Source organism: Klebsiella sp. P1927 (genome assembly GCF_018204675.1).
In the GTDB taxonomy this organism is placed as follows: domain Bacteria; phylum Pseudomonadota; class Gammaproteobacteria; order Enterobacterales; family Enterobacteriaceae; genus Klebsiella; species Klebsiella pneumoniae.
The window spans coordinates 1,462,736-1,520,406 of sequence record NZ_CP073377.1; the positions used below are offsets into that span (position 1 = coordinate 1,462,736).

Sequence of the window (57,671 nt, forward strand, 5' to 3'; positions counted from 1 at the left end):
TCGTTTATCGAGGGGTACTACATTGTCGGCCTGCTGGCGGAGGCGTTCCTGCAGAAACAGCCGGGGGCGAAAATCATTCACGACCCGCGTCTGACGTGGAACACGGTGGACATCGTGACCCGCAGCGGGGGCCAGCCGGTGATGTCGAAGACCGGGCATGCGTTCATCAAGGAGCGGATGCGCCAGGAAGACGCCATCTACGGCGGGGAGATGAGCGCGCACCATTACTTCCGCGACTTCGCCTACTGCGACAGCGGGATGATCCCGTGGCTGCTGGTGGCGGAGCTGCTGTGCCTGAAGAACAGTTCGCTGAAATCGCTGGTGGCGGACCGCCAGGCGGCGTTCCCGGCGTCGGGGGAGATCAACCGCAAGCTGGGAAATGCGGCGGAGGCGATAGCGCGCATCCGGGCGCAGTATGAGCCGGCGGCCGCACACATCGACACAACGGACGGTATCAGTATTGAATACCCTGAGTGGCGCTTTAACCTGCGCACGTCTAATACCGAGCCGGTGGTGCGCCTGAACGTTGAGTCCAGAGCGGATAGCAGTCTCATGGAGAAGAAAACAATAGAAATACTTAATCTCCTTTCATAAATTTATTAAATCTTTAATGAAACGACTATTTGTTATTTAAAGATATTACATATTTTTCTATATCAACAGTTTCATTAAATTCTCTCTTAAATTAAAAGGGCATTTAAAAATGACATGCCCTTTTATTAAAGAAACTATTTCGGATCAGATTATCATGAAGATTCTTGTAACAGGTGGTGCAGGCTTTATCGGTTCTGCTGTAGTTCGTCATATCATTGAAAATACCCTGGATGAAGTCCGCGTGATGGACTGCCTGACCTACGCCGGCAACCTCGAATCCCTGGCACCGGTGGCCGGGAGCGAGCGCTACTCGTTTTCCCAGACTGATATCACCGATGCTGCTGCCGTGGCGGCCCAGTTCAGCGAATTCCGCCCGGATATCGTGATGCACCTGGCGGCAGAAAGCCATGTGGACCGTTCCATTGATGGCCCGGCCGCGTTTATCCAGACTAACGTTATTGGCACCTTCACTCTGCTGGAGGCGGCCCGTCACTACTGGTCCGGACTTGGAGAGGAGCAGATGCAGGCCTTCCGCTTCCATCATATCTCCACCGATGAGGTGTACGGCGACCTGCACGGCACCGATGACCTGTTCACCGAAGAAACCCCGTACGCGCCGAGCAGCCCGTACTCCGCCTCCAAAGCGGGCAGTGACCATCTGGTTCGCGCCTGGAACCGCACCTACGGCCTGCCGGTGGTTGTGACCAACTGCTCCAACAACTATGGTCCGTATCACTTCCCGGAGAAACTGATCCCGCTGACTATCCTTAACGCCCTGGCGGGTAAACCGCTGCCGGTATATGGCAACGGGGAGCAGATCCGTGACTGGCTGTATGTCGAGGATCATGCCCGTGCGCTGTACAAAGTGGCGACCGAAGGCAAGAGCGGCGAGACCTACAACATCGGCGGTCATAACGAGCGTAAAAATATCGATGTGGTGCGCACCATCTGCGCCATTCTCGACAAGGTGGTGGCGCAGAAGCCGGGCAACATCTCTCAGTTTGCCGATCTGATCACTTTTGTCACCGACCGTCCGGGACATGACCTGCGCTACGCTATCGATGCCGCGAAAATTCAGCGCGATCTGGGCTGGGTGCCGCAGGAGACGTTCGAGAGCGGGATTGAGAAAACCGTGCACTGGTACCTGAACAATCAGACCTGGTGGCAGCGCGTGCTGGACGGCTCCTATGCCGGTGAGCGTCTGGGTCTGAATAACTAATAAGGAAGTAAAGATGAAAGGTATTGTTCTGGCCGGCGGCTCCGGCACGCGTTTATATCCGATCACTCAGGGCGTCTCCAAGCAGCTGCTGCCGATCTATGACAAGCCGATGATTTTCTACCCGGTGTCCGTCCTGATGCTGGCGGGTATTCGCGACATCCTGATCATCTCCACACCGGACGATATGCCTTCCTTCCAGCGCCTGCTGGGTGACGGGTCGCAGTTCGGGGTGAACTTCAGCTACGCCATCCAGCCGTCGCCGGACGGCCTGGCGCAGGCCTTTATCATTGGCGAGAAGTTCATCGGCAACGATGCCTGCGCCCTGGTGCTGGGAGATAACATCTACTTTGGCCAGAGCTTCGGTAAAAAGCTGGAAGCGGCGGCGGCGAAGACCTCCGGTGCCACGGTGTTTGGTTATCAGGTGCTGGATCCGGAGCGCTTCGGGGTGGTGGAGTTCGATGAGAACTTTAAGGCGCTGTCCATCGAGGAAAAACCGCTGAAGCCGAAATCGGACTGGGCGGTAACCGGGCTCTACTTCTACGACAACAACGTGGTGGAGATGGCGAAGGACGTCAAGCCTTCTGAACGCGGAGAGCTGGAGATCACCACCCTGAACCAGATGTATCTGGAGCGCGGCGATTTGCAGGTGGAACTGCTGGGGCGCGGATTTGCCTGGCTGGATACGGGTACCCATGACAGCCTGATTGAAGCTTCTCAGTTTATTCATACCATTGAGAAGCGCCAGGGGATGAAAGTAGCCTGCCTGGAAGAGATTGGTTACCGGAATAAATGGCTGTCGGCGGAAGGGGTGGCGGCTCAGGCGGAGCGTCTGAAGAAAACCGAGTACGGTGCCTACCTGAAACGTCTGCTCAGTGAAGACTGAACCCGCACGGCCATTAAAGGAAAATAACAAGATGAAGATATTACTGATTGGCAAGAATGGTCAGGTGGGCTGGGAGCTGCAGCGTTCACTGTCCACGCTCGGTGATGTGGTCGCGGTGGATTACTTTGATAAAGAGCTGTGTGGCGATCTGACTAATCTGGACGGTATCGCGCAGACCGTGCGTACCGTCCGCCCGGACGTGGTGGTGAATGCCGCCGCGCACACGGCCGTGGACAAGGCCGAAAGCGAGCGGGAGCTCTCCGACCTGCTAAACGACAAAGGGGTGGCGGTGCTGGCGGCGGAGTCGGCGAAGCTGGGTGCCCTGATGGTGCACTATTCCACGGACTATGTGTTCGACGGCGCCGGCAGCCATTATCGCCGGGAAGATGAGGCAACCGGCCCGCTGAACGTCTACGGTGAAACCAAACGCGCCGGTGAACTGGCGCTGGAGCAGGGCAACCCGCGTCACCTGATTTTCCGTACCAGCTGGGTGTATGCCACCCGCGGCGCCAACTTTGCCAAAACGATGCTCCGCCTGGCGGGTGAGAAAGAGACGCTCTCCATCATTGACGACCAGCACGGGGCGCCCACCGGCGCAGAGCTGCTGGCAGACTGCACGGCGACGGCAATCCGTGAAACGCTGCGTGATCCGGCGCTGGCCGGTACCTATCATCTGGTGGCCAGCGGCGAGACCAGCTGGTGCGACTACGCCCGCTATGTGTTTGAGGTGGCGAGAGCGCACGGTGCCGAGCTGGCGGTTCAGGAAGTGAAGGGCATTCCGACGACGGCCTATCCGACGCCGGCGAAGCGTCCGCTCAACTCTCGCCTGTCGAATGAAAAATTCCAGCAGGCATTTGGGGTGACTCTCCCGGACTGGCGTCAGGGTGTGGCTCGCGTGGTAACAGAAGTCCTGGGTAAATAAACGGGTAGCAAAAGATGAACATTATTAAAACAGAGATTCCTGATGTGCTGATTTTTGAACCGCGCGTGTTTGGTGATGCGCGGGGTTTCTTCTTTGAGAGCTTCAGCAGCAAGGTGTTTAATGAGGCGGTGGGCCGCCAGGTGGAATTCGTCCAGGACAACCACTCCCAGTCCCAGAAAGGCGTATTGCGCGGGCTGCACTATCAGCTGGATCCGCACGCTCAGGGCAAACTGGTCCGCTGCGTGGAAGGTGAGGTATTTGACGTGGCGGTGGATATCCGTCGTTCATCGCCAACCTTTGGCAAATGGGTGGGCGCGGTGCTCAGCGCAGAGAATAAACGTCAGCTGTGGATCCCGGAAGGGTTCGCCCACGGGTTTCTGGCGCTGAGCGACACGGTGCAGTTTGTCTACAAGGCGACGAACTACTACGCGCCGCAGTCAGAGCGGAGCATCATCTGGAACGATCCGGAGATAGGGATTGACTGGCCGGCGCTGGGCGACTGCGCGCTGTCGCTGTCGGAGAAAGATCTGCAGGCACATACTCTGGCCACTGCAGAAGTTTATAAATAATTAGGTTGTTTTTCCTAAAATGGCGGGTTCCAGATGGAACTCGTCATATTTATTCGTTTACAAGCCGGGTCAACCAACCGACTTGACTTACCTTCCTTCTCAGCGTAAAACCGCGCACAGCATTATTTAAATTCGTGGCTAGCCGCCATTACCCAGTTAACTGATTAAAGTGTAATCGAATGAAAATTACTATTTCCGGTACAGGTTATGTTGGTTTATCGAACGGTGTCCTGATTGCGCAAAACCACGAAGTGGTGGCCCTGGATATCGTACAGGCCAAAGTGGATATGCTTAACCAGAAGATCTCTCCGATTGTCGATAAAGAGATTCAGGAATATCTGGCAGAAAAACCGTTAAATTTCCGTGCCACCACGGATAAGCACGACGCATACCGTAATGCCGACTACGTGATCATTGCCACGCCGACCGATTACGATCCCAAGACTAACTACTTCAATACCTCTACGGTGGAAGCGGTTATTCGCGATGTCACAGAGATCAACCCGAACGCGGTGATGATCATTAAATCGACCATCCCGGTGGGGTTCACCCGCGACATTAAAGAACGTTTAGGGATTGATAATGTTATTTTCTCTCCTGAGTTCTTGCGTGAAGGACGTGCGCTGTACGACAACCTGCACCCGTCGCGTATTGTCATCGGTGAGCGCTCTGCGCGTGCCGAACGTTTTGCTGACCTGCTGAAAGAAGGCGCGATCAAGCAGGATATCCCAACCCTGTTTACCGACTCCACCGAAGCGGAAGCGATCAAACTGTTCGCTAACACCTATCTGGCGCTTCGCGTTGCCTATTTCAACGAGCTCGACAGCTATGCTGAAAGCCAGGGACTGAACAGCAAGCAGATTATCGAAGGGGTATGCCTGGATCCGCGTATCGGCAACCACTACAACAACCCGTCCTTTGGCTATGGCGGCTACTGCCTGCCGAAAGATACCAAGCAGCTGCTGGCGAACTACGAATCGGTCCCGAACAATATCATCGCGGCTATCGTCGATGCCAACCGTACCCGTAAAGACTTTATCGCGGATTCTATTCTCGCTCGTAAGCCGAAAGTGGTGGGTGTGTATCGCCTGATCATGAAGAGTGGTTCGGACAACTTCCGCGCCTCTTCTATTCAGGGCATTATGAAGCGCATCAAGGCGAAAGGTATTCCGGTTATTATCTATGAACCGGTGATGCAGGAAGATGAGTTCTTCAACTCCCGTGTCGTGCGCGACCTGGAGGCCTTCAAACAAGAGGCGGATGTGATCATTTCTAACCGTATGGCGGAAGAGCTGGCTGATGTGAAAAGTAAAGTTTACACGCGTGATCTTTTTGGTAATGATTAAACTGTAAATACGCAGGAGGCTCTTCGAGTCATCGGGGTAGTCTTTTAAATATATTAGATGCCCTATTTGAATAGTGCTGTGTTTTAACTGGCACTATTCATTGGGGCATGACTAAGTATATTCTATATAATTGGTGTATAGACGGAGATAAGGGTTTGTAGTATTTTTTCAATTCCTCATTAAATAATGGTTTTTATTTTACTGGTGTTGATAAGTGAGCCTTTTATATTGTTGGGATAGGAAGGGGGAAGCTATATTTTTTATCTTTATATGTTTTTCATTCCATTTAATAATGCGCAATATTATTGTGCATTATTAAATGGAATGAAGTTTTGATGAATTAATTATAATTATAGTTCTAAATGATAATCGAAGGAAAAGAGAGTGCGGGTATGAGAGAAACATGGGTTGACTATGCCAAGGGCATTGGGATTATACTGGTCGTTTTTGGTCACGCCAATAGAGGGTTGTATAGCTCAGGGATCTATATTTCACCTGAAATATATCATTATTTAGATAACGTTATATATTCTTTCCATATGCCACTTTTTTTCTTTCTTTCTGGGTTGTTTTTTGTTAGCTCAATAAAAAACAGGTCTAAGAAGGTGTTTTTATGGAGCAAGTTTAAAAATGTAATATATCCATATGCTGTATGGTCTTTAATACAGGGTGGGGTAGAGGTCTTTTTCTCGAAATATACGAATGCAAAGACAAGTATATCTGACGTCTTGTTGTTTCCTCTTTATCCAAGAGCCCAGTTTTGGTTCCTGTATGCTCTTTTTATGATTTTTATTATATGCGCGATCATTTATCATAAAAAGTATTTTTTGAAGCTTTTACCGGTTTTCTTTCTCGTATCTTTCGTAGTGTATGTTTGTAGTGGTGACTTTGGTAATGGATTTCATTTCAACTATGTCAGTCAGAATACTGTATTCTTTTTCTTAGGTTGTATGTTCAGTAAATACTACCAAATATTAATGAAAATTATGTCAAATAAGTCCTTTGCAGTACTGACTTGTCTTTTTGTTTTAATGGAGTATTTGTATTTTATACAATATGGAAATAACTACCTACCTTTGAATTTATATACTGCGCTTATCGCTCTCATATCAATTGCTTGGGTTTCAAATACGTCGATATTATTATCTGGCTATAATTTCAGATGGTTAGAAAATATAGGTAAGCTGAGTTTGATAATCTACTTGGTACATATACTTGCTGCTAGTGGTACAAGAATAATACTTAGGGAAGGTGCGAACAAGTTCCTGATATGAGATCATCATATTCATCCGGAGCGCATCCCAGAGGGACATCATGAGCCATCAACTCACCTTCGCCGATAGTGAATTCAGCACTAAGCGCCGTCAGACCCGAAAAGAGATTTTCCTCTCCCGCATGGAGCAGATTCTGCCATGGCAAAACATGGTGGAAGTCATCGAGCCGTTTTATCCCAAGGCGGGCAATGGCCGACGGCCCTATCCGCTGGAGACCATGCTGCGTATTCACTGCATGCAGCATTGGTACAACCTGAGCGACGGTGCCATGGAAGATGCCCTGTACGAAATCGCCTCCATGCGCCTGTTTGCCCGATTATCCCTGGATAGCGCCCTGCCGGATCGCACCACCATCATGAATTTCCGCCACCTGCTCGAGCAGCATCAACTGGCCCGTCAATTGTTCAAGACCATCAATCGCTGGCTGGCCGAAGCAGGCGTCATGATGACCCAAGGCACTTTGGTGGATGCCACCATCATTGAGGCACCCAGCTCTACCAAGAACAAAGAGCAGCAACGCGATCCGGAGATGCATCAGACCAAGAAAGGCAATCAGTGGCACTTTGGCATGAAGGCCCACATTGGTGTCGATGCCAAGAGTGGCCTGACCCACAGCCTGGTCACCACCGCGGCCAACGAGCATGACCTCAATCAGCTGGGTAATCTGCTTCATGGAGAGGAGCAATTTGTCTCAGCCGATGCCGGCTACCAAGGAGCGCCACAGCGCGAGGAGCTGGCCGAGGTGGATGTGGACTGGCTGATCGCCGAGCGTCCCGGCAAGGTAAAAACCTTGAAGCAGCATCCGCGCAAGAACAAAACGGCCATCAACATCGAATACATGAAAGCCAGCATCCGTGCCAGGGTGGAGCACCCGTTTCGCATCATCAAGCGGCAGTTCGGCTTCGTGAAAGCCAGATACAAAGGGCTGCTGAAAAACGATAACCAACTGGCGATGTTATTCACCCTGGCCAACCTGTTTCGGGTGGACCAAATGATACGTCAGTGGGAGAGATCTCAGTAAAAACCGGAAATAACGCCAGAAATGGTGGAAAAAATAGCCTAAATAGGCTGATTCGATGTGTTTGCGGGAAAAAAATCGGCCCAGATCCGCGAAATTTTAATCAGCGAGTCAGCTTGGGAAGAAATGACCTGCTTATTCGCACCTTCCTTAGTAAAATCTTCCATGTTGAAAGTTGGTTGATTCATGTTTTATTAGGAACATTCATTGGTGTTACGGCCCCATTGATCTTTTACAAGTTGGTTGTAAGGTATCGCTTGAATTTTATTTTTGAATATCCTTCTCATAAAAAGATAACTATTGTTTAATCGATGCAATTAGAAAAGTTTTCATTAGGAAATAAAGATAGTTTTTTAATTGTGCTCATACTAGGTATTGCATTTGTAAAGTGTGTATGGAATAGGGGCTGTTTCATCCTTTTTTGGATGACTTTGCCCCAAATTTCAGTACAATGCTAAATAAGATATCTTCTTCTTTCCGGAGACATCGTATGAAATTAGTCGGAGTTATGCCATTGAGTAACTAATGGGGCCTCTCATCATTATATTCCCCGCACCATTTGTCGAATTTGTCCTGCGCATTTTGTAGCGGCAGGAACCAGTGAATATTCAGACGTTCATCCCGCAGACTGACGTTAAATGACTCAACAAACGGATTATCCTTTGGTTTACAGGAGGTAGATTATGGATACTTTTTAGATTCCGTATCCAGACAGATGGGTATTATATTGCAGATTAGCATGCTGAAGAGGTTCCAGTAATAAAGATCGGTTTTAGTCTGTGGCGTTACTTACATCCTGGCAGAAAAGTCGTTTAAGATGAAATTTGTGTAAAAGTAACTACTTGAGGCTGAAGCAAAATATTCTTAGATATATCACATTATACTATGTATTGGTATCATCTTTTGACAGCCATGAAAGTTTAAATTTGATTATTCACTATGTATCTTACAAGGAGATGCATTTTGAAACGCGATTAGCTATAAAGTACGCGTAGTTTTCTTGATTTGTGATGGACCTAACGATCCTGCACGAAACCCGTTGCGGGTTGAAAACAGGTCCGATAAGTTAAACTTACCTTGTGAAGAGCTACCGTCACTGTGATGTAGATGCCGGAGATAAGCGCCGGGAGGTAAAACAAAGCCTGCAACGCAGGCTTTTGTTATTTCTGTGTGCAGGGAAAATGATGAGCATGGCCAGCCAAGAGTGCTTTTCTCATGCCTTTATGCCATGGCAAATCACAGAATGAATAGTCATTCTGTCATATCATTTTTTTATCTCTTAATATTATCTTAATCTAATTGCAATATGAAGCGGGCCTTACCACTTGCGTTTATTAAACGTCAGTTTCGTTTTCTTTCTGTCTTTTAAATAAGAAATTAAGAAATAAACGGAAACAGCAAGTAGTATGGCAGCGACCACTAAGAAAAATAGGTTTTCCATAATATCTACCACAGGGCGTATGTTGATTGAATTATTAGTTTGATAAGCAATACATCAGTTTTATGCTGTTGCATGGCTTGCTCTAACATATCCTGGATTTAGGAAAATTCCTACAGATAGTAATGTTTTTTATCAATCAGCATATAATGCTGTTTCCGCTAACCAAATTGGTCTGGATACCAGAAAAGTTTGAGTGCCTGGCGCGCGGATATTTGCTTTTCTGAAAAAGGCTGGATGAAACTGGTTTCAGGCGGGCGAGTATAAAGGCAAAAATAGCGTCTATAGCACAAAATATTATATAAAAAATAATGAATGTGCATTCCGTCGACACATAGTCAGGACAACGGAAGTTACATAGAAGGGGTTGCCGCAATCAGATGATTGCGGCAGGGCAGGGGGATTAGATCTGATAGTAATCCTTGTACCACTCCACGAAGTTCTTCACGCCTTCCTTCACTGACGTTTGCGGCTTAAAACCCACCAGGTCGTACAGCGCTTGGGTGTCTGCGCTGGTGTCCAGCACATCGCCCGGCTGGATCGGCATCATATTCTTCTTCGCTTCCATTCCCAGCGCCTCTTCCAGGGCGGTGATGTAGTCCATCAGTTCCACCGGTGAGCTGTTGCCAATGTTATATACCCTGTACGGCGCGGAGCTGGTGGCCGGGGAACCGCTCTCAACGGTCCAGTCGGCATTGGCCTGCGGGATCACATCCTGCACCCGAACCACAGCCTCGACGATGTCGTCGATATAGGTGAAGTCGCGCTTCATTTTGCCGTAGTTGTAAACGTCGATACTTTTTCCTTCCAGCATCGCTTTCGTGAACTTGAACAGCGCCATATCCGGGCGACCCCACGGACCATACACTGTAAAGAAGCGCAGCCCTGTGGTCGGGATGCCGTACAGGTGAGAATAGGTGTGCGCCATCAGCTCATTAGCTTTCTTGGTGGCGGCATACAAGGAGACCGGATGATCGACGGAATCTTCGGTGGAGAACGGCATTTTACGGTTAAGGCCGTAAACCGAGCTGGAGGAGGCGTACACCAGGTGTTTCACCTTGGTATGACGGCAGCCTTCCAGAATGTTCAGATACCCCATCAGGTTAGCGTCTGCGTAGGCATACGGGTTTTCGAGCGAGTAGCGCACACCGGCCTGGGCGGCCAGGTGGATCACACGATCAAACTGCTCTGTGGCGAACAGCTTTGCCATACCTTCACGGTCGGCCAGATCCAGCTGCTGGAAATGGAATGCCGGAGAAGCCAGGCGATCCAGACGGGCCTGCTTCAGGCTGACGTCATAATAGTCGTTCATGTTGTCGATTCCGACAACATCATGCCCTTCATTCAGCAGGCGCTGCGCGATATGGAAGCCGATAAAACCTGCGGCACCAGTGACCAAAAACTTCATATTTTTCCTCCGGGGTGTGGATATCCCGTTCTACATAAGTGCCGATTTTACACTGGCTTGCGGTTGGGATCACTTGGTTTACCATGACAAGATATGCAAGTACCTGTAAACAGCGGCGTCAGAGAGTAAATGTCATGTAATTAATTATCATTCGCGAAAGACATTAAGACATTCAGAAGTTGAAATAATATAAAACCCAATATAAACAATGGGTTGGGTGTTTGCTTCGGTTTTGTCGAGTATTACGAGGTTTAGACGCGGTCTGGCCTCGTAGAGTAAAGATGGTTACTTTAGTTTGCCCGGTGTGTTTGTTTGCCGAGAGCTCATTTAGCGATAATGCCATGATATCGTCTAAAGTGTGTCCATTTTTACATTGAAAAAGCCATGCACCGGATTTTTACTTTAATTCCTTACTTGCAGAGTTATAATACGCTGCCGTTCTATTTAGGGAAAGTGCGAATAAGCAGGTCATTTCTTCCCAAGCTGACTCGTTGATTAAAATTTCGCGGATCTGGGCCGATTTTTTTCCCGCAAACACATCGAATCAGCCTATTTAGGCTATTTTTTCCACCATTTCTGGCGTTATTTCCGGTTTTTACTGAGATCTCTCCCACTGACGTATCATTTGGTCCACCCGAAACAGGTTGGCCAGGGTGAATAACATCGCCAGTTGGTTATCGTTTTTCAGCAGCCCCTTGTATCTGGCTTTCACGAAGCCGAACTGCCGCTTGATGATGCGAAACGGGTGCTCCACCCTGGCACGGATGCTGGCTTTCATGTATTCGATGTTGATGGCCGTTTTGTTCTTGCGCGGATGCTGCTTCAAGGTTTTTACCTTGCCGGGACGCTCGGCGATCAGCCAGTCCACATCCACCTCGGCCAGCTCCTCGCGCTGTGGCGCTCCTTGGTAGCCGGCATCGGCTGAGACAAATTGCTCCTCTCCATGCAGCAGATTACCCAGCTGATTGAGGTCATGCTCGTTGGCCGCGGTGGTGACCAGGCTGTGGGTCAGGCCACTCTTGGCATCGACACCAATGTGGGCCTTCATGCCAAAGTGCCACTGATTGCCTTTCTTGGTCTGATGCATCTCCGGATCGCGTTGCTGCTCTTTGTTCTTGGTAGAGCTGGGTGCCTCAATGATGGTGGCATCCACCAAAGTGCCTTGGGTCATCATGACGCCTGCTTCGGCCAGCCAGCGATTGATGGTCTTGAACAATTGACGGGCCAGTTGATGCTGCTCGAGCAGGTGGCGGAAATTCATGATGGTGGTGCGATCCGGCAGGGCGCTATCCAGGGATAATCGGGCAAACAGGCGCATGGAGGCGATTTCGTACAGGGCATCTTCCATGGCACCGTCGCTCAGGTTGTACCAATGCTGCATGCAGTGAATACGCAGCATGGTCTCCAGCGGATAGGGCCGTCGGCCATTGCCCGCCTTGGGATAAAACGGCTCGATGACAGCGGTCATATTCTGCCATGGCAGAATCTGCTCCATGCGGGAGAGGAAAATCTCTTTTCGGGTCTGACGGCGCTTAGTGCTGAATTCACTATCGGCGAAGGTGAGTTGATGGCTCATGATGTCCCTCTGGGATGCGCTCCGGATGAATATGATGATCTCATATCAGGAACTTGTTCGCACCTTCCTTAGCAGACTTAGGTATTGCTTGATAAATCATCACCAAAAGTTGTTATTAATATGCAAGAAATTATTTCAGAATTTCATGCTGTCCTTAGATGGTTCTTTTGCATGTAAGGGCGTGATGAGCAGGCGAGGGGAGTGCTACGCCAGGCATACTGCTTGCGGAAATGAGAAAGTCCTGATAGCTAACGGAGAAGGGAAACGCCAGAGTAAAGCCTTTTTGCAGCTAAGGTAACGAGATGCATGGCTGTACTGAACAGTAATGCCATCTACAGTGCGGTTTGAACGGATGTGAGTGCTAAAAACTCGGTGGATCACGCATTTTGGTTGCGATAGCCAATGGCGGTAGCGTGGAAGAAAACACTAGGTGATTTTTTAATTTATTGAATTAAAAGGATTTTTATCGTTTATGTCTGGGGTGTTGCTTGCGCTTCCGTTCAAATCAATGGTTGCAGTCGATGAATGGCAGCTGACCTGATAAACTTTGCCCGCAGCACAAAGCAGTCAGTTTCTCGATTGTTGAGCCTGACAGGATCGGCGAGGTAGACCTGGTATGACTAACTCATTCAGTGGATATTTGCAGAATAATTTATGAGTATAAAGATGAAGTACAATTTAGGGTATTTATTTGATTTACTTGTTGTGATAACAAATAAAGATCTAAAAGTGCGCTATAAGAGCAGCATGCTAGGTTATTTATGGTCAGTAGCAAATCCATTGCTTTTTGCCATGATTTATTATTTTATATTTAAGCTGGTAATGAGAGTACAAATTCCAAATTATACAGTTTTCCTCATTACCGGCTTGTTTCCGTGGCAATGGTTTGCCAGTTCGGCCACTAACTCATTATTTTCATTCATCGCTAACGCTCAAATTATCAAGAAGACAGTTTTTCCCCGGTCCGTGATTCCGCTAAGTAATGTGATGATGGAAGGGTTGCATTTTCTTTGCACCATCCCGGTTATTGTTGTCTTTCTTTTTGTTTATGGCATGACGCCGTCCTTGTCCTGGGTTTGGGGTATACCTCTCATTGCTATTGGCCAGGTGATTTTCACCTTTGGTGTTTCAATCATCTTTTCAACGCTGAACCTGTTTTTCCGTGACCTGGAGCGCTTTGTCAGTCTGGGGATTATGCTGATGTTTTATTGTACGCCGATTTTATATGCGTCTGATATGATTCCGGAAAAATTTAGCTGGATAATTACCTACAATCCGCTAGCGAGTATGATTCTTAGTTGGCGTGATTTATTCATGAATGGGACTCTTAATTATGAGTATATTTCTATACTCTATTTTACGGGAATCATTTTGACGGTTGTCGGTTTGTCTATTTTCAATAAATTAAAATATCGATTTGCAGAGATCTTGTAATGCACCCAGTTATTAACTTCAGTCATGTTACAAAAGAGTATCCTCTGTACCATCATATTGGCTCAGGAATCAAAGATTTAATTTTCCATCCGAAACGCGCTTTTCAGTTGCTGAAGGGGCGGAAATATTTAGCTATCGAAGACGTATCCTTTACAGTTGGCAAAGGTGAGGCTGTTGCCTTGATTGGACGTAATGGGGCAGGAAAGAGTACCTCTCTTGGTCTGGTTGCCGGCGTGATTAAGCCAACTAAGGGAACCGTCACCACTGAAGGACGGGTGGCATCGATGCTTGAACTCGGCGGAGGCTTTCATCCGGAACTTACCGGGCGTGAGAATATTTACCTGAATGCTACTCTGCTGGGCCTTAGGCGTAAAGAGGTCCAGCAACGTATGGAACGTATTATTGAATTTTCGGAACTTGGAGAATTCATCGACGAGCCCATCAGAGTATATTCAAGCGGAATGCTAGCTAAGTTAGGTTTTTCGGTCATCAGTCAGGTTGAACCGGATATTTTAATTATTGATGAAGTTCTGGCAGTAGGTGATATCGCTTTTCAGGCTAAATGTATTCAGACCATCAGAGATTTTAAGAAAAGAGGCGTGACGATACTCTTTGTTAGCCACAATATGAGTGACGTTGAAAAAATCTGCGATAGAGTCATCTGGATCGAAAATCATAGACTCAGAGAAGTGGGATCTGCAGATCGAATTATTGAACTGTACAAGCAAGCAATGGCTTAATCATTGGGTAATATAATGAACAATAGCGTTAAAATCTATACCAGCCACCATAAGCCTAGTGCTTTTCTTAATGCTGCAATTATCAAACCTCTGCATGTCGGCAAAGCAAATTCTTATAATGAAATTGGTTGCCCAGGAGATGACACTGGCGATAATATTTCCTTTAAGAATCCGTTTTATTGCGAACTAACTGCGCATTATTGGGTTTGGAAAAACGAAGAGCTAGCCGACTATGTCGGTTTTATGCACTATCGCCGTCATCTTAATTTTTCCGAAAAACAAACTTTTTCTGAGGATACCTGGGGGGTAGTGAACCATCCATGCATTGATGAAGAATATGAGAAGATCTTTGGATTAAACGAAGAAACAATTCAACGGTGTGTCGAAGGTATTGACATCTTGCTGCCCAAAAAATGGTCTGTCACTGCGGCGGGAAGTAAAAATAATTACGATCACTATGAACGAGGTGAATACTTACACATTCGTGATTATCAGGCTGCCATTGCCATCGTTGAAAAACTATATCCAGAGTATAGCACGGCAATAAAAACGTTTAATGATGCCAGTGATGGCTATTACACAAATATGTTTGTCATGCGCAAAGATATTTTTGTTGACTATTCTGAGTGGCTCTTTTCCATTCTGGATAATCTCGAAGATGCCATCTCGATGAACAATTATAATGCTCAGGAAAAACGCGTTATTGGGCATATAGCTGAACGGCTGTTTAATATTTACATAATTAAGTTGCAACAAGATGGTGAGCTTAAGGTAAAAGAATTACAGCGTACCTTTGTAAGTAATGAAACATTCAATGGTGCACTGAATCCAGTTTTTGATTCTGCGGTTCCAGTTGTTATCAGTTTCGATGATAATTACGCAATCAGCGGTGGCGCATTAATTAATTCCATTATCCGGCATGCGGATAAAAATAAAAATTATGATATCGTCGTACTCGAAAACAAAGTAAGCTATTTGAATAAAACACGGTTAGTAAATCTAACCTCTGCTCATCCGAATATTTCTCTTCGTTTTTTTGACGTTAATGCCTTCACTGAAATAAATGGTGTGCATACCCGAGCGCATTTTAGCGCATCAACGTATGCCCGTCTTTTTATTCCTCAACTGTTCAGACGATACGATAAAGTCGTATTTATTGATTCGGATACCGTTGTAAAGGCTGACCTGGGTGAACTGCTTGATGTCCCTCTGGGCAACAATTTAGTTGCAGCGGTTAAGGATATCGTCATGGAAGGTTTTGTAAAATTTTCTGCAATGTCGGCATCAGATGATGGCGTTATGCCGGCAGGCGAATATTTACAAAAAACCTTAAACATGAATAACCCTGATGAATATTTTCAGGCAGGGATTATTGTTTTTAATATCAAACAAATGGTCGAAGAAAATACTTTTGCTGAATTGATGCGTGTATTAAAGGCAAAAAAATACTGGTTCCTCGACCAGGATATCATGAATAAAGTATTCTACTCTCGAGTCACATTTCTGCCATTAGAGTGGAACGTTTATCATGGTAATGGCAACACGGATGATTTCTTCCCTAATCTTAAGTTTGCAACGTATATGAAATTTTTAGCAGCTCGCAAGAAGCCTAAAATGATTCATTATGCGGGTGAGAACAAACCATGGAATACCGAAAAAGTCGATTTTTACGACGACTTTATTGAAAACATCGCTAACACTCCATGGGAGATGGAAATCTATAAACGTCAGATGTCGTTAGCGGCTTCGATTGGTTTAACCCATAGCGAGCCGCAACAACAAATCTTGTTCCAGACCAAAATCAAGAACGTATTGATGCCTTATGTTAATAAATATGCACCAATAGGCACGTCAAGAAGAAACATGATGACTAAATATTATTATAAAGTACGCCGTGCTATTCTTGGATAATAAAAGAGACAACAGATGAAAAGTAAAAAAATATTGATCGTAGGTGCTGGCTTCTCTGGTGCAGTTATTGGTCGCCAACTTGCTGAGAAGGGACATCAAGTCCATATTATCGACCAGCGTGATCATATTGGGGGGAATTCCTATGATGCACGCGACTCTGAAACGAATGTGATGGTACATGTTTATGGACCCCATATTTTCCATACTGACAATGAAACAGTGTGGAACTATATCAACAAGCATGCAGAGATGATGCCCTATGTGAACCGGGTTAAAGCGACAGTTAATGGTCAGGTATTTTCCCTGCCTATTAATTTGCATACTATCAATCAGTTTTTCTCAAAAACTTGTTCGCCTGATGAGGCCAGAGCGCTCATTGCTGAGAAAGGGGACAGCACTATTGCTGATCCACAAACTTTTGAAGAGCAAGCGTTACGCTTTATTGGTAAAGAGTTATATGAGGCCTTTTTTAAAGGATATACGATTAAACAGTGGGGGATGCAACCCTCGGAACTGCCCGCATCTATTCTTAAACGTCTTCCTGTTCGTTTTAACTATGATGATAATTATTTTAACCACAAATTTCAGGGCATGCCGAAATGTGGTTATACGCAGATGATTAAGTCAATTCTCAATCATGAGAATATCAAGGTTGACTTACAGCGGGAATTTATCGTTGACGAGCGAACTCATTACGATCACGTCTTCTATAGCGGTCCATTAGATGCGTTTTATGGCTACCAATATGGCCGTCTGGGCTATCGAACATTAGATTTTAAAAAGTTTATCTATCAGGGTGATTACCAGGGATGCGCAGTGATGAACTATTGTTCTGTGGATGTGCCCTATACTCGCATCACTGAACATAAATATTTTTCTCCCTGGGAACAACACGACGGCTCTGTTTGTTATAAAGAGTATAGCCGTGCTTGTGAAGAAAATGATATTCCTTACTATCCTATTCGTCAGATGGGAGAAATGGCTCTTCTTGAAAAATATTTGTCACTGGCCGAGAATGAAACCAATATCACTTTTGTCGGTCGTCTTGGAACCTACCGTTACCTCGACATGGATGTGACCATCGCCGAAGCATTGAAAACGGCAGAAGTCTATTTAAATTCACTCACTGATAATCAGCCAATGCCTGTGTTTACGGTTTCTGTACGATGAAATATACGGCATTGATAGTGACATTCAATCGTCTCGGCAAACTGAAAAAAACGGTTGAAGAGACCCTCAAACTTGAATTCACTAATATTGTTATTGTCAATAACGGGTCCACGGATGGGACCCAAGCCTGGCTTTCGTCAATTGTTGATACACGAGTCATTGTATTAACCCTCACCGAGAATACCGGTGGGGCGGGGGGCTTTAAAACCGGTAGTCAGTATATCTGTGAACAGCTGGCAAGTGATTGGGTATTTTTCTACGATGATGATGCTTACCCCTATCCAGACACGTTGAAGTCCTTTTCACAGCTGGATAAGCGGGGATGTCGGGTATTTAGTGGACTGGTGAAAGATCCGCAAGGAAAACCGTGTCCGATGAATATGCCGTTCTCGCGTGTACCAACCTCCCTTGGCGACACTGTACGCTATTTACGCTACCCTGGAGAGTTTATCCCGGAAGCTAATCGTTCTATGCTCGTACAAACGGTTTCATTTGTTGGGATGGTCATACATCGTGATCTGCTCACGACCAGTCTTGAGCACATTCATGAACAGCTTTTTATCTACTTTGATGATCTTTACTTTGGCTATCAGCTATCACTAGCTGGTGAGAAAATTATGTATAGCCCAGAGTTGCTTTTTTATCATGATGTGAGTATTCAGGGCAAACTTATTGCACCTGAATGGAAGGTTTACTATCTATGCCGTAATTTGATCCTGTCCAAGAAAATATTCCAGAAAACTAGCGTGTATAGCAATTCAGCGATAGCAATACGCATCCTAAAATATATATTAATTCTGCCATGGCAACGTCAAAAATATTCCTATATGAAATTTATTCTTCGTGGAATTTCACATGGCATAAAAGGTATTAGTGGTAAGTATCATTAAGTGGGCATAGCAATGAGAAAACTGTGTTATTTCATAAATTCGGATTGGTACTTCGATTTACACTGGATCGATCGTGCCATCGCCTCCCGTGATGCAGGTTATGAGATTCACATCATCAGCCATTTTATTGATGACAACATAATAAATAAATTCAAAACATTCGGCTTTATTTGCCATAATGTTACTCTTGATGCTCAATCTTTTAATGCATTAGTTTTCTTTCGTACTTACCATGATGTGCAAAAAATTATTAAAAATATAAAACCGGATCTCTTGCATTGCATCACTATCAAGCCATGTTTGATTGGTGGTGTGCTCGCGAAGAAATTTAATCTGCCGGTCATCGTAAGTTTTGTTGGGCTTGGAAGAGTATTTTCTTCAGACAGCATGCCTTTAAAATTATTGCGGCAGTTTACTATTGCTGCATATAAATATATTGCCAGTAATAAGCGCTGTATATTTATGTTTGAACATGACCGTGACAGAAAAAAGCTGGCCAAGTTGGTTGGACTCGAAGAACAACAGACTATTGTTATTGATGGTGCAGGCATTAATCCAGAGATATACAAATATTCTCTTGAACAGAATCACGATGTCCCTGTTGTATTGTTTGCCAGCCGTATGTTGTGGAGTAAAGGACTGGGCGACTTAATTGAAGCGAAGAAAATATTACGCAGTAAGAATATTCACTTTACTTTGAATGTTGCTGGAATTCTGGTCGAAAATGATAAAGATGCAATTTCCCTTCAGGTCATTGAAAATTGGCATCAGCAAGGATTAATTAACTGGTTAGGTCGTTCGAATAACGTTTGCGATCTTATTGAGCAATCAAATATCGTTGCTTTGCCATCTGTTTATTCTGAAGGTGTTCCGCGAATTCTTCTGGAAGCATCTTCTGTGGGTCGCGCTTGTATTGCTTATGATGTCGGTGGTTGTGATAGCCTTATTATTGATAATGATAATGGAATTATTGTTAAAAGCAATTCACCTGAAGAGTTGGCTGATAAACTTGCCTTTTTGCTTAGCAATCCTAAAGCACGCGTTGAAATGGGTATTAAAGGACGTAAGCGTATTCAGGATAAATTCTCGAGTGGGATGATTATTAGTAAAACGCTAAAGACTTATCATGATGTGGTTGAGGGATAGTTGTCGATCAAACGGTTATCCTTTTTTATTAATTGCCAGATATTGTTTCTTTACCATCAAATTTTTTTTGAAGTATATTATTAACTAAAATTACTGTAACGTGTCACTCGGGAGGCGATCAAATGTCTGAAAGATCTTCAAGTGCACTGGTCTCTGTTGTGATACCTGTGCACGATGCTGCAGAATATATATCTGATACGCTAAGTTCCATTTTATCGCAATCGTTACAGGATATTGAAGTCATCATTATTGATGACAATTCAGCTGATGATACGTTAAAGCTACTGCAGTCCTTTGCCGCTAATGACTCGCGAATACGTCTTTTGAATAATTCGCAGAATATCGGTGCAGGTGCATCACGTAACATGGGCTTAAAAATAGCAAGTGGCGAATATATCATTTTTCTTGATGATGACGATTATGCCGATGCTAATATGCTCAAACGGATGTATGATCATGCTGCATTGCTGCAAGCCGATGTGGTTATCTGCCGATGCCAGTCTTTAGATCTACAAACCCATTCATATGCACCAATGCCATGGTCTGTGCGCGTAGATTTACTCCCCCAAAAAGAACTATTTTCATCAGATGAAATTACTCATAATTTCTTTGATGCATTTATCTGGTGGCCCTGGGATAAGCTTTTCCGTCGCCAGGCTATACTGGATACTGGGTTACAATTCCAGGATTTAAGAACGACTAATGATTTATTTTTTGTTAGCGCTTTTATGCTACTTACCAAAAGAATGGCGTTCCTGGATGAGATCTTGATTTCTCATTCCATTAACCGCAGTGGTTCATTATCGGTGACCAGAGAGAAATCCTGGCACTGTGCTCTTGATGCGTTACGTGCCCTCTATTCCTTTATTGACTCAAAGCACTTGTTGCCTTCACGTGGTAGAGACTTTAATAATTATGCAGTGACTTTTCTTGAGTGGAATTTAAATACGATTTCTGGTCCGGCGTTTGATTCTTTATTCACTGCTTCACGCGAATTCATCGCCTCATTGGATATTGATGAAAGCGATTTTTATGATGATTTTATCAAAGCGGCACACTATCGCCTGATTCGATTAACGCCGGAAGAGTATCTTTTCTCGTTAAAAGATCGGGTATTACATGAGCTTGAATCCTCTAATCTATCTACAGAGAAGTTGCAAGCCAGTATTGCTTCTCAGGATCAAGTTCTTAAAGCCAGGGAAGAAGAAATTGATGAGCTAAGAGCGTCCGTTGCACAGAAAAAAGAACGTATTGATAGGTTGGTCCAGCGAAATGCATATTTAGAGACTGAGTATCAGAAACAGCAAGAGCAATTAACTAAACTACAAAATGAATTAAATAACGCTGCTCAACGTTATTCAGCCCTTATTTCATCATTGTCATGGAAAGTTACAAGACCTTTAAGGTTAATCAAAGCGTTAATCACGAGGAAAATGTAATATTTTTATCAATACTTCATGCTTATTTTAGTTGCAGAGAAATAATCCTGATTAACGAGCAAAGTTATGCAGGGAGGCATATAAACACCTCCCTTTGCTATTATTACCTATGCCGTGCTCTTAAATTATCAATCACTTCCCCGAGATCCAGCCCCTGGTCCTGCAGCAGCACCAGCAGGTGATACATCAGGTCCGACGCCTCATTCTTCAGCTCGAAGCGGTCGTTCACGGTGGCGGCCAGCGCGGTCTCCACGCCTTCTTCCCCCACTTTCTGCGCAATACGCTTGGTGCCGCTGGCATACAGCTTCGCCGTATAGGAGCTCTCCGGGTCGGCGTGTTTACGCTCGGCCAGCAGCTGCTCCAGCTGATAGAGGAACAGCCACTGGTGGCCGGTTTCGCCGAAGCAGCTTGTGGTGCCTTTGTGGCAGGTCGGTCCGATCGGGTTTACCAGCACCAGCAGCGTATCGTTGTCACAGTCCGGCGTGATGCTCACTACATTGAGGACATGGCCCGAGGTTTCACCCTTGGTCCACAGCCGCTGCTTGGTGCGCGAGTAAAAGGTGACCTTGCCGGTGGCTTCGGTTTTCTCCAGCGCCTCCTTGTTCATGTAGCCGTGCATCAGCACTTCGCCGGATACGGCGTGCTGCACGATGGCCGGCATCATGCCGTCCGTTTTTTCCCAGTCCAGCTGTTCAGTCAACATACCCTTATCTCCACGCCCTGTGCCGCCAGGTACGCTTTCAGTTCGCCAATATTAATAATCTGTTTGTGGAATACCGAGGCCGCCAGCGCGCCGTCAACGTCGGCGTCGCGGAAGGCTTCGAGGAAGTGTTCCATAGTGCCCGCGCCGCCGGAGGCGATCAGCGGCACATGACACACCGCGCGAACCTTCGCCAGCTGCTGCAGGTCGTAACCGTTGCGCACCCCGTCCTGGTTCATCATGTTAAGGACGATCTCGCCTGCGCCGCGCTTCTGCACTTCCTCCACCCAGTCGAGGGTTTCCCACTGCGTCACCCGGGTGCGGCTCTCGTCGCCGGTATACTGGTTGACGTGATACTTGCCGGTCTCTGCGTCAAACCAGGTATCAATCCCCACCACGATACACTGCACGCCAAAGCGGTCGGCAAGGCGGGTGATCAGCGTCGGGTCGGCGAGAGCAGGGGAGTTAATCGAGATCTTATCGGCGCCGAAGGAGAGGATCTGCGCCGCGTCTTCCAGCGACTTGATCCCGCCCGCCACGCAGAAAGGAATATCGATTACTTCCGCCACGCGCGACACCCAGCTCTTGTCGACCACCCGGCCGTCGCTGGAGGCGGTGATATCATAGAACACCAGTTCGTCGGCCCCTTCGTCGGCATAGCGCTTGGCCAGCGGGACGATGTCGCCAATGATCTCGTGATTACGGAACTGCACGCCTTTCACTACCTGGCCGTCGCGGACGTCGAGGCAGGGGATTATCCGTTTTGCCAGCATTGAATGGCCTCCGTTACGTTGAATTTACCTTCCAGCAGCGCGCGGCCGACAATCACGCCGCGCACCCCGGTGCCGCGCAGGGCGGCAATATCATTGAGATCGCCGATGCCGCCGGATGACTGAAACGCCACCTGTGGGTAGCGGGCGCAGACTTCCTCGTACAGCGAGACGTTAGAGCCTGCCAGCGTGCCGTCGCGGGAGATATCGGTGCACAGCACGTGCTGCAGGCCGACCGGCAGATAACTTTCCACCAGCTCCTCCAGCGTCACGCCGGAGTTTTCCTGCCAGCCGCTGACCGCCACCTGCTTATTGCCGTCGGCGTCGATACGCACGTCGAGGGCGAGCACCAGCCGTTCTGGGCCAAAGCGTTTGAACCAGCCTTTCACTTCCTCCGGGGATTTCACCGCGGTGGAGCCGACCACCACGCGGGCGACGCCGGCCTCAAGCAGGGCCGCGACATCCGCTTCGGTCCGCACACCGCCGCCGACCTGCACCGGGACGTCAACCCCGGCGACCAGCGATTTCAGCAGCGGGATCTGGCGCTTCGCCGGATCCTTCGCCCCGGTCAGGTCGACCAGGTGCAGGACTTCCGCTCCCTGAGCGGCATAGGCCTGCAGGCGCGGCAGCGGATCGCTGCCATAGTCGCGTTGCTGGCTGTAATCGCCCTGATGGAGACGAACGACGGTGCCGTCGATTAAATCTAAAGCAGGAATAATCATCACATCTCCAGGAAGTTTTTCAGCAGCTGCGCCCCGGCGCTCCCGGAGCGCTCCGGGTGGAACTGCACGCCAAAGAAGTTATCTTTCTGCACCGCGGCGGTGAACGCCTCGCCGTAATTGCACTGGGCGATGGTGTACGGGTTGACCGGCATGGCGTAGCTGTGCACGAAGTAGAAATACGCGCCTTCTTCAATGCCGCGGAACAGCCGATCGCCAGCTTTGGCATACACCCGGTTCCAGCCCATGTGCGGCAATGGCAGACCGTGGTCGGTCATCTTCGGCACCTCTTCTTCGATAATGCCCAGCAGATCGACGCCGTTGTTCTCCTCGCTGCGCTTGCCGAGCAGCTGCATGCCCAGGCAAATCCCCAGCACCGGCTGGGTACAGGCTTTGATCAGGTCGATCAGCTCGCGGTCTCGCAGCTGATCCATCGCCGCCTGGGCGGTGCCGACGCCGGGAAGAAACAGTTTATCGGCACGCAATACCACTTCCGGATCGCGGCTGACCACCGGCTCATAGCCGTGGCGGCCAATCGCCGATTTCACCGAATTGAGGTTGGCGCAGCCGGTATCAAGGATCACCACATTCATTACAGCACCCCTTTGGAAGACGGCAGGGCATCGCCCTGGACGCGGATCGCCTGGCGCAGCGTACGGCCAAAGGCTTTGAACAGGCTCTCCACGCGGTGGTGATCGTTCTTGCCCTTGGTTTTCAGGTGCAGGGTCACCGCCATGGTGTAGGAGAGCGAGCGGAAGAAGTGTTCCACCATCTCGGTGCTCAGATCGCCGACGCGCTGATAGGTGAAGTCCGCCTTATACTCCAGGTGCGGACGGCCGGAGATATCCAGCGCGCAGCGGGCGAGACACTCGTCCATCGGCAGCACGAAGCCGAAGCGGTTGATGCCGCGCTTGTCGCCAAGGGCCAGCTTCAGGGCTTCGCCGAGGGCCAGGCCGGTATCCTCCACCGTGTGGTGGTCGTCGATGTACAGATCGCCGCCGACGTTAACCTCCATGCGGAAGCCGCCGTGGGTGGCGATTTGGTCGAGCATATGGTCAAAAAAGCCGACGCCGGTGTGGATCTTGCTGCCGCCTTCGCGGTCCAGCCACACTTTCACATCCACCTGGGTCTCTTTGGTGACGCGCTCGACGTGGGCATAGCGGTCGCGGCGGGTCAGCTGCTCACAGATGGTCGGCCAGTCGAGCGTCTCGCGGTCATAGCGCAGACCTGTAATTCCCATGTTATCCGCCAGCTCAAGGTCGGTGGCCCGGTCGCCAATCACATAGCTGTGGGCTTTATCCAGCACCCCCTCTTCCAGCCACGGCAGCACCAGCTGCGTTTTTGGCTTGCGGCAGGCGCAGTTGTCGCCCTGGAAGTGCGGACAAATCAGCACCTCTTCAAAGTTAACGCCCTGCGAGGCGAAGATCTGCATCATCAGGTTGTGCGGGCCATCAAACGCTTCCTGCGGCAGACTGTCGGTTCCCAGGCCATCCTGATTGGTGATCATCACCAGCTTATAGCCTTCCTGCTGCAGCTTCAGCAGCGCCGGGATCACCTGCGGCTCAAACGCCAGCTTGTCGAACCGGTCCACCTGGAAATCCTCCGGCGGTTCGGAAATCAGGGTGCCGTCACGGTCAATAAAGAGATACTTCTGGGTCATACATTCTCCGCAGTCAAGGCGTCAATCACGCGCTGGCTCTCGGCACGGGTACCGATAGTGATACGCAAACAGCCGCTTAATGAAGGTTGTTTATTCTGGTCACGTAAGATAATGCCCTGATCCCACAAAGATTTAAACACTGCGCTGGAGGCGGTTATCCGCGCCAGCACATAGTTGGTCTCGGAATCGAAGACCTGCTCCACGCAGGCGATGCCGCGCAGCTGTTCCACCAGGTAGCGGCGCTCGTCAAGGATCTGCGCCACGCGCTGGCGCATCGCGGCGATCCCCTCCGGGCTCAGGGCCTGGGCGGCGATATCGGCCACCGGCGTGGAGAGCGGGTACGGGGCGATCACTTTCAGCAGCACGTTGATCACCTCGGCGTTGGCGAGGGTGAAGCCGCAGCGCAGGCCGGCGAGGGCGAAGGCTTTGGACAGCGTGCGCAGCACCACCAGGTGCGGATAGTCGCTGAGCCAGCCGGCCAGCGTCGCCTGCGGGCAGAATTCAATATAGGCTTCGTCGGCCACCACGATGGCTTTGCCGCGGGTCATCTCCAGCAGGTCGCGCATCGACTGCGGGTCGATAATCTGCCCGGTCGGGTTGTTCGGGCTGCAGACGAAGACCACCTTCACGCCGTCCAGCCGCGCTTCGATGCCCGGCAGGTCGAGCTGCCAGTCGGCCAGCGTCGGCACGGTGCGGCACTCGACGCCGATGGTCTCGGCGCTGACGCTGTACATGCCGTAGGTCGGCGGGCAGTAGAGCACCGCGTCTTCGCCGGGCTCACAGAAGGCGCGGATCAGCAGCTCGATGCCTTCGTCGGCGCCGCGGCTGACCAGCACCTGCTCCGGTTTGACCTCGGCGTAGCGGGCGTAGCTCTCAATCACGGCCTTCGGCTGCGGCTCCGGATAGCGGTTCAGCGTCTGTTCGGTAAGCTGGAAGGCTACGGCGGTAGGGAATTCGTTGGCGTTGAGCCAGACGTCGCCTTTGCCGCCCAGCCGGCGAGCGGATTGATACGGGGTCAGCGCGCGGACGTTGGCGCGGGCTAAATCTTCAATACTCATGCTTGCTCCTTCAGGGCGGCAACGCGCAGCGTTACGGCGTTTTTGTGGGCGTCAAGGCGCTCGGCGGCGGCCAGGATCTCAATCGTTGAGGCGAGGGCGGCAAAGCCGTCGCGCGACAGCTCCTGCACGGTCATCCGCTTCTGGAAGTCGGCCAGGCCGAGGCTTGAGCAGGTGGCGGTGTAACCATAGGTCGGCAGGACGTGGTTGGTGCCCGAGGCATAGTCGCCCGCGGATTCCGGTGACCAGTCGCCAAGGAAAACGGAACCGGCGCTGGTGATGCTGTCCACCAGCTCGCGGGCCTGACGGGTCTGAATGATCAGGTGCTCCGGGCCGTACTGGTTGGAGATAGCCACGCACTGCGCCAGATCGCGGGCCACGATGATCCGGCTGGCGGAGAGCGCCACGCGGGCGGTTTCCGCGCGCGGCAGGGCGGCCAGCTGGCGCTCCACGGCTTCGGCGACGCGGCTGCCCATGTCGGCGTCCGGGGTCAGGAGGATCACCTGCGAGTCCGGGCCGTGTTCCGCCTGCGACAGCAGGTCAGAGGCGACAAAGTCCGGGTTGGCGCCGCTGTCGGCGATGACCAGCACTTCCGACGGGCCGGCCGGCATGTCGATGGCTGCGCCGTCCAGACGCTGGCTGACCTGGCGTTTGGCTTCCGTGACGTAAGCGTTGCCCGGGCCAAAGATTTTATCTACCTTCGGCACCGACTCGGTACCGAGGGCGAGGGCGGCGATGGCCTGGGCGCCGCCGACGTTAAAGATGGTTTTTACGCCGCACAGCTGCGCGGCATAGAGGATCTCATCGGCAATCGGCGGCGGCGAGCAGAGCACCACCTGCTGACAGCCGGCGATGCGCGCCGGCGTCGCCAGCATTAGCACCGTGGAGAACAGCGGCGCTGAGCCGCCGGGAATGTACAGTCCGACGGAGGCGATAGGGCGGGTGACCTGCTGGCAGCGCACCCCCGGCAGCGTTTCGACATCCACCGCCTGCAGCTGTTGCGCGTTGTGGAAGGTCTCAATGTTTTTCACCGCTACCGCCATCGCCTGCTTCAGCTCATCGCTGAGGCGCTCGCCGGCGGCGGCGATCTCGGCCTCGCTCACCTGCAGCGCGGCGACGGTGGTTTTATCAAACTTCGCGCTGTATTCGCGCAGCGCCGCGTCGCCGTTGGCTTTGACGTTATCGAGGATCTCCGTCACCGTTTTACTGATGCTGTCGGAGGCGGAAATTGCCGGGCGCGTTAAGAGTTGCTGTTGTTGGTCTGCGCTACAGCCGTTCCAGTCGATGATTGTGTTGAAGCTCATGATTGTATTCCCCTGTGTGTCCTGTGACCGGCTGGCCGATTACTCCATCATTTTCTCAATCGGCAGCACCAGAATGGAGCTGGCGCCCAGCGCCTTCAGTTTTTCCATGGTCTCCCAGAACAGGGTTTCGCTGCTGACCATGTGCATAGCCACGCGCTGCTTGTCGCCTGCCAGCGGCAGAATAGTCGGCCGCTCGGCGCCCGGCAGCAGGGCAACCACTTCTTCCAGGCGTTCGGTCGGGGCGTGCATCATGATGTATTTCGACTCGCGGGCCTGAATCACGCCCTGAATACGGGTCAGCAGGCGGTCAATCAACTGCTGTTTGGCGTCGGCCATTTCGCCGTCGCGCTGGATCAGACAGGCTTTGGAGCGGTAGATCACTTCCACTTCGCGCAGGCCGTTGGCTTCCAGGGTGGCGCCGGTGGAGACGAGGTCGCAGATAGCGTCGGCGAGGCCGGCGCGCGGCGCCACTTCCACGGAGCCGTTCAGCAGACAGGATTTAAAGGAGATACCTTTTTGATCGAGGTAGCGCTTCAGCAGGTGCGGGTAAGAGGTGGCGATACGTTTGCCGTCCAGCGCCGCCGGGCCGTTCCAGGCTTCATCCACCGGAGTCGCCAGCGACAGGCGGCAGCCGCCGAAGTCGAGACGGCGCAGGGTGAAGTAGCGCGGGTCTTCGCCCTGGGCGCGGCGGCTGAGCAGCTCTTCTTCCAGCACGTTTTCGCCGATAATGCCGAGGTCGACAACACCGTCCATCACCAGGCCCGGGATATCGTCATCACGCACGCGCAGAATATCGATTGGCATATTTTCCGCCAGCGCAATCAGACGCTGGGTGTGCAAATTGACTTTAATGCCGCAGCGGCTGAGTAATTCGCGTGAATCTTCGCTTAAACGGCCTGATTTCTGAATAGCTATGCGTAAACGGGTGTTGTCTAACATTGTTCTTTTCCTCTGAATACCTGTCTGAATCTGTCCGAATTTGGTCCAAAAAAAAGCCCCCGGAAGTGAATCTTCCGGGGGCTCTCTGCGCGTTCATGCACCACTGGAAGATCCAAACGTCTTCCAGCACACATCGCCTGAAAGACTAGTCAGGATGATGGTGATGATGGTGGTGTTTAAATTGAACGCGGTTCATAAAAATTCTCTGTGAATGACTATGCATTTGATGTCCTTTAACCTAAACCACTTCCGCCGCAGAAAGCAAGGGCTTTTTTCTATCATTAATTCATTTCATATTGAGCGAAGAAATTGTCAGTTGCCGCTGGCTGGCGTAGCCTGTAATCAGCACAGCGAAAGAGTCAGGAGCCTGGGATGAAAAAGGTCGCGATAGTCGGTTTGGGATGGCTGGGGATGCCGCTGGCGCTGTCGTTGACGGCGCGAGGCTGGCAGGTCACCGGCAGTAAAACTACGCAGGATGGCGTGGAGGCGGCGCGGATGTGCGGGATCGACAGCTATCCGCTGCGCCTGGAGCCGCAGCTGGTCTGTGATACCGAGGACCTCGACGCGCTGATGAACGTCGATGCGCTGGTGATCACCCTGCCGGCCCGGCGTACCGGGGCAGGGGAAGGGTTTTATCTACAGGCGGTGCAGGAGATCGTCGATACCGCGCTGGCGTACCATATTCCGCGGATCGTCTTCACCAGCTCCACCTCGGTGTATGGCAACGTCAACGGTACGGTGAAGGAGAATTCCCCGCGTCTGCCGCAAACCGCCAGCGGACAGGTGCTCAAGGAGCTGGAGGACTGGCTGCACAACCTGCCGGGGACGTCGGTGGATATTCTGCGCCTGGCCGGGCTGGTGGGGCCTTCCCGCCATCCGGGACGTTTTTTCGCCGGCAAGTCGGCGCCGGATGGCCAGCACGTGGTCAATCTGGTGCATTTGCAGGATGTGGTGGCCGCTATCGAACTGCTGCTGCAGGCCCCGAAGGGCGGGCACATCTATAATCTATGTGCGCCCCGCCATCCGGCGCGCGGCCTCTTTTATCCGCAGATGGCCCGCGAGCTCGGTCTGCCGCCGCCGGTGTTCAGCGACAGCCCGGACGGCGGCCAGGGCAAGATTGTGGATGGCAATCGTATCTGCAATGAGCTGGGGTTTGAGTACCAGTACCCCGATCCGCTGGTGATGCCGATGGAGTGATCCGCCAGCGGTGATTCGCATACCGTAAGGGGGTAGCGATGAAACCACTGCTGGATGTCCTCGTGATCCTGGATGCCCTGGAAAAAGAGGGGAGCTTTGCCGCCGCGTCGGCAAAGCTCTTTAAAACGCCCTCGGCGCTGAGCTACACCATTCACCGCCTGGAAAGCGATCTCAATATTCAGCTGCTCGACCGCAGCGGCCATCGCGCGCGCTTTACCCCCAGCGGACAGATGCTGCTGGAGAAAGGGCGGGAGGTGCTGCATATTGCCCGCGAACTGGAGATCCGGGCGGTTAAGCTGCAGCAGGGGTGGGAGAATAGCCTTCGTCTGGCGGTGGACAGCACCTTTCCCGTGGCGCTGCTCTCGCCGCCAATCGCTGCATTTTATCAACAACAGCCGCTGACCCGGCTGCACTTCACGCTGAACCCCTCCCTGCTGGACTGGCGGCCGCTGACTGACGGGCAGGCCGATCTGCTGCTGGGGGCGCTCGGCGAACCGCCGCCGCTGAGCGGTTATGACTATCTCCCCCTCGGCGAGCTGGAGCTGCTGCTGGTCGTTGCCCCACAGCATCCGCTGGCGCGACACCGCGCACCGCTAAGCTGGCGAACCCTGCGCCGTTACCGGGCGGTGGCCACCGGCGAGGGCGGGGCGCTACTCAGCGATCAGGAGACCCTGACGGTGTGTGACGCCGCGGGGCAGCTGGCGCTGCTGCGCCTGGGGCTGGGCTGGGGGTGCCTGCCGCGCTATCAGGTGCAGGGTCTGCTGGACAGCGGCGAGCTGGTCTGCATGACCGTGCGCGGGCTATCGCCTCGTCAACGCGCGTGGATCGCCTGGAATGACGCCACCTGCGGTTTGGCTGGCAAATGGTGGCGGGAAACGCTATTAGCAAATAGTGCTATTTTTACAATTTATCATACGGAAACCGTATAGATATTAGCACGTTAAAAATTATGCTTACGCAATGAACTTCATAACATCTTGTCAACGCCGTTGAATTTGTTGCAAAATATGCGGCCTGAAAACCAGAGACTAGCCGACGCTTTTTTTTAAAGTGTCGGTTATTTTTTTGGTCGAAAGACACATCATTCAATACCAAGAGGCCGGGCTTCGTACCGGATAGATATTTACTAAAAACCGACAGTCGTTGTCGCTGAGGAATAGAAAGAAATGGGGCAATTTTTTGCTTACGCGCTGGCGTTCACCGTAAAAGGGGATAACTATGTCGCATAACGCTACTCCAAATACCTCTCGCGTGGAATTACGTAAAACGCTTACGTTAGTTCCGGTTGTAATGATGGGCCTGGCCTATATGCAGCCGATGACGCTGTTCGATACGTTTGGTATCGTCTCTGGTATGACCGACGGTCACGTGCCGACGGCCTACGCCTTTGCGTTAATCGCTATCCTGTTTACTGCCCTGAGCTATGGCAAGCTGGTACGTCGTTACCCTTCTGCCGGCTCGGCGTATACCTATGCGCAGAAATCCATCAGCCCGACCGTTGGCTTTATGGTGGGTTGGTCCTCGCTGCTCGACTACCTGTTCGCGCCGATGATCAACATTCTGCTGGCGAAAATCTATTTTGAAGCGCTGGTGCCTTCGATTCCGTCGTGGGTGTTTGTTATCGCGCTGGTCGCCTTTATGACCGCCTTTAACCTGCGCAGCATTAAATCCGTGGCCAACTTCAACACCGTGATCGTGGTGCTGCAGGTGGTGCTGATTGCCGTTATCCTCGGCATGGTGATTTATGGCGTGTTTGAAGGCGAGGGCGCCGGTACGCTGGCCAGCAGCCGTCCGTTCTGGTCCGGTGACGCGCACGTGATCCCGATGATTACCGGGGCGACGATCCTGTGCTTCTCGTTTACCGGTTTCGACGGCATCAGCAACCTGTCTGAAGAGACCAAAGATGCAGAGCGCGTCATCCCGCGCGCGATCTTCCTGACCGCGCTGATCGGCGGCCTGATCTTCATCTTTGCCACCTACTTCCTGCAGCTGTACTTCCCGGATATCTCGCGCTTTAAAGATCCGGATGCGTCACAGCCGGAAATTATGCTCTACGTGGCAGGTAAAGCCTTCCAGGTTGGCGCGCTGATCTTCTCCACCATCACCGTACTGGCGTCCGGTATGGCGGCGCACGCTGGCGTGGCGCGTCTGATGTACGTTATGGGCCGCGACGGCGTGTTCCCGAAAAGCTTCTTCGGCTACGTGCACCCGACCTGGCGCACTCCGGCGATGAACATCATCCTGGTCGGCGCGATTGCGCTGCTGGCGATTAACTTCGACCTGGTGATGGCGACGGCGCTGATTAACTTTGGTGCGCTGGTGGCGTTTACCTTCGTTAACCTGTCGGTGATTTCCCAGTTCTGGATCCGTGAGAAACGCAACAAGACGCTGAAAGACCACTTCCAGTATCTGTTCCTGCCGATGTGCGGCGCCCTGACCGTCGGCGCGCTGTGGGTCAACCTGGAAGAGAGCTCGATGATTCTGGGCCTGATCTGGGCCGGTATCGGTCTGGTCTATCTGGCCTGCGTGACCAAAAGCTTCCGCAACCCGGTGCCGCAGTACGAAGACGTGGCGTAAGGCGTAGCGTGATGTGATTGAGAAAAGCCGGAGGGAAACCTCCGGCTTTTTTTTCGTTTGGCTCGGTGCGATATCTTTTGCCCGGCGGCGCTGCGCTTGCGCGGGCCTACGGTGATGGTTAACCTTCTGAAATTTAATGGTTATGTAGGCCGGGTAAGCGAAGCGCCACCCGGCAGAAGAGCTTATCCTGCCTGCACCATAACTTTCAGCAGCGTATCCAGCAGGCCGGGAAAACGGGCGTCCAGATCTTCCCGGCGCAGCGAAATCATGTTCTCCCGTCCCTGAGGCCGTTGCCAGATCACACCGCTGTCGCGCAGGACGCGCCAGTGGTGGGTCATGGTGGACTTGGCCACCTCCTCCTGGCGCAGGGCGTTGCAGCTCAGCTCGCTGCCGTCGGCCAGCGTACGAATGATCTCCAGTCGCAGCGGGTTTCCGAGCGCGGAAAGGACATTTTCCAGGCGAATTTGTTCTCGTTCGGGGTGATTGGCGATCATAATAATCCTGTGTCGGCGGTGGCGCGGCGCATCGCAGCCGCAGCCCATATCGGCGGCTGGCGGCTACTATACCCAAACTCCGGTTCTGATACCACGCGCGCCGCCGCAACCTGCCCAATCGTAATGATAGCAAAAATAGTTCGAATATACTCGTACAGTTGTACTAAGATAGACGCAGTTAAATGAACTGCGGATCATTCCGACCGCAGACTGACCGTCAAAACGACTAAGGACGCATCATGCCCCGACCCATCCCTCTCGAACGTTATCGCAACATCGGTATCTCCGCGCATATCGATGCCGGTAAAACCACCACCACCGAGCGCATCCTGTTTTACACCGGGATGAGCCATAAGCTGGGTGAAGTACACGATGGCGCGGCAACCACCGACTGGATGGCCCAGGAGCAAGAGCGCGGGATCACCATTACCTCGGCGGCGGTAAGCTGCTTCTGGCCGGGGATGGACCGCAGCTTCGAGCCGCACCGGATCAATATCATCGACACCCCGGGGCACGTGGATTTCACCATTGAGGTGGAACGTTCTATGCGCGTGCTCGACGGCGCGGTGATGGTGTACGACTCCGTCGGCGGGGTGCAGCCCCAGTCGGAGACCGTCTGGCGCCAGGCGAATAAATACCACGTTCCGCGGCTGGCCTTCGTCAACAAGATGGACCGCCCGGGGGCGGACTTCTTCCGCGTGGTGCAGATGATGATCGACCGCCTGAAGGCTAACCCGGTGCCGATTGTGATCCCCATTGGCGCCGAAGAGCATTTCACCGGCGTCGTCGACCTGGTGAAAATGCGCGCCATCCTGTGGGATGACGCCACCCAGGGCATGACCTTCAGCTATGGGCCAGTCCCTGACGAGCTGTTGGCGACGGCGCAGCAGTGGCGGGAGAAAATGGTCTCGGCGGCGGCGGAAGCCAGCGATGAGCTGATGGATAAATACCTGGAAACCGGTGAGCTGGACGAGGCGGAGATCGTCGCCGGCCTGCGCCAGCGCACGGTGAAGGGGGAGATCCAGGCGGTGCTCTGCGGGAGCGCCTTTAAAAACAAAGGCGTGCAGCGCATGCTCGATGCGGTGGTGGAGCTGATGCCATCGCCGCTGGATATTCCGGCGATACAGGGCGTCGATGAGCAAGGCCAGCCGGCGGAACGCCATCCGAGCGACGATGAGCCGCTGTCGGCGCTGGCGTTCAAACTGATGACCGACCCCTACGTCGGCCAGCTGACCTTTATCCGCGTCTACTCCGGGACGCTGAAGAAAGGCGATGCGGTGTGGAACCCGGTGAAGGGTAAGAAAGAGCGCATCGGGCGTATCGTGCTGATGCAGGCCAACGACCGTCACGAAGTTGACGAACTGCACGCCGGGGATATCGCGGCCTGCGTCGGTCTGAAGGATGTGACCACCGGCGATACGTTATGCGATCCGGATGCGGTGATTACCCTCGAACGGATGGAGTTTCCGGAGCCGGTGATTTCGCTGGCGATTGAGCCGAAGACCAAAGCGGACCAGGAGAAAATGGGCATCGCGCTACAGCGGCTGGCGGCGGAAGATCCGTCGTTCCGTCTGCATACCGATGAAGAGTCCGGCCAGACGATTATCTCCGGCATGGGTGAGCTGCATCTGGAGATCATTGTCGACCGGATGAAGCGCGAGTTTGGCGTCGAGGCCAACATTGGCCGTCCGCAGGTCACCTACCGCGAAACCCTGCGCAAGAAAGTGACGGACGTGGAAGGCAAATTTGTGCGCCAGTCCGGCGGCAAAGGGCAGTATGGTCACGTCGTACTGACCCTGGAGCCGCTGGCGCCGGGCAGCGGTTTTGTCTTCGAGGACGCCACCAAAGGCGGCGTGGTGCCGCGCGAGTACATCCCTTCCGTGGAGAAAGGGCTGCGTGAAGCGATGGGCACCGGCGTGCTGGCGGGCTATCCGGTGGTTGACGTGAAAGCGACCCTGACCTTTGGATCGTACCACGACGTGGACTCCTCGGAGATGGCGTTCCGCATGGCGGCGATCTTTGGCTTCCGGGAAGGCGCGCGCAAAGCGGATCCGGTGATCCTTGAGCCGGTGATGCACGTCGAGGTGGAGACGCCGGAAGAGTACGCCGGGAATATTATGGGCGATCTCTCTTCCCGTCGCGGGATGGTGCAGGGGATGGAAGAGCGCTTCGGTAGCCAGATCATCCGCGCCGACGTGCCGCTGGCGGAGATGTTTGGTTATTCCACCACGCTGCGCTCGATGTCGCAGGGACGGGCAACCTACAGCATGGAGTTCCACCATTACGCGGAAGCGCCGCGTAATGTGGCGGATGAAATCATCGCCAGCCGCGCGAAAAGCTAAGCAACGTTCCCGGGTGCGACGCGAGGCGTCTTACCCGGGCTACTCTGGTACCAGCGCCCAGGCCCGGTAAGGCGAAGCCGCCACCGGGCAAAAAGGTAAGCACGAACTGGGGACGCAATGCCCGGCGGGGCTGCTGGACTGACCCCATAAAGTTGGATGGTTCATATTAAGCGGCTCTCAGAGCCTGGGTTCGGTACTCTACCGGACTCAGGCCTTTTAATTTCAGGCTTATCCGCTCGTTGTTGTAGTAATGGATATAGTCCTCTACGGCTTTTCTTAGCGCACTGACACTCCTGAACTCCCTCAGATAAAAACACTCCGATTTCAGGGTCCCGAAGAAGTTTTCCATCACTGCATTATCCAGGCAGTTTCCTTTACGCGACATACTCTGCGTCATCCCATGCGCCTTTAAACGTTCCTGATAGCTCCTCATCCTGTAATGCCAGCCCTGATCCGAGTGCAGCAGCGGAGCATCTCCCGGTCTGAGCTTCGGGAACGCACCGTCCAGCATCGTATTCACCATCTCCATCACCGGCCTTTCCGACAGGCTGTAGGCGATAACCTCCCGGTTAAACAGATCGAGAACTGACGACAGGTAAAGCTTTTTTCCCTGTACCGGGAACTCTGTCACATCTGTTACCCATTTTTCGTTGGCTTTTGACGCACCGAAGTTCCGGCTCAGGATATTGGGCGCGGCCTCGCCCGTTCTCCCTTTCCAGGCACGATATTTTTTCGCCCTTATCACAGACCGGAGTGACAGTTCTGCCATCAGCCGCTGCACTGTTTTATGGTTTATCCGCAGCCCCTGTTTTCTCAGTGCGAGCGTGATCCTGCGGTAGCCATAACGACCTTTGTGATAGTGGTATATCTTCCTGATGTTCTCTTTAAGACCCGCATACCTGTCCCCTTGCTTCAGTGCATTCATATTGTAATACCACGTGCTACGGGACATACCGGCCGCCCGCAGAAGGTCCCGCAGAGCGTGTTCATGCCTTAGTTCACTGATTATCAGGGCTTTTTGCCATTTTTTTCGCTCTGAACCAAGGCTTTCAACTTTTTTAGATAGGCATTCTCTGCCCGCAGATAACGCAGTTCGGCCCTGAGCTCTTCGGGGGAGAGTTTTTCCAGCTCTTTATCTGTCAGTGGTGGGATATTTTTTGGCTTTGTCATTTGTCCGGGCCGTCCGCATTGCATGTTTAAAAGACCTTCCGCTCCGGCATCGTTGTACACGTCGAGCCAGCGCCGGACAAGTATTTCTGCGGAGAGATTAAACCGGGCAGCCGCTTCACGCATCGTCAGGCGGTCACTGATAACCGCCCGGACGACCACGAGTTTAAATTCATCGGAATAATGATTATTTTTTGCAGTCAGGCCTTCTGCACCGTGGAACTGCCATGCCCTGACCCAGCGACGGACAGATGTTCTTTCAATACCAAAAAGGTCGGCTGTACTCTGTTCTCCGTCTTTACCGGACAAATAATGATTAACCACAGCCAGTTTTGTTTCAGGGGAATACTTTGGTTTAGCCATAAAATTGCACCTTACTCAGTTGGGTGTCCAACTTTTGGGGTGCAGTCCACTGCGCTTGCGCGGGCCTACGGTCAGGCGTCCTCCCCGGTCATCGTTTGTAGCCCGGGTAAGGCGTTAGCCGCAACCCGGGAATTTCAGCCAATCAGACAATATCCTGTGCGTATTGCCACAGCGCCTTCAACTGCGCCAGCTTCTCTTTATCATCCGCATACTGCTGATACAGCATCTGCAGCTCATCGGCATAGGCCTGCAAAAACTCTGGCGTAAACACCTGACGACGGTGCTCTAACCAGCGCTGCTGCTCATGTTCATCGAGCGTGCCGGGGAAGTTGCGCGCCCGGTAGTTAAACAGCAGGCGTTCGATACGCTTATCAGCGAAGGTAATATCCAGCGCCGGCAGATTGCGCGGTTCGGTTTCCAGCACGATTTTCATCGCCGCGCGGTCGGCATCGCTAAAGAACCCATTGTAAAGCTGGGCGTCGACGTTTTCGGACGGCACGAACGGCTCGGCTTCGGCATAGACCGCCACCACTTTCTCGCGCACCTGCGGATTCGCCCGCAGCAGCTGGGCATTCTCCAGACAGCGCTGAATGGAGATCCCCAGCCGGTCGGCATCCTGCGGGCGCAGGGTATTGGCCTGGGCCAGTACCGGACATTTATTTAAATGCACCAGCTTGATCGGCGCCGCCGGCAGATCGCCAAGCTCGGCGCGCGGGGTGTAAAGCCGCTCGCGCAGGGCATCGGCATCCAGTTCCAGCAGCGGCGCCATATCGCCCGCCAGATCGACCATAATCACCGCATTGCGGTTTTCCGGATGCCAGGCCAGGGGCGCCACCAGGCTGGTGTTGCCGCGCGCGGCGCCAAACATGCCGGAGACATGCACCAGGGGCTTCATCTGCGGCACGTCGATAAGCGTCGCCAGCTTGCGCTTATTGCGGTGGCTGTAGAGATAATCAAACAGCCGCGGCTGCCGGGTTTTCACCAGCTTCGCCATGGCGATGGTGGCGTATACGTCGGCCATCGCGTCATGGGCGTTCTGGTGTTCAATACCGTTGGCGACGGTCAGATGTTCAAGCCGGAAGCTCGGCAACCCTTCGTCATTCTCTGGCCAGGCGATCCCTTCCGGGCGCAGGGCATAGCAGGCGCGCATCACGTCGAGCAGATCCCAGCGCGAGTTATCGTGCTGCCAGCTCCAGGCATAAGGGTCATAGAAGTTGCGATAGAAGATATTCCGCGTCACTTCGTCATCAAAGCGCACGTTGTTATAGCCGACGATACAGGTTTGCGGCACCGTGAACAGATCGTGGATGCGGCGGGCAAATGTGGCCTCATTATCCCCTTTGGCCAGCGCTTCCTGCGGCGTGATCCCGGTGATCATCACCGCCTGCGGCTGCGGCAGGTAATCGTCAGCGGGTTTGCAGTAAAACACTTCGGGCTCGCCGAGCACATTCAGCTCCGCGTCGGTACGGATGGCGGCGAACTGCGCCGGCCGGTCGAGGGAAGGGCTGGTGCCGAAGGTTTCATAATCGTGGAATAAAAATCCGGGCTGGTTGACGCTATCTTGCATAGTCTGTTCATTATCCGTGGTGGCGTGCGACCGGTATGGTAAACGATTTGCCTGGTCATCAGAAGGGTAACGGCAAGCAACTTCCTCTGCTGTGTCATATTTTCTTGCAATTAAACCCTGATATGAAACGCGAAGTTCCGTAAAAAGGACGGCGGATCTGTAAATCTAGAGGATATGCCGTTGAAAGGCCGTTTGTTTATTGCTGTATCTTTGCTCGCTTCGAGCGTTTCCTGCGCATTTGCCGTCGACTTACCTGCTACGGTCGCGCCGCCTTCCATTCAGGCTGGCTCCTGGGTGCTGATGGATTACACCACCGGTCAGGTCCTGACCGCGGGTAACGAACATCAGCAGCGTAATCCTGCCAGTCTGACCAAACTGATGACCGGCTACGTGGTCGATCGCGCCATCGACAGCCATCGTATCACCTTTGACGATATCGTCACCGTGGGTAAAGACGCCTGGGCGAAGGGCAACCCGGTGTTCGACGGGTCATCGCTGATGTTCTTAAAGCCAGGGGATCGCGTCAGCGTCCGCGACCTCAGCCGTGGGCTGATTGTCGACTCCGGTAACGACGCCTGCGTCGCGCTGGCCGACTATGTCGCCGGCGGCCAGCCGCAGTTTGTCGCCCTGATGAATCAGTATGTCGAAAAACTGCACCTGCGGGACACCCATTTCGAAACCGTCCACGGCCTCGACGCCCCGGGCCAGCACAGTTCGGCCTATGACCTCGCGGTGCTCTCGCGGGCGATTATTCATGGCGAACCAGACGTCTACCACATGTACAGCCAGAAAAGCCTGACGTGGAACGGGATCACCCAGCAAAACCGTAACGGTCTGCTGTGGGATAAAACCATGAACGTCGATGGCCTGAAAACCGGCCACACCTCGGGCGCCGGGTTCAACCTGATCGCCTCGGCGGTGGATGGCCAGCGCCGGCTGATCGCCGTGGTGATGGGGGCGGACAGTCCGAAAGGCCGCGAGCAGCAGGCCGCTAAACTGCTGCACTGGGGGCAGCAGAACTTCGACACCGTGCAGGTGCTGCAGAAGGGGCAGAAGGTCGGCACCGAGCGTATCTGGTACGGCGATAAAGAGCAGATTAAGCTCGGCACCGATCAGGATTTCTGGTTAGCCCTGCCGAAGGCGGAAGTGTCGCGCATTAAAGCGAAATATGTGCTGGATAAGAAGGATCTTGAGGCGCCGATCGCCGCCAATCAGCGGGTTGGCGAGATTTCACTGTATGACGGCGACAAGGTGGTGGGGCACTATCCGCTGGTCACCCTCGAAAGCATCAATAAAGGCGGAGTGTTCTCGCGAATGAGCGATTACCTGCATCACGAGCTGTAACCACGCCAACCGCCTCTTTGCAGGCGGTTTTTTTTCGTCTGTCGCTCGTGCTGGCGGGGCGCCTGTTTTTACAGCAGTGTGGTGGCGACTCTGTGAATTCGCGCACATACTGAGGGGGGATCTCCTGTTAAATTAACTGTATATTCATACAGTGTGCGCCGGGAGACCGGTTAGAGATCAAGGGGTGAAAGTCCCCGACCATTGAAGGACCAGCAATCCACAAGGTCCCCGAGTCATGCGTTGCATACCGCGAGGTATGGGGCGAAGCGTTGACAGGGGTGTTGACAGGCCAGCCATTGAGCCACGAAATGTATATTAAATTACCGGGTGCCGACGTTGTACTGTTAACGGAAGGCAACATCATAGGGTGCGATACTGCGAGTGCCACATGGACCCGGCGGGGTCTGAGACCCTGGCATGTCAATACGATCTCTACGCGGGAACCGGGAGATCTCCCCTCTGACCATCTGCCAGTGTCGGAGATGGCCCGCACCGGGAAGACGAGGAGTCATAGCCGGTGATGTACGGAGAGGAGAAGTCGGACTCGCTCATAGTAGCGGCGAAGCAGGCGAACAACCCGAAAGGAGCGGAGTCAGTGGAGCGAAGGAGCGGGGCCAAGGGGAACGCGGAACAGCCACACATGCGCCGGACACAGAGCCGGGAAAGCATGTCACAGAGGCTGTCACGCGTGCGGGAAGCTGCGAAGCAGCGGAAGAAAGAACGGTTTACAGCATTGTTCCACCTGCTGACAGTCGAAGCACTGGAAGCCGCATTCCTCTCCCTGAGCAGGAAAGCGGCCGCCGGAGTGGATGGCATCAGGTGGATGGACTACGCCGGAAACATGAAGAACAACATAACAGATCTGCACCGGAGGCTACATCAGGGCAGCTACAGGGCGCAGCCCGGCAGGCGTCACTACATCCCAAAAGCGGATGGAAAACAACGCCCGCTCGGCATCGCCTCGCTGGAGGACAAGATCGTCCAGTATGCGCTGGTGAAAATCCTGAACGCAGTCTATGAAAACGACTTTATGGGGTTCTCATACGGGTTCAGACCCGGGCGAAGCCAGCACGATGCACTGGACGCACTGGCCACAGGGCTGGTACGCACTAACGTAAACTGGGTACTGGATGCCGACATCAGTCAGTTCTTCGACAGGGTGAGCCACGAATGGCTGATCAGGTTCACAGAGCATCGGATCGGCGACCGGAGGGTAATCAGGCTCATACGTAAGTGGCTCACAGCCGGGACGTCGGAGGAGGGTCAATGGCGAGCAACGGAGGAAGGCACCCCACAGGGTGCGGTCATCTCACCGCTGCTGGCAAACATATACCTCCACTACGTCTTCGATCTGTGGGCGCATCAGTGGCGACGTCGCTATGCCACAGGCAATGTGGTAATGGTCAGATACGCCGATGACATCGTCATCGGGTTCGACAAACGATACGATGCCCGGCGCTTCCGTATAGCCATGCAGCGCAGACTGAGGGAGTTCGGACTCACGGTTCACCCGGAGAAAACCCGTCTGATGGAGTTCGGCCGCTTCGCTGCCGAAAACCGTGCCATCAGGGGAAAAGGCAAACCAGAAACGTTCAACTTCCTCGGGTTCACGCACATCAGCGGGAAAGATCGCAACGGCAGGTTCATGCTGATACGAAAGACCCGCCGGGATCGGATGACGGCAACTCTGAAAGCCATCAAAGACGGTCTGCGAAGGCGCTGGCATTACTCAATCCCCGAACAGGGAAAATGGCTCAGGAGAGTGGTTCAGGGATACCTGAACTATCACTCGGTACCGGGCAACTTCCCCACCATGCAGAAGTTCAGGACACACGTAACAAACCTCTGGCGCCGGGCGCTCAGGCGCAGGAGCCAGAAGGATGATACGACCTGGACGAAAGCAAACAAACTGGCAGCCGCATGGCTACCAAGGGTTCGGGTTCTTCATCCATGGCCTGTGGAGCGGTTCACCGCCAGACACCCGAGGCAGGAGCCCGGTGCGTAAATCGCGCACGCCGGGATCTGTGCGGGGGGTATCCGGTAACGGGTATCCCTACCGCGACAATTTATCTCCAAAGGAGGCAAGATGAACTACAGCATCACCACCCTCGGCAAGAAAACCATCGCCGGTTTCCATCTGGTCGGGCCCTGGGATCACACCGTCAAGCAGGGGTTTGAGCAACTGATGATGTGGGTTGAGAACCACCAGGTGCCCGCCCGCGAATGGGTGGCCGTCTACTACGATAACCCGGAGGAAGTGCCGGCGGAAAAACTGCGCTGCGCGACAGCGGTCGCCGTGGATGAGGATTATGTCATTCCCGCCAACAGCGAAGGGGTGATCCTGGCGGCGATTGCCGGCGGGGATTACGCCTGCGCCCGCGCGCGGGTGGTGGATTACGACTTCGCCACCCCGTGGATGCAGTTTTTCGACAGCCTGCAGCAGAGCACGGCGTATCGCATCGCCCCCCAGCCCTGCTTTGAGGTCTATCTTAACGACGGCAACCACGACGGCTACTGGGATATCGACATGTATGTTCCCGTTGAGCGCGTCGCGTCGTAGCGGTTTACCCCTGTTTCGGACAAGGTTTTTTACATTCCCGGCATGCTCCGGGCGAAAAAGCAGTTACAATTGGCCTTTTCGTTTTGCCGGAGAGGGTTGTGCGCGCTGATAAATCACTCAAGCCATTTGAGATCCGCTTGTATCGCCATTATCGGGTGGTGCATGGTGTGCGGATTGCGCTGGCCTTTGTGCTCACCTTTTTGCTGGTGCGGCTGCTGAACGTGCCTGAGGGAACCTGGCCTCTCATCACTCTGGTGGTGGTGATGGGGCCGATCTCCTTCTGGGGTAACGTCGTGCCGCGGGCGTTTCAGCGTATCGGCGGCACGATCCTCGGTTCGGCGCTGGGGCTGGTGGCGCTGAAGCTTGAGCTAATCTCCCTGCCGCTGATGGTCCTCTGGTGCGCGGCGGCGATGTTCCTCTGCGGCTGGCTGGCGCTGGGCAAGAAACCCTATCAGGCACTGCTGATCGGCATCACTCTGTCGGTGGTGGTCGGGGCGCCGCCCGGCGATATGCATACCGCGCTGTGGCGAAGCGGCGACGTGATCTTCGGCTCGCTGCTGGCGATGCTGTTTACCGGCATCTGGCCGCAGCGGGCTTTCATCCACTGGCGCATCCAGATGGCCAGCTATGTCACCAACTTTAACCGCCTCTACCAGGCCGGCTTCTCGCCAAATCTGGTGGATCGACCGCGGCTGGAAAAGCATCTCCAGCAGGCGCTGAACGACGTGGTTAAAATGCGCGGGCTGATCACCCCCGCCAGCAAAGAGACGCACATCCAGAAGGCGATCTTCGAGGCTATCCAGACCGTCAGCCGCAACCTCGTCTGCATGCTGGAGCTGCAGATCAACGCCTGGTGGGCAACGCGTCCGGGTCACTTCGTGATGCTCAATGCGCACACCCTGCGGGAGACGCAGCAGATGACCCAGCAGACGCTGTTGTCCATCGCCCACGCGCTGTACGAAGGGAACCCTCAGCCTGTGCGCGCCAACAATGAAAAGCTGACTGAGATCGTCCTCGAACTGCGCCAGCTGCTGAAAGAGCAGGGTGATGACGGCCTGGCGGAAACCCCGGTCCATGGCTATGTTTGGCTCTCAATCGAACTGGCGCGCCAGCTGGAGCTGCTCTCGCATCTGATCTGCCGCGCGTTGCGCAAATAAACATCAGATGCACCGGGTAACCACATGGGTTGTTTCGATTCAGCAGCGTTTAGGGTTATGATAAACGCAAAGGAAAAAACATTGTCATCAGCGGCTGCTAGCAGTTATGTTAGCCCTATAACGCAGTCGCTTTACGAATCCGAATCTCAATTATTAGGGGTGTAAAAATGGAAACAACTAAGCCTTCTTTCCAGGACGTACTGGAGTTTGTTCGTCTGTACCGTCGTAAGAACAAACTGCAGCGTGAAATTCAGGACGTTGAGAAAAAGATCCGTGATAACCAGAAGCGCGTTCTGCTGCTGGACAACCTCAGCGACTACATCAAACCGGGCATGAGCGTGGAAGCCATCCAGGGCATCATCGCCAGCATGAAGAGCGATTACGAAGATCGCGTTGATGATTACATCATCAAAAATGCCGAGCTGTCTAAAGAGCGCCGCGACATCTCGAAAAAACTGAAAGTGATGGGCGAAGCCAAAGTCGAAGGCTAAACCCTGCCGGTCCGGCGGCGTTAAGCGTCGCCGGGCTGTTCCGCGTTTCCCTCTCTTCCCTGCTTTTTTCTGCGAAAACTTTGTTCCGGCAACTGCCTCTCCTCACCGACACTTTGCTATACTGGCCCGCGAAAAACGTATTGATATCGGAAAGGTTTCTCTCATCCTGGCCGGGCATCTGACGCAGCGGCGTCAGGGCGATATCTCAACACCTCTCACCTCTCCGACGATCGATTCGCCAGAAGACAAACTCAGGTGCTGACCGGGCGCGACAGAACTCTTCCGCTGCTTTCGCCGACAGGAGTCAACCTCACGTGATTAAGTCATTCTTTGCTGCACTCTCGTTTATCAGCCGCCTGCCGGTCCCGGCGCGGTTATCTCAGGGCCTGGAGATCGAACAGTACCAGCGCAGTATCGTCACCTTTCCGCTGGTCGGTTTACTGCTTGGCGCCATCGCCGGCGCGGTGGCGCTCCTCCTGCAGCCGTGGTGCGGCGTCCCGCTGGCGGCGCTGTTCGGCGTGCTGGCGCTGGCGCTGCTCACCGGCGGATTCCACCTTGACGGGCTGGCTGATACCTGCGACGGCATTTTCTCCGCCCGCACCCGCGATCGGATGCTGGAGATCATGCGCGACAGCCGGCTGGGCACCCACGGCGGGCTGGCGCTGATCTTTGTGCTGGTGGCGAAAGTGCTGGTGGTTGGCGAGCTGCTGCTGCGTGATATCCACCCCATCGCAGCCCTGGCGGCGGCCTGCGCCGTCGGTCGCGGGATGGCGGTGCTGCTGATGTATCGTCATCGCTATGCGCGGGAAAAGGGGCTGGGCAATCTGTTTATCGGCAAAATTAGCCTGCAGCAGACGCTGGTGACGATGGCGATGGCGATCGCGCTGGCCACCGCCCTGCTGGGGCTGCAGGGGCTGCGCGCCGCGCTGATCACCCTGGTGCTGATTTGGGGTCTGGGATGGGCGCTGAAGCGAACCCTCGGCGGGCAGACCGGGGATACCCTCGGGGCGGCGATTGAGCTGGGCGAATTACTCTTTTTACTGGCGCTGCTGTAAGGCCTGACACCAACGGTGAGGAACAGAATGGGAACACTTTCGGCGTTACTGGCTGCCATTCCGCAGCCCGATGTGGCGGGCATGGCGCGCGCTCAGCAGCATATTGATGGCCTGTTAAAGCCGCCCGGCAGCCTTGGCCGTCTGGAGACGCTGGCGGTGCAACTGGCCGGTCTGCCTGGCTTGCAGGGGCAGCTGGCGCTGGCGGAGAAAGCGATTGTGGTCATGTGCGCCGACCATGGCGTCTGGCATGAAGGCGTGACCCCTTCGCCGCAGGGGGTGACGGCCATTCATGCCGGCAATATGGTGCGGGGCAACACCGGCGTCTGCGTGCTGGCGGCGCAGGCCGGGGCCAGGGTGCAGGTAGTGGATGTCGGCATCGATGCCGACCCGCTGCCGGGCCTGATTAACCTCAAGGTGGCCCGCGGTAGCGGGAATATCGCCCGGACGGCGGCCATGAGCCGCCAGCAGGCGGAGACGGTGCTGCTGGCCAGCATGCAGCTCACCCGCCAGCTCGCTGCCGACGGGGTGAAAGCCTTCGGCGTCGGCGAATTGGGAATGGCCAATACCACCCCGGCCGCAGCGACGATCAGTGTCCTGACGGGCAGCGACCCTGACGCGGTGGTGGGTTGTGGGGCCAATCTGCCGCTGGCGCAGCGGGGCCATAAGGTGGCGGTGGTGCGCCAGGCGATAGCCCATAATCAGCCGAACCCGGCGGACGGGCTGGATGTCCTGGCGAAGGTGGGGGGTTACGATCTGGTGGGCATGACCGGGGTGATCCTCGGGGCGGCCTCCTGTGGCCTGCCGGTGGTGCTGGATGGCTTCCTCTCCTATGCCTCTGCCCTGGCCGCCTGCCGCATGGCCCCGTCGGCGCACCCTTATCTTATTCCTTCACACCTGTCGGCGGAGAAAGGAGCGCAGATCGCCCTCGACGCGCTGGGTCTGCGGCCGTATCTCGATATGGACATGCGCCTGGGAGAGGGCAGCGGCGCCGCGCTGGCGATGCACCTGTTGGATGCCGCCAGCGTGATGTACAACCAGATGGGAACGCTGGCGCAGAGCAATATTGTGTTGCCCGATAGCGCGCCGTCGTCCTGATGGTAAAACGCATCGTCCCGCGATGGGGGTGATGCGCCGGGTTTACAGGGCCTGCTGCCAGACCGCCTGGGGCAGGAGATAAACCTTCGCCGGGGCGCGCATGCCGTCGGTGACAATATGGCGGATGCCGCTGGCCATCACCGCCAGGGTGACGTCAAAGGCGTTCAGGCTATCGCCGAAGCCAGCGGTCAGATTGAGCATCGAACCATTGGCCAGCAGATAGACGGTTTTGTCGGCCATGCGGTAGGCGTTGATATACGGCATCACCTCTTCCTGGGGGTACTGGCGCAGGTACTCGCCGTCGATCTCTTCCGCCACGTGGCCGACGTTAAGGATAAATACTCCCGCTTTCGCCCGGTCCAGCGCCTGGCGATTAACCACGTTTTTACCGCCTGTCGCTGTGGCCACCACGTCCGCCGAGGCGATAGCCTCCTGGAGGTCCACCACGTGCCAGCCGTCGTAGGCCGCCTGCAGACGGCGGGCAGGATCGATCTCCGCCACCATCACCTGACCGCCAAAAGCTTTTGCCGCCGCCGCGACGCCTTGGCCGACCAGGCCGTAGCCGATCACCAGCACTTTTTTCTCATGCAGGGTGAGGTGAGTGGTCTGGAAGAAGGTGTGCCAGGCGGTGAGACCGACCATATGGCGGTTGTGCAGCCCCTCTTTGACCGGCAGATCGTCCCAGTTAAAGATCGGATAGCCTGGCTGAATATCCCCCAGCCGATTGACGCCCGAGCCGGTGGCTTCCAGACCCGCCACGATGTTCCCAAACTCGCCGCGCTGGTGGAGCAGGGTGGTGATATCGGCGCCCATCTCGCACAGGTGAGTGGGCTGCCAGGCAATCGCTTTTTCCCATGACTGTTGCCAGTCGGCATCGCTCATATTGCGCCACGCGCAGGCCTCGGCGCCGCGCTCCACCAGCCAGGCCACCACGTCGTCCTGCACGGTGGTGGGGTTACAGGTGGTTAAAAAGACCTGAGCGCCCTTGTCGAGGATCCCCTGCACCAGCGGGATCATTTTCATGTCGAGGTGCATACAGCAGGCCAGACGCACGCCGCTGAGGTCGGGCAGCGCGGCGACCTGACGCAGGGTACGCGGCATATTCTGGCTGGCCCATGCCACTTCTTTCGCTAAAGAGATTTTATTATTCACTGGGTTATGACCTTCAATTCGCAAAAGGGGTATCCCCCTGACCGAAAAGGGATTCTATCAGCCCCCGCGAGAATTCACAGCACAATGCCGTCGGACATCGCCGCCCGCGCTATCCCCTGCGAAAGACAGGGTTGTTAATTTAAGGTTAAAAAAAGAAAATAAAATATAAGTAATTCCTATGATTTGAGCGATGAAGCGATGTTGAGTGTTATTCCTGCGGGGATATTTTCACGGCTGCGGATTTTCCTTGGCCGCCTGAAGCCGCACGCGCTGCCGGTGGCCCGCCGGCATATCGTGCTGGGATCCATTGGCGCCGGCACCGGACTGGCGGTGACCAGCATGTTCAGCCACTGGCTGCTCGGCGAAGTCAATCTGTGGTTTATTGCCCCGATGGGGGCCTCGGCGGTACTCCTGTTTGGCGTACCGAGCAGCCCGCTGGCGCAGCCGTGGTCGATTGTCGGCGGCAACGTGCTGTCGGCGCTGATCGGTGTCACGGTGGGTATGCTGGTCCCCGATGCGGCGCTGGCCTGCGGTCTGGCGGCGGCTCTGGCCATCGCCGGGATGTATTTTCTGCGCTGTCTGCATCCCCCCGGCGGCGCGGTGGCCCTGACGGCGATCCTCGGCGGCGCCGGGGTGCACAGCGAAGGCTATCACTTTGTGCTGACCCCGGTGCTCCTCAACTCGCTGATGCTGGCGCTGCTGGCTATTGTGTTTAATAACCTGGTTGGCCGCCGTTATCCGCATCCGCTGGCGGCAGAGGAGGTCAAATCCAGGGCGGTGCCGCTGGGTATTTCGGTCACCCGGGAAGATATTCACGCCGCGCTGCTGGAAGGCCAGTTCCTCGACATTGATGAAGACGATGTCCAGGAGTTGCTGGAGAATATCGAGCAGCAGGCGCGGCAGCGTATCGCGACGGCAGCCCGCCGCTAAGGGTGTACTGCGGGCTGCGGGTTACAGATCGCCGGTAAGATACTGCGCGACCCCGCGGCCAAAGCTCCAGTCGCCTTTCTTGTTACTGATAATCGACACCATCAGGTCATCGCCGCTCAGGCCGCAGTGTTCCGCCAGCTCCTCCTGCAAAATGGCGAAGAAGCGCTGCTTCTGCGCCTCGCTGCGCGGGCTGGTATAGACCCGCACCACCACCAGATCCCGCGTGCGGGTCAGTCCGAGGCCGGTATCTTCAATCACCATATGGTGGGCTTTGTTTTCATGAACAATCTGGTAACGGTCGCGTTCTGGTACCTCGAAGGCGCGTAGCACGGCGCGATGGGCGGCATCCAGCAGGGTTTTGACCTCCTGTTCCGTACGGCCTTCAATCAGGTCAAATGTCAGTAATGGCATGCAGGTGCTCCTTATCGTTAGGGAATAATGATGGGCTCAACAAGATGCTAGCCGATGCCGCCGTCGGCAAAAACCGCTATAGTTGAATACATTGTTTTTACTGGTGAACAATCACATGAGCGAGAGTCGTCCGGAGAGTTACTGGCCCCATCTGTACTGGCTGACGGTGCTGGAAGAACAAAAAAGCTATACCCGGGCCGCGGAAAAGCTGGGGATCAGCAAGTCGGCTATCAGCCAGAAAATCAGCGAGCTGGAGCGGGTGACCGGTAAAACCCTCGTCCATCGCACCACCCGCAGCGTGAGCCTCAGCGACGACGGACTGCGGCTGGTGGCGGAGCTCAACGAGCCGTTTGGTCAGCTGCGGGATATTTTCACCGGCGCCTGCGATGAAGGCGGGCCGCTGCGGGGAACGCTGCGCCTGACCGCGCCGGTGGCCTTTTCCCGCCAGCAGCTGGTCCCGGCAATCGCGCCGTTTTTGCATCAGCATCCCCAGCTGCATCTGCAGCTTGAGGTCACCGACCGGCTGGTCTCTCTGGCCAGCGAAGGGTTCGATCTCGCCATCCGCCACTGTCGACGCGAGGCGCTCCCCGATACCCACGTCGCCTGGCCGCTGTGTCACACCGCGACGCTTACCGTCGCGTCCGCCGACTATATTCGCCGCCATGGCCGCCCGGAGACCCCCGAAGATCTGCGCCACCACCAATGCCTGACCTATCCCCGTGGGCCACAGCGCCCGCAGTGGACGTTCGCCTCCCGTCAGTCGCCCGATGCTCGGGTGACCATCAACGTGCAGGGGCCATTCGCCACCAATAACAGCGAGTCGCTACGTGATGCAGTGCTGGCGGGGCTTGGGGTGGCGCTGTTGCCGGATTTCAGCGCCCGGGAGGCCATTGGCCGCGGGCTGGTGCAGGAGCTGCTGCCGGCGTGGCAGCCAGTAGAGGTGTTTGCCGATCGGCTGTACGTCATCCGGCCCTATACCCCGCGCGTGTCGCGCGCGGTGGAAACCTTCAGCCGCTACCTGAAAGCGACCTTCAGCGAGACGCGTCCAGCTCCTGCGCCAGCGCCTCGCTAAAGCGGGGCAGCAGATGGCGCTCGCCGGGAAGCAGCTGCGCGAGAGTAACGGTCTTGTCAGCGCAATAGACCCGCTCGCTGCCGAGCTGCGCTTCGAAGGCGTTCGCCGCCTGATGCGCCGCGCTCAGATCGGCGTCAATAAGGATCACCGCATGGGCCAGCACCACGTGGCCGCCGCCCGCCGCCAGCGGCCGCCAGTACTGGGCGGTACCGACAATCTTGCGCGCCTCCGCGCCTTCTCCGCAGGCAAGATTATACCGGCCATCGCAAAAGGAACCGCTCACCGCCCGGGGGTGGCTGGCAACGCCGAAGCGCGCGAGGGTGCGCTGCAGCACAGCGCACAGCGAATGATAGATTGGTTCGGCGGCTTCGCCGAGCGGCTGCTGCACCGGCCAGGCGAGGCTAAGGTTGATAATGCCCGGCCCCTGGGGTACCAGACCGCCGCCGGAGCGGCGAAGCCATACCGGCCAGCCGCGCGCGGCAAAATGCGCGCTGACCGCCGGCAGATCCGTAAACTGACGATAGCTCCCCGGCACCACCAATCCCTGCGGCGCCTGCCAGAGCTGGGCGACGGCCTCGCCGGCGCTGGCTTTGGCAAACAGCGGCTGTTCCGCCTGGGTGGGATCCTCGCAAAACTGCAGCGCCAGCGAAGAGGGGGAAAAACGGCGAGGCCAGCAGTCGGCCAGGGTTAACTGAGACATGTATTCTCCTTACCGGAGGGCGCGGGTTACGCCCTCCGCTGGTGGGTCAGTCGACGGGGTGCTTTTTCATCATCAGCGCGGTGAGCGCTGACAGCAGGCATCCTGCGGTCAGATAGAGGGCCACGCTGTGCCACGATCCGCCGGAGAAGGTGACCAGCGCCGCGGCAATAAACGGGGTAAAGCCGCCGCCGACCACGCTCGCCACCTGGTAGCCGACGCCGGCGCCGCTATAGCGATAGCTGGCGCCGAACAGCTCGGTAAACATCGGCTGCTGGACGCAGACCACCATATCATGGGCGATATTGGCCAGCATCAGGGCGAAGAACAGGATCCAGAAAACGGACTGACTCTCCAGCGCCATAAAGAACGGGAAACCGCTCAAAGTGCCGATCAGCGCCCCGGTGATATAGATCCGCCGACGGCCAAAGCGGTCTGCCAGCCAGGCGAAGCAGGGGATAGTCAGGCAGCTAAGACCGCCCACCAGCAGGCCAATGTTGAGAAACAGCTCGCGCGGCAGGCCGAGGTTTTGCGTGGAGTAGTTGAGGGCGAAGGCGGTGACGATATACATCGTCAGCAGCTCACACAGACGCAGGGCGATAATCAGTAAAAACGCTCCCGGATGGCGAAGCAGCGCTTCCACTACCGGTAGCCGCTTTTTCTTCTGCGGCGCGTTGTCCTGGCTCTGCTGCGCTTCAAACTCCTGCGATTCCGCCATGCCGTTACGGATCCACAGCGCAATAAGGACCAGCACCACGCTGAACAGGAACGGTAAGCGCCAGCCCCAGCTGAGGAACTGCTGGTCGCTGGTCAGGCTGCTAATCAGCGATACCAGCCCGGTAGAGAGCAGGAGGCCGACGCCGTAGCCCACCTGCACCCCGCTGCTGTAAAAGGCTTTTTTCCCCTGTGGGGCATTCTCCACCGAGAGCAGCGCCGCGCCGCCCCATTCGCCGCCGACGGCGAATCCCTGAACCGCTCGCAGGAACACCAGCAGCACCGGCGCCCACCAGCCGATCTGGTTGAACGAGGGGAGCAGGCCGATGCAGGCAGTGGCGATACCCATCATCCAGACGGTCATCATCAGCATCCGTTTCCGCCCGAGGCGATCGCCGAAGTGGCCAAAAATAATTCCGCCGAGCGGGCGAAAAAGAAACCCAACGCCGAAGGTGGCAAAGGCGGCAAGCGTTCCCATCGCCGGGCCGATTTGCGGGAAAAATTCGCGGTTGAACACCAGCGCGGCGGTAATGCCATAGAGAAGAAAATCGTACCAGTCGACCACCGCGCCGGCAAAACTACCCCAGGCCGCCCGCCGGGCCCGATGTAGTGAATCTGGCGCCTCGCCGGGCTGCACGCTTATTGTTGAATCCATACCCTGTCCTGTCAGTCACGTACTTCATTGTTATTGGAATGAGACGCTTTTACCGTTGCGTCTGCTCTGAGACTACCGCGCAGCGGCCGTGGAGGAAAGTAGTTTGCCTGCTAAGCGGGGGAGATGGCGCAAAAAAGAATCGATGGGAAAGACGGTCGAAATCACACCCTGGACTTAACATTCTGGCAATTTGCCATCCAGCTTATACTTTTAATTAAATCAACGGATAACAAAGATGGACACCTTTTAAGAATCGACGTAAATGGTTTACACTTAACGTGTCTCCCTCTCTGGAATGGTGAGTAAAATGCGTCTACTTCTTGCAGTTTTATTTTGTTCTGTCATGTTGCCTTCTGCTTATGCTGAAAAACTGCCTGCGCCGACAGGAAAACCTGTACTGACCATTTCCGGAAAAATCGGAAATATGAATGTCGGCGACAAGGCCGTTTTTGATCTCGCAATGCTGGAAAAACTGGGGATGAAGACGATAGAAACCACCACCCCCTGGTACACCGGCAAGGTTCGTTTTGACGGTATTCCCCTTAGTAAACTCATGGATTTAGTCGGCGCGAAAGGCACATCGGCCCGCGTGCTGGCGCTGAACGACTACACCACCATTATCCCGATTGATGATTTTTATAAATTCCCGGTCATTATGGCGTTAAAAATGAACGGTCAATATATGCGCATTCGTGATAAAGGCCCGTTATTTATTGTCTACCCTTACGACAGCAGTGCTGAATTACAGAACCAGATCTATTATTCCCGATCGGCCTGGCAAGTTTCAAAGATGATTATAGAATAAGGGTTGGATCTTGAATCGAATACTCACGGCTATTATTTTGTCGTTATTTGTTGTCACCGGATATATTACTTATCTGGTGCATGAGCGACAAAGTGAGTTGCAAAAATTTACCCGCTATACGGACTCGTGGTCAATGTCGCAGATGGTGTCGGAATATATGCGGCTGGAGTCTCGTCTGGCGGGAATGGCGATTGGGGCCGAAGGGGCGGACCACGATGAGGTGCGCCTGCGTCTTGAGATCATGATGAGCCAGATCGAGCTTCTGCAGGAGGGCGATCTGGGTAAATTTATCAATAAAAGCGAGCAGCGGAAGACGGTGGTTGCGACGCTGATTCGTAATCTTCATCTGCTCGATAAACAAGTTGATACCATGACGCCGGAGCAGGTCAGACAGATCCTGCCGGTGTTAAGCGAGCTGGATGGTCCGCTGACCTCAATGGCCGCCGCCACCCTGACGCAAGATATCAATATCGTTAATATCACCCATGATAAAATCCAGCATCTCTATTATATCTACTCGGTGATCTCCATTCTGCTGATCGCCATGTGTATAACTCTCGGTCTGCTGATGCTCCGACAGAATAATAATCTGCGTCGCGCCCATGTTCGTATGAAAACGCTGGCCAACGATCTGCAGGCCTCGAAAGAGAAGCTGCAGGTGCAGAACCGCCGGCTGCAGTACGATGCCTACCATGATTCGCTGACCGGTATGCCCAACCGTCTCTCTTTCTGGCAGCGGCTGCAGGAGATCGTCAACCAGGTGCGTCCGTATAAGGGATGCGCCGTGGTGATGCTTTTCGACCTCGACAGCTTTAAGGATGTGAACGATACCCTTGGCCATGATGCTGGCGATAAGCTGCTGCAGGATCTGGCCAGTCGCCTCTCTTTTTTCCGCAAAACCTCCGAGACGCTGTATCGCCTTGGCGGTGATGAGTTTGCGATGCTCTCCTACGATCTCACTGAGGAGATGGCCCTTGAGCGGGCCAATGTTATCCGGGAGAAGATCAGCCAGCCCTATCAGATCTACGATGCGCAGATTAATATCGACGCCTGCATTGGGATCGTGATCTCTGACGGTGAAAGTCGTACCGATTATCTGTACAAGTGCGCCGACCTCGCGCTGTATGAGGCGAAAAAAGAGGGTAGCGGCCATGTGCAAATCTTCCGGCCGGGGATGCTGCAGCGCCTGCAGGAGAACAAATCGTTTGAAGACGATCTGCTGCAGGCCCTGGCCCATGACGAGTTCAAAGTCTACTATCAGCCGATCGCCGATACCGTCACGCGCGAAATCTACGGCTATGAAGCGCTGGTTCGCTGGTTCCATCCGGTGCGCGGCGCCGTGCCGCCGACGGTGTTTATTCCGGTGGCAGAGAAAATCGGTCTTATTAATGCCCTTGGCGAATGGGTGCTGAAAACCGCCTGTGCCGAAGCGGCCAGCTGGGCGACGCCGCTGAAGGTCTCGGTCAACGTTTCACCAATTCAGTTGATGAATACATCGCTGACCGACACCATTATCGAGGTGCTGCATCAGACCGGCCTCGATCCGCGACGTCTTGATCTGGAGATCACCGAGTCGGACGTATTCAATGAGAACACCCGTTCGCTGGAAATTCTCAGCCAGCTGCGCGAGCAGGGCATTCAGATCTCCATCGATGACTTTGGTACCGGCTATTCTTCCCTGTCCCGTTTAAGCTACTTCCCGTTCGATAAAATTAAAATCGACCGCTCGTTTGTCATCAATATTCCGGAACAAAAAGACGATCTGGATATCGTCCGCCTGATTATCAGCATGGGAAAGAGCCTGCATATGCGCATTGTGGCGGAAGGTGTAGAGACCGAAGAGCAGTTGGCTTCGCTGCAGGCGCTGGGCTGTGACCTGGTTCAGGGATATTTAATCGGCAAACCGAGTCCGCTGCGCTAACAAATTTTTAACGTGTCTACTTTTATTCTCCCGGGCGATTTCAGGATCCTGAAATCGCCTTTTTTATTTTCTCTTAGCGCTAATCCCTGCGAGGTATAAAAAGGAGTAGGCGTAAAATTCCACAACAAAATAATATCCTTAACGTTTAAAAGGGGTATATGATATGCATCATATAGGCTATTTCTGAACGTCGCGTTTGAGACGGTAAAGTGAGGCACAATTATGCAGCGAATCATTATTCCCACCCATTACGTTCACACCCGCAGCACGCCGCTGTGGACCAAAGAGACCGCCCCGGCCTCTATCTGGCGCCGCCATCTGGATGCCGGCACCCGGCAGGGCGTCTACCCTCGTCTCTCAGTGATGCAGGGGGCGATCCGCTATCTCGGCTATGCCGATGAAACCAGCCCCGAGCCCGTTGAAACCCTGACTATTGAAGCCGGCCAGTTTGGCGTCTTTCCGCCGGAGAAGTGGCACTGTATTGAGGCCCTCTCAGAGGACACGGTTTTTAATGTCGACTTTTATGTTGATCCAAAAATTCTTATCGAGGGATAACAAGAGATGACCAGTGAAAATAAAGGTTATACCTTAGCGCTAGAGAATGGCCGACTTCACCAGAAGCAGGAAAAAATATTTCTCAAACCAATGGTGTTGTATATTCCACAGCAGGCGGTGGAGGCCGTTAATGACCTGCTGAGCAAGTTACCGGACGACAGGGAAGAGGGGGAGTTTCTGTTGACGGTCACCAATAACAATAACGGCGTCTCGGTTGATAAAACCTTTTCCTCGCTGGCGGCGCTGCGCGACCCACTCACCGCGGCTGATGCGGTGAAGGATCTGATCAATATCGTTCGCGGCTACGAGTCCGATGAAGAGACCAACGTCTGCGGCTGGTAAGCCCGCTATCCCGCAGTCGGATGGCCGCCGTCGCCCGACGCCATCTGACTGAGCAGCCACTCCCGCAGAGCGATAATATCCGCCCGCTGCGCTACCGCTTCGGTAGTGACCAGGTAGTAGCGGGCGCCAGGCAATGCGTTGCTGAACGGCGCGGACAATACGCCGCGCTGCAGCAGATCCCGCGCCAGCAGTTCGCTGGCGATCACCACTCCCTGACCGGCCACCGCCGCCTGCAGGGCATGGGTCTCATCGCTAAAGGTTAACCCCGCATCAATATTCAGCGTCGGCGGTCCATAGCGCCGACGCCAGTTCTCCCAGCTCGGCGAATCAGCTGGCACGCGCCGGTTGGCAACGTGAAACAGCGTCACCCGCTGCAGATCTTCAGGCCGGCTGAGGCCCAGAGTCGGGCTGGCGACCACGATAAAGCGATCCTCATACAGCAGCGTGCAGTACAGGTCCCGCTCCGACGTTTCACGATAGCGAATCGCGGCGTCTACCGTGCCCAGATGCAGATCCACTCGTTCGACGCTGGTGTGTAGCCGCAGGTCGATAGCCGGAAAGCGGGCGGTGAAATCCGCCAGCCGCGGCACCAGCCAGTGGGTGAGAAAATTGGAGGTGGTGGTGACGGTTAAGGATGGCGGCTGACGGGCATGAGCGATCTGGACGACGGCCTGTTCCAGGGCGCTAAAGGCGCGTTGGGTGGCGGCGTAAAGGATCTCGCCATCAGCGGTCAGACTGACGCCCTGCGCGCTGCGTTCGCAGACCCGGCACTCCAGCACCGACTCCAGCAGTTTAATCTGATGGCTGACCGCCGTCGCGCTGACGCCGAGCGCCTCGGCGGCCTGTTTAAAACTGCGGTGGCGGGCGACGGCATGAAAAGCGCGTAGCGCCCCCAGCGGCGGCAGACGGGGCGGTCTCATGGCTGAGTTTTTCTCATCTATGGCTGAAAACTATGCGTTTGTGTAAAGCGATATTGTGGCGATAGGCTACGGGCATGTAAAGACAATGACATGAATTAAATTCATGCAGCTTCGCCTGTCAGGAGTCAACTATGCACGTTGTAAGCCGCTACACCGCCGCGGAAGCCGCGGCAACGATCGACCCCCGCGGCCGCGCTATCGCCCTTAGCGTGGTCATCGCCGCCGGGGCCTTGCTGTTAATCATGCCCCCGGTTATCGGGGTGACCGGCACGCTGAGTCTGCTGACGGCGCTGATTGCGGCCTTTGGCGTCGGGTGGGGATTTACACGCGGACAATCCTGGCTTTATCGCTCACCCCTGGCGGCGACGCGCTGGGCCTTTCTGCTGTCAGCGGCCGGCTGGCTGCTGGCGCTGGTGGCCTGGTATGGCGGGCAGGACTGGCCGGCACTGCTGCCGGGCGTGGCGTGCGGTGGGGCGGGAGCGGCTGTCGCCTGGCGCATTGCGGCGGGTAGGACGGCGCTGCCGGGGATGCGGGTCAGCGGCGCCACGGTACTGAGCGTAGCTATCGCCATCGCGGCGACGCTGCTGACCTGGCATACTGCGGGAGGAGGACGCCATGGCGTCTGCTTTGCCTTCGCCGTGCTGCTTGACTGGGCGCTGCTCGGCGCGCTGATGGTGCGGATCCGCCAGCAGGAGAGTGCGGCCTGATACCAGACGCGGTCTGGTCCTGGATCGGCGAATCAAGCGAGACAGGGTAAGTTGTCCCGCCCGGCGTTAAATATCTTCTACACTGTTACAGGCATCACATTCCTGTGCGGTCGGCACTCCTGCCGGCCGCCGTCGGCGTTCAGCCCAGGCACGGGCCTGCAGGCTGGTTATCCTGAAAAGAGGAGTCTGTAATATGGCATTTGTCACCACCCAAGACGGCGTCAATATTTACTTTAAAGACTGGGGTCCAAAGGAAGCTCAGCCGATTGTTTTTCATCACGGCTGGCCGTTAAGCGCTGACGACTGGGATAACCAGATGTTATTTTTCCTTGCCGAAGGGTTCCGGGTCATCGCTATCGATCGTCGGGGTCATGGTCGCTCCGATCAGGTTAGCGAGGGGCACGATATGGACCATTACGCGGCGGACGTTTCGGCGGTGGTGGAACATCTGGATCTGCACAATGCGGTCCACGTCGGGCACTCCACTGGCGGCGGCCAGGTCGCCCGCTACGTCGCCCGCTACGGCCAGCCGCAGGGGCGGGTGGCGAAGGCGGTGTTAATTAGCGCCGTCCCGCCGCTAATGGTGAAAACCGAGCAGAATCCGGGCGGGACGCCGATCGAGGTGTTTGACGGTTTCCGCAAAGCGCTGGCGGCGAACCGCGCCCAGTTCTATCTCGACGTCGCCTCTGGCCCGTTCTATGGCTTCAATCGTGATGGAGCAGAGATATCCCAGGGGACGATCCAGAACTGGTGGCGACAGGGGATGATCGGCAGCGCTAAAGCCCATTATGAAGGCATTAAGGCGTTTTCAGAGACCGACCAGACGGAAGACCTTAAGTCGATCACTTTGCCGGTGCTGGTGATGCAGGGAGATGACGACCAGGTGGTGCCCTATAAAAATGCGGCCATCCTGCAGGACAAGCTGCTGCCGAACAGCCAGCTGAAAATTTATCCTGGCTTCCCGCACGGGATGCATACCTCCCACGCCGATACTATCAACGCCGATCTGCTGGCGTTTATCCGCGCCTGATCTGCCCTATTTGCCGGGCAGAGTGCCGTTAATGGCATTCCGCCAGCGCCCTGGGCGCCAGTCGCCTGGGGCGCGCCGGTTGACGTGCAGAGGAAATCTGCTTAACTCATGGGGTACCTGACGACTATTTTCCCCTCGCAGGATAAAACGCCGGGTTTCTCTGCGGAAACCCGGCGGAATTCTGTGCAAGAGACAAGTGAGAGACAATGAAATTAGCCGGACTTCAT

58 protein-coding genes and 1 other annotated feature (2 of these 59 running past the window's edge) are annotated in these 57,671 nt (G+C 54.3%); of the genes, 36 read left to right on the forward strand and 22 right to left on the reverse strand.

Going from position 1 to position 57,671, the window contains the following annotated elements:
- The 8 genes from rfbK to KB892_RS07335 form a co-directional block, all read left to right on the forward strand.
- Positions 1-594: the 3' portion of an O9 family phosphomannomutase RfbK gene (rfbK, locus tag KB892_RS07300; RefSeq protein ID WP_039819506.1), read on the forward strand. It extends 777 nt beyond the left edge of the window; the window shows 594 of its 1,371 coding nt (coding positions 778-1,371); its start codon lies beyond the left edge, outside the window; it ends in the stop codon at positions 592-594.
- A 154-nt stretch (positions 595-748) separates the two neighbouring features.
- Positions 749-1,813 carry a dTDP-glucose 4,6-dehydratase gene (rfbB, locus tag KB892_RS07305; protein ID WP_039819536.1) on the forward strand — a complete coding sequence of 355 codons (1,065 nt, stop codon included), beginning with the start codon at positions 749-751 and terminating at the stop codon, positions 1,811-1,813.
- Between the two features lie 13 nt (positions 1,814-1,826).
- Complete coding sequence (rfbA, locus tag KB892_RS07310; RefSeq protein WP_023278825.1) at positions 1,827-2,696, forward strand: glucose-1-phosphate thymidylyltransferase RfbA; 870 nt, start codon at positions 1,827-1,829, stop codon at positions 2,694-2,696.
- Between the two features lie 31 nt (positions 2,697-2,727).
- Positions 2,728-3,618, forward strand: coding sequence for a dTDP-4-dehydrorhamnose reductase (gene rfbD, locus KB892_RS07315; protein ID WP_004175259.1), 891 nt, complete (start codon positions 2,728-2,730; stop codon positions 3,616-3,618).
- Positions 3,619-3,632: 14 nt separating this feature from the next.
- Entirely contained in the window at positions 3,633-4,187 is a 555-nt protein-coding gene (gene rfbC / locus KB892_RS07320; protein WP_039819508.1) for a dTDP-4-dehydrorhamnose 3,5-epimerase, read from the forward strand.
- A gap of 179 nt (positions 4,188-4,366) precedes the next feature.
- Positions 4,367-5,533: a UDP-glucose 6-dehydrogenase gene (gene ugd / locus KB892_RS07325; RefSeq protein ID WP_072353991.1), complete on the forward strand. Its 1,167-nt coding sequence runs from the start codon at positions 4,367-4,369 to the stop codon at positions 5,531-5,533.
- A gap of 392 nt (positions 5,534-5,925) precedes the next feature.
- On the forward strand, positions 5,926-6,807 hold the full coding sequence (locus KB892_RS31635; RefSeq protein ID WP_158208765.1) for an acyltransferase family protein: 882 nt from the start codon (positions 5,926-5,928) through the stop codon (positions 6,805-6,807).
- Between the two features lie 40 nt (positions 6,808-6,847).
- Positions 6,848-7,828, forward strand: a complete 981-nt coding sequence (locus KB892_RS07335; protein WP_000019473.1) for an IS5-like element ISKpn26 family transposase — start codon at positions 6,848-6,850, stop codon at positions 7,826-7,828.
- 519 nt (positions 7,829-8,347) lie between these two features.
- Here the strand turns inward: KB892_RS07335 and KB892_RS07340 are convergent.
- From KB892_RS07340 to KB892_RS07355, 4 genes are all read right to left on the reverse strand, one after another.
- A complete protein-coding gene (locus KB892_RS07340) occupies positions 8,348-8,452 on the reverse strand; it encodes an integrase core domain-containing protein (protein ID WP_077255456.1) in 105 nt (34 codons plus the stop codon).
- A gap of 691 nt (positions 8,453-9,143) precedes the next feature.
- On the reverse strand, positions 9,144-9,266 hold the full coding sequence (locus tag KB892_RS07345; protein ID WP_004144151.1) for a small membrane protein: 123 nt from the start codon (positions 9,264-9,266) through the stop codon (positions 9,144-9,146).
- A 400-nt stretch (positions 9,267-9,666) separates the two neighbouring features.
- Positions 9,667-10,671 (reverse strand): NAD-dependent epimerase, encoded by a 1,005-nt coding sequence (locus KB892_RS07350; RefSeq protein WP_004149013.1) that lies wholly within the window; start codon positions 10,669-10,671, stop codon positions 9,667-9,669.
- A gap of 595 nt (positions 10,672-11,266) precedes the next feature.
- On the reverse strand, positions 11,267-12,247 hold the full coding sequence (locus KB892_RS07355; protein ID WP_000019445.1) for an IS5-like element ISKpn26 family transposase: 981 nt from the start codon (positions 12,245-12,247) through the stop codon (positions 11,267-11,269).
- A 666-nt stretch (positions 12,248-12,913) separates the two neighbouring features.
- Here KB892_RS07355 and rfbA (KB892_RS07360) point away from each other — a divergent pair.
- The 7 genes from rfbA (KB892_RS07360) (at position 12,914) to KB892_RS07390 (ending at position 20,977) form a co-directional block, all read left to right on the forward strand.
- A complete protein-coding gene (gene rfbA / locus KB892_RS07360) occupies positions 12,914-13,681 on the forward strand; it encodes an O-antigen export ABC transporter permease RfbA (RefSeq protein ID WP_002912373.1) in 768 nt (255 codons plus the stop codon).
- Positions 13,681-14,421, forward strand: a complete 741-nt coding sequence (gene rfbB / locus KB892_RS07365) for an O-antigen export ABC transporter ATP-binding protein RfbB (protein ID WP_002912371.1) — start codon at positions 13,681-13,683, stop codon at positions 14,419-14,421. The genes rfbA (KB892_RS07360) and rfbB (KB892_RS07365) overlap by 1 nt, the downstream gene beginning before the upstream one ends.
- Positions 14,422-14,436: 15 nt before the next feature.
- A complete protein-coding gene (locus tag KB892_RS07370; protein WP_048289587.1) occupies positions 14,437-16,332 on the forward strand; it encodes a DUF4422 domain-containing protein in 1,896 nt (631 codons plus the stop codon).
- 15 nt (positions 16,333-16,347) lie between these two features.
- The gene (gene rfbD, locus KB892_RS07375) at positions 16,348-17,502 is read left to right on the forward strand and encodes a UDP-galactopyranose mutase (protein ID WP_039819515.1); all 1,155 of its coding nucleotides are present in this window, start codon (positions 16,348-16,350) and stop codon (positions 17,500-17,502) included.
- The gene (locus tag KB892_RS07380; RefSeq protein ID WP_072354018.1) at positions 17,499-18,392 is read left to right on the forward strand and encodes a glycosyltransferase; all 894 of its coding nucleotides are present in this window, start codon (positions 17,499-17,501) and stop codon (positions 18,390-18,392) included. Before rfbD (KB892_RS07375) ends, KB892_RS07380 begins: the two co-directional genes overlap by 4 nt.
- A complete protein-coding gene (locus KB892_RS07385) occupies positions 18,393-19,538 on the forward strand; it encodes a glycosyltransferase family 4 protein (RefSeq protein ID WP_025983080.1) in 1,146 nt (381 codons plus the stop codon).
- A gap of 122 nt (positions 19,539-19,660) precedes the next feature.
- On the forward strand, positions 19,661-20,977 hold the full coding sequence (locus tag KB892_RS07390; protein WP_071458073.1) for a glycosyltransferase: 1,317 nt from the start codon (positions 19,661-19,663) through the stop codon (positions 20,975-20,977).
- Between the two features lie 103 nt (positions 20,978-21,080).
- Here KB892_RS07390 and hisIE read toward each other — a convergent pair whose 3' ends face one another.
- The 9 genes from hisIE to hisL form a co-directional block, all read right to left on the reverse strand.
- Positions 21,081-21,680, reverse strand: coding sequence for a bifunctional phosphoribosyl-AMP cyclohydrolase/phosphoribosyl-ATP diphosphatase HisIE (gene hisIE / locus KB892_RS07395; protein WP_004144136.1), 600 nt, complete (start codon positions 21,678-21,680; stop codon positions 21,081-21,083).
- Positions 21,674-22,450 (reverse strand): imidazole glycerol phosphate synthase subunit HisF, encoded by a 777-nt coding sequence (gene hisF / locus KB892_RS07400; RefSeq protein ID WP_004180497.1) that lies wholly within the window; start codon positions 22,448-22,450, stop codon positions 21,674-21,676. Before hisF ends, hisIE begins: the two co-directional genes overlap by 7 nt.
- Positions 22,432-23,169, reverse strand: coding sequence for a 1-(5-phosphoribosyl)-5-[(5-phosphoribosylamino)methylideneamino]imidazole-4-carboxamide isomerase (gene hisA / locus KB892_RS07405; RefSeq protein ID WP_072354017.1), 738 nt, complete (start codon positions 23,167-23,169; stop codon positions 22,432-22,434). Before hisA ends, hisF begins: the two co-directional genes overlap by 19 nt.
- Positions 23,169-23,759 (reverse strand): imidazole glycerol phosphate synthase subunit HisH, encoded by a 591-nt coding sequence (gene hisH / locus KB892_RS07410; protein WP_002912227.1) that lies wholly within the window; start codon positions 23,757-23,759, stop codon positions 23,169-23,171. Before hisH ends, hisA begins: the two co-directional genes overlap by 1 nt.
- Positions 23,759-24,826, reverse strand: coding sequence for a bifunctional histidinol-phosphatase/imidazoleglycerol-phosphate dehydratase HisB (hisB, locus tag KB892_RS07415; RefSeq protein WP_042937143.1), 1,068 nt, complete (start codon positions 24,824-24,826; stop codon positions 23,759-23,761). The genes hisH and hisB overlap by 1 nt, the downstream gene beginning before the upstream one ends.
- A complete protein-coding gene (gene hisC, locus KB892_RS07420; RefSeq protein ID WP_004149000.1) occupies positions 24,823-25,884 on the reverse strand; it encodes a histidinol-phosphate transaminase in 1,062 nt (353 codons plus the stop codon). Before hisC ends, hisB begins: the two co-directional genes overlap by 4 nt.
- Positions 25,881-27,185 (reverse strand): histidinol dehydrogenase, encoded by a 1,305-nt coding sequence (gene hisD / locus KB892_RS07425; protein WP_048270859.1) that lies wholly within the window; start codon positions 27,183-27,185, stop codon positions 25,881-25,883. Before hisD ends, hisC begins: the two co-directional genes overlap by 4 nt.
- Positions 27,186-27,224: 39 nt before the next feature.
- The gene (gene hisG / locus KB892_RS07430; RefSeq protein ID WP_002912152.1) at positions 27,225-28,124 is read right to left on the reverse strand and encodes an ATP phosphoribosyltransferase; all 900 of its coding nucleotides are present in this window, start codon (positions 28,122-28,124) and stop codon (positions 27,225-27,227) included.
- A gap of 47 nt (positions 28,125-28,171) precedes the next feature.
- Positions 28,172-28,294 (reverse strand) — a sequence feature (His leader region).
- A complete protein-coding gene (hisL, locus tag KB892_RS07435; RefSeq protein WP_004899375.1) occupies positions 28,270-28,320 on the reverse strand; it encodes a his operon leader peptide in 51 nt (16 codons plus the stop codon). It overlaps the preceding feature by 25 nt.
- A 176-nt stretch (positions 28,321-28,496) precedes the next feature.
- Between hisL and KB892_RS07440 the strand changes: the two genes are divergently transcribed.
- The 4 genes from KB892_RS07440 (at position 28,497) to plaP (ending at position 31,898) form a co-directional block, all read left to right on the forward strand.
- Complete coding sequence (locus KB892_RS07440; RefSeq protein ID WP_004152513.1) at positions 28,497-29,321, forward strand: SDR family oxidoreductase; 825 nt, start codon at positions 28,497-28,499, stop codon at positions 29,319-29,321.
- A gap of 38 nt (positions 29,322-29,359) precedes the next feature.
- Positions 29,360-30,250 (forward strand): LysR family transcriptional regulator, encoded by an 891-nt coding sequence (locus KB892_RS07445; RefSeq protein ID WP_004175276.1) that lies wholly within the window; start codon positions 29,360-29,362, stop codon positions 30,248-30,250.
- A gap of 237 nt (positions 30,251-30,487) precedes the next feature.
- Complete coding sequence (yoeI, locus tag KB892_RS31640) at positions 30,488-30,550, forward strand: membrane protein YoeI (RefSeq protein ID WP_096335043.1); 63 nt, start codon at positions 30,488-30,490, stop codon at positions 30,548-30,550.
- Complete coding sequence (gene plaP, locus KB892_RS07455) at positions 30,540-31,898, forward strand: putrescine/proton symporter PlaP (RefSeq protein WP_004148994.1); 1,359 nt, start codon at positions 30,540-30,542, stop codon at positions 31,896-31,898. The genes yoeI and plaP overlap by 11 nt, the downstream gene beginning before the upstream one ends.
- Before the next feature lie 182 nt (positions 31,899-32,080).
- Here plaP and KB892_RS07460 read toward each other — a convergent pair whose 3' ends face one another.
- Positions 32,081-32,392, reverse strand: a complete 312-nt coding sequence (locus KB892_RS07460; protein WP_002912109.1) for an ArsR/SmtB family transcription factor — start codon at positions 32,390-32,392, stop codon at positions 32,081-32,083.
- Positions 32,393-32,631: 239 nt separating this feature from the next.
- Between KB892_RS07460 and fusA the strand changes: the two genes are divergently transcribed.
- Positions 32,632-34,734 carry an elongation factor G gene (gene fusA / locus KB892_RS07465; protein WP_004899365.1) on the forward strand — a complete coding sequence of 701 codons (2,103 nt, stop codon included), beginning with the start codon at positions 32,632-32,634 and terminating at the stop codon, positions 34,732-34,734.
- 166 nt (positions 34,735-34,900) lie between these two features.
- Here the strand turns inward: fusA and KB892_RS07470 are convergent.
- Positions 34,901-36,264, reverse strand: a protein-coding gene (locus tag KB892_RS07470) for an IS3-like element ISKpn1 family transposase (RefSeq protein ID WP_085955203.1) whose coding sequence is annotated in 2 segments (ribosomal slippage) — positions 34,901-35,796 and positions 35,796-36,264 — 1,365 coding nt in all. Because the reading frame shifts where the segments join, the coding sequence is not laid out codon by codon here.
- A 142-nt stretch (positions 36,265-36,406) separates the two neighbouring features.
- Positions 36,407-37,831 (reverse strand): exodeoxyribonuclease I, encoded by a 1,425-nt coding sequence (gene sbcB, locus KB892_RS07475; RefSeq protein ID WP_004175279.1) that lies wholly within the window; start codon positions 37,829-37,831, stop codon positions 36,407-36,409.
- A gap of 180 nt (positions 37,832-38,011) precedes the next feature.
- Between sbcB and dacD the strand changes: the two genes are divergently transcribed.
- From dacD to cobT, 7 genes are all read left to right on the forward strand, one after another.
- Positions 38,012-39,175 (forward strand): serine-type D-Ala-D-Ala carboxypeptidase DacD, encoded by a 1,164-nt coding sequence (gene dacD / locus KB892_RS07480; RefSeq protein WP_004153104.1) that lies wholly within the window; start codon positions 38,012-38,014, stop codon positions 39,173-39,175.
- Between the two features lie 517 nt (positions 39,176-39,692).
- On the forward strand, positions 39,693-41,180 hold the full coding sequence (ltrA, locus tag KB892_RS07485) for a group II intron reverse transcriptase/maturase (RefSeq protein WP_004178082.1): 1,488 nt from the start codon (positions 39,693-39,695) through the stop codon (positions 41,178-41,180).
- A gap of 81 nt (positions 41,181-41,261) precedes the next feature.
- Positions 41,262-41,735, forward strand: a complete 474-nt coding sequence (sbmC, locus tag KB892_RS07490; protein WP_004144123.1) for a DNA gyrase inhibitor SbmC — start codon at positions 41,262-41,264, stop codon at positions 41,733-41,735.
- Positions 41,736-41,833: 98 nt separating this feature from the next.
- Positions 41,834-42,892 carry an FUSC family protein gene (locus KB892_RS07495; RefSeq protein WP_002911885.1) on the forward strand — a complete coding sequence of 353 codons (1,059 nt, stop codon included), beginning with the start codon at positions 41,834-41,836 and terminating at the stop codon, positions 42,890-42,892.
- Positions 42,893-43,059: 167 nt separating this feature from the next.
- The gene (locus KB892_RS07500) at positions 43,060-43,383 is read left to right on the forward strand and encodes a DUF496 family protein (protein ID WP_002911883.1); all 324 of its coding nucleotides are present in this window, start codon (positions 43,060-43,062) and stop codon (positions 43,381-43,383) included.
- Positions 43,384-43,697: 314 nt separating this feature from the next.
- Positions 43,698-44,438, forward strand: a complete 741-nt coding sequence (gene cobS, locus KB892_RS07505) for an adenosylcobinamide-GDP ribazoletransferase (RefSeq protein WP_004180482.1) — start codon at positions 43,698-43,700, stop codon at positions 44,436-44,438.
- Positions 44,439-44,465: 27 nt separating this feature from the next.
- Positions 44,466-45,533: a nicotinate-nucleotide--dimethylbenzimidazole phosphoribosyltransferase gene (gene cobT / locus KB892_RS07510; protein WP_009484388.1), complete on the forward strand. Its 1,068-nt coding sequence runs from the start codon at positions 44,466-44,468 to the stop codon at positions 45,531-45,533.
- 42 nt (positions 45,534-45,575) lie between these two features.
- Here the strand turns inward: cobT and KB892_RS07515 are convergent, their stop codons facing one another.
- Positions 45,576-46,685: an adenosylhomocysteinase gene (locus KB892_RS07515; protein WP_004184774.1), complete on the reverse strand. Its 1,110-nt coding sequence runs from the start codon at positions 46,683-46,685 to the stop codon at positions 45,576-45,578.
- Between the two features lie 198 nt (positions 46,686-46,883).
- On the opposite strand from KB892_RS07515, the gene KB892_RS07520 reads away from it, so the two are divergent.
- Positions 46,884-47,615 (forward strand): HPP family protein, encoded by a 732-nt coding sequence (locus KB892_RS07520; RefSeq protein WP_002911879.1) that lies wholly within the window; start codon positions 46,884-46,886, stop codon positions 47,613-47,615.
- 21 nt (positions 47,616-47,636) lie between these two features.
- Here KB892_RS07520 and KB892_RS07525 read toward each other — a convergent pair whose 3' ends face one another.
- On the reverse strand, positions 47,637-48,026 hold the full coding sequence (locus KB892_RS07525) for a tautomerase family protein (RefSeq protein ID WP_004899351.1): 390 nt from the start codon (positions 48,024-48,026) through the stop codon (positions 47,637-47,639).
- 115 nt (positions 48,027-48,141) lie between these two features.
- Between KB892_RS07525 and KB892_RS07530 the strand changes: the two genes are divergently transcribed.
- The gene (locus KB892_RS07530; RefSeq protein ID WP_009484391.1) at positions 48,142-49,098 is read left to right on the forward strand and encodes a LysR family transcriptional regulator; all 957 of its coding nucleotides are present in this window, start codon (positions 48,142-48,144) and stop codon (positions 49,096-49,098) included.
- On the opposite strand, the gene KB892_RS07535 is transcribed toward KB892_RS07530, so the two are convergent.
- Both KB892_RS07535 and shiA read right to left on the reverse strand, forming a co-directional pair.
- A complete protein-coding gene (locus tag KB892_RS07535; RefSeq protein WP_004184772.1) occupies positions 49,058-49,798 on the reverse strand; it encodes a lipoate--protein ligase family protein in 741 nt (246 codons plus the stop codon). The two genes, KB892_RS07530 and KB892_RS07535, sit on opposite strands and share 41 nt — an antisense overlap.
- Before the next feature lie 46 nt (positions 49,799-49,844).
- Positions 49,845-51,164 (reverse strand): shikimate transporter, encoded by a 1,320-nt coding sequence (gene shiA / locus KB892_RS07540; protein ID WP_020317069.1) that lies wholly within the window; start codon positions 51,162-51,164, stop codon positions 49,845-49,847.
- 307 nt (positions 51,165-51,471) lie between these two features.
- On the opposite strand from shiA, the gene KB892_RS07545 reads away from it, so the two are divergent.
- Positions 51,472-51,969: a putative pterin-binding protein gene (locus KB892_RS07545; protein WP_004198821.1), complete on the forward strand. Its 498-nt coding sequence runs from the start codon at positions 51,472-51,474 to the stop codon at positions 51,967-51,969.
- 10 nt (positions 51,970-51,979) lie between these two features.
- Positions 51,980-53,890: a putative bifunctional diguanylate cyclase/phosphodiesterase gene (locus KB892_RS07550; protein ID WP_004196289.1), complete on the forward strand. Its 1,911-nt coding sequence runs from the start codon at positions 51,980-51,982 to the stop codon at positions 53,888-53,890.
- Here the strand turns inward: KB892_RS07550 and KB892_RS07555 are convergent.
- Positions 53,887-54,015, reverse strand: coding sequence for a hypothetical protein (locus KB892_RS07555; protein WP_014343288.1), 129 nt, complete (start codon positions 54,013-54,015; stop codon positions 53,887-53,889). The two genes, KB892_RS07550 and KB892_RS07555, sit on opposite strands and share 4 nt — an antisense overlap.
- Positions 54,016-54,112: 97 nt before the next feature.
- Between KB892_RS07555 and KB892_RS07560 the strand changes: the two genes are divergently transcribed.
- Entirely contained in the window at positions 54,113-54,445 is a 333-nt protein-coding gene (locus KB892_RS07560) for a TehB family protein (protein ID WP_002911866.1), read from the forward strand.
- Between the two features lie 6 nt (positions 54,446-54,451).
- Entirely contained in the window at positions 54,452-54,787 is a 336-nt protein-coding gene (locus KB892_RS07565; RefSeq protein ID WP_002911862.1) for a DUF1869 domain-containing protein, read from the forward strand.
- A 5-nt stretch (positions 54,788-54,792) separates the two neighbouring features.
- On the opposite strand, the gene KB892_RS07570 is transcribed toward KB892_RS07565, so the two are convergent.
- Positions 54,793-55,707, reverse strand: a complete 915-nt coding sequence (locus KB892_RS07570) for a LysR substrate-binding domain-containing protein (RefSeq protein WP_009484396.1) — start codon at positions 55,705-55,707, stop codon at positions 54,793-54,795.
- A 131-nt stretch (positions 55,708-55,838) separates the two neighbouring features.
- Here KB892_RS07570 and KB892_RS07575 point away from each other — a divergent pair, with 131 nt between their 5' ends.
- The 3 genes from KB892_RS07575 to KB892_RS07585 all read left to right on the forward strand — a co-directional run.
- Positions 55,839-56,414: a hypothetical protein gene (locus KB892_RS07575; protein ID WP_004175291.1), complete on the forward strand. Its 576-nt coding sequence runs from the start codon at positions 55,839-55,841 to the stop codon at positions 56,412-56,414.
- A gap of 193 nt (positions 56,415-56,607) precedes the next feature.
- Positions 56,608-57,444: an alpha/beta fold hydrolase gene (locus KB892_RS07580; protein ID WP_004180471.1), complete on the forward strand. Its 837-nt coding sequence runs from the start codon at positions 56,608-56,610 to the stop codon at positions 57,442-57,444.
- A gap of 206 nt (positions 57,445-57,650) precedes the next feature.
- Positions 57,651-57,671, forward strand: the beginning of a protein-coding gene (locus tag KB892_RS07585) for a sensor domain-containing diguanylate cyclase (protein WP_002911798.1). 951 nt of this gene lie beyond the right edge of the window; only the first 21 of its 972 coding nucleotides appear in the window; it begins with the start codon at positions 57,651-57,653; its stop codon lies off the right edge, out of view.

Coding starts and splice junctions, on each gene's coding strand:
- rfbB (WP_039819536.1), top strand. CDS start 749: ATGAAGATTCTTGTAACAGGTGGTGCAGGCTTTATCGGTTCTGCTGTA.
- rfbA (WP_023278825.1), top strand. CDS start 1,827: ATGAAAGGTATTGTTCTGGCCGGCGGCTCCGGCACGCGTTTATATCCG.
- rfbD (WP_004175259.1), top strand. CDS start 2,728: ATGAAGATATTACTGATTGGCAAGAATGGTCAGGTGGGCTGGGAGCTG.
- rfbC (WP_039819508.1), top strand. CDS start 3,633: ATGAACATTATTAAAACAGAGATTCCTGATGTGCTGATTTTTGAACCG.
- ugd (WP_072353991.1), top strand. CDS start 4,367: ATGAAAATTACTATTTCCGGTACAGGTTATGTTGGTTTATCGAACGGT.
- KB892_RS31635 (WP_158208765.1), top strand. CDS start 5,926: ATGAGAGAAACATGGGTTGACTATGCCAAGGGCATTGGGATTATACTG.
- KB892_RS07335 (WP_000019473.1), top strand. CDS start 6,848: ATGAGCCATCAACTCACCTTCGCCGATAGTGAATTCAGCACTAAGCGC.
- KB892_RS07345 (WP_004144151.1), bottom strand. CDS start 9,266: ATGGAAAACCTATTTTTCTTAGTGGTCGCTGCCATACTACTTGCTGTT.
- KB892_RS07350 (WP_004149013.1), bottom strand. CDS start 10,671: ATGAAGTTTTTGGTCACTGGTGCCGCAGGTTTTATCGGCTTCCATATC.
- KB892_RS07355 (WP_000019445.1), bottom strand. CDS start 12,247: ATGAGCCATCAACTCACCTTCGCCGATAGTGAATTCAGCACTAAGCGC.
- rfbA (WP_002912373.1), top strand. CDS start 12,914: ATGAAGTACAATTTAGGGTATTTATTTGATTTACTTGTTGTGATAACA.
- rfbB (WP_002912371.1), top strand. CDS start 13,681: ATGCACCCAGTTATTAACTTCAGTCATGTTACAAAAGAGTATCCTCTG.
- KB892_RS07370 (WP_048289587.1), top strand. CDS start 14,437: ATGAACAATAGCGTTAAAATCTATACCAGCCACCATAAGCCTAGTGCT.
- rfbD (WP_039819515.1), top strand. CDS start 16,348: ATGAAAAGTAAAAAAATATTGATCGTAGGTGCTGGCTTCTCTGGTGCA.
- KB892_RS07380 (WP_072354018.1), top strand. CDS start 17,499: ATGAAATATACGGCATTGATAGTGACATTCAATCGTCTCGGCAAACTG.
- KB892_RS07390 (WP_071458073.1), top strand. CDS start 19,661: ATGTCTGAAAGATCTTCAAGTGCACTGGTCTCTGTTGTGATACCTGTG.
- hisIE (WP_004144136.1), bottom strand. CDS start 21,680: ATGTTGACTGAACAGCTGGACTGGGAAAAAACGGACGGCATGATGCCG.
- hisF (WP_004180497.1), bottom strand. CDS start 22,450: ATGCTGGCAAAACGGATAATCCCCTGCCTCGACGTCCGCGACGGCCAG.
- hisA (WP_072354017.1), bottom strand. CDS start 23,169: ATGATTATTCCTGCTTTAGATTTAATCGACGGCACCGTCGTTCGTCTC.
- hisH (WP_002912227.1), bottom strand. CDS start 23,759: ATGAATGTGGTGATCCTTGATACCGGCTGCGCCAACCTCAATTCGGTG.
- hisB (WP_042937143.1), bottom strand. CDS start 24,826: ATGACCCAGAAGTATCTCTTTATTGACCGTGACGGCACCCTGATTTCC.
- hisC (WP_004149000.1), bottom strand. CDS start 25,884: ATGAGTATTGAAGATTTAGCCCGCGCCAACGTCCGCGCGCTGACCCCG.
- hisD (WP_048270859.1), bottom strand. CDS start 27,185: ATGAGCTTCAACACAATCATCGACTGGAACGGCTGTAGCGCAGACCAA.
- hisG (WP_002912152.1), bottom strand. CDS start 28,124: ATGTTAGACAACACCCGTTTACGCATAGCTATTCAGAAATCAGGCCGT.
- KB892_RS07440 (WP_004152513.1), top strand. CDS start 28,497: ATGAAAAAGGTCGCGATAGTCGGTTTGGGATGGCTGGGGATGCCGCTG.
- KB892_RS07445 (WP_004175276.1), top strand. CDS start 29,360: ATGAAACCACTGCTGGATGTCCTCGTGATCCTGGATGCCCTGGAAAAA.
- plaP (WP_004148994.1), top strand. CDS start 30,540: ATGTCGCATAACGCTACTCCAAATACCTCTCGCGTGGAATTACGTAAA.
- KB892_RS07460 (WP_002912109.1), bottom strand. CDS start 32,392: ATGATCGCCAATCACCCCGAACGAGAACAAATTCGCCTGGAAAATGTC.
- fusA (WP_004899365.1), top strand. CDS start 32,632: ATGCCCCGACCCATCCCTCTCGAACGTTATCGCAACATCGGTATCTCC.
- sbcB (WP_004175279.1), bottom strand. CDS start 37,831: ATGCAAGATAGCGTCAACCAGCCCGGATTTTTATTCCACGATTATGAA.
- sbmC (WP_004144123.1), top strand. CDS start 41,262: ATGAACTACAGCATCACCACCCTCGGCAAGAAAACCATCGCCGGTTTC.
- KB892_RS07500 (WP_002911883.1), top strand. CDS start 43,060: ATGGAAACAACTAAGCCTTCTTTCCAGGACGTACTGGAGTTTGTTCGT.
- cobT (WP_009484388.1), top strand. CDS start 44,466: ATGGGAACACTTTCGGCGTTACTGGCTGCCATTCCGCAGCCCGATGTG.
- KB892_RS07520 (WP_002911879.1), top strand. CDS start 46,884: ATGTTGAGTGTTATTCCTGCGGGGATATTTTCACGGCTGCGGATTTTC.
- KB892_RS07525 (WP_004899351.1), bottom strand. CDS start 48,026: ATGCCATTACTGACATTTGACCTGATTGAAGGCCGTACGGAACAGGAG.
- KB892_RS07530 (WP_009484391.1), top strand. CDS start 48,142: ATGAGCGAGAGTCGTCCGGAGAGTTACTGGCCCCATCTGTACTGGCTG.
- KB892_RS07535 (WP_004184772.1), bottom strand. CDS start 49,798: ATGTCTCAGTTAACCCTGGCCGACTGCTGGCCTCGCCGTTTTTCCCCC.
- shiA (WP_020317069.1), bottom strand. CDS start 51,164: ATGGATTCAACAATAAGCGTGCAGCCCGGCGAGGCGCCAGATTCACTA.
- KB892_RS07545 (WP_004198821.1), top strand. CDS start 51,472: ATGCGTCTACTTCTTGCAGTTTTATTTTGTTCTGTCATGTTGCCTTCT.
- KB892_RS07560 (WP_002911866.1), top strand. CDS start 54,113: ATGCAGCGAATCATTATTCCCACCCATTACGTTCACACCCGCAGCACG.
- KB892_RS07565 (WP_002911862.1), top strand. CDS start 54,452: ATGACCAGTGAAAATAAAGGTTATACCTTAGCGCTAGAGAATGGCCGA.
- KB892_RS07570 (WP_009484396.1), bottom strand. CDS start 55,707: ATGAGACCGCCCCGTCTGCCGCCGCTGGGGGCGCTACGCGCTTTTCAT.
- KB892_RS07575 (WP_004175291.1), top strand. CDS start 55,839: ATGCACGTTGTAAGCCGCTACACCGCCGCGGAAGCCGCGGCAACGATC.
- KB892_RS07580 (WP_004180471.1), top strand. CDS start 56,608: ATGGCATTTGTCACCACCCAAGACGGCGTCAATATTTACTTTAAAGAC.